General features: G+C 59.3%; 59 protein-coding genes and 1 tRNA gene. 34 read left to right on the forward strand and 26 right to left on the reverse strand.

What is annotated here, in order from left to right:
• The first annotated feature begins 46 nt into the window (after positions 1-46).
• The 22 genes from rpsC to rplQ all read left to right on the forward strand — a co-directional run bounded on the left by rpsC (position 47) and on the right by rplQ (position 11,371).
• Positions 47-688: a 30S ribosomal protein S3 gene (gene rpsC / locus QZ377_RS06725; protein ID WP_291440419.1), complete on the forward strand. Its 642-nt coding sequence runs from the start codon at positions 47-49 to the stop codon at positions 686-688.
• Entirely contained in the window at positions 688-1,101 is a 414-nt protein-coding gene (rplP, locus tag QZ377_RS06730; protein ID WP_012624301.1) for a 50S ribosomal protein L16, read from the forward strand. Before rpsC ends, rplP begins: the two co-directional genes overlap by 1 nt.
• The gene (rpmC, locus tag QZ377_RS06735; RefSeq protein WP_291440420.1) at positions 1,101-1,331 is read left to right on the forward strand and encodes a 50S ribosomal protein L29; all 231 of its coding nucleotides are present in this window, start codon (positions 1,101-1,103) and stop codon (positions 1,329-1,331) included. The genes rplP and rpmC overlap by 1 nt, the downstream gene beginning before the upstream one ends.
• A gap of 1 nt (position 1,332) precedes the next feature.
• Positions 1,333-1,596 (forward strand): 30S ribosomal protein S17, encoded by a 264-nt coding sequence (rpsQ, locus tag QZ377_RS06740; RefSeq protein ID WP_012624303.1) that lies wholly within the window; start codon positions 1,333-1,335, stop codon positions 1,594-1,596.
• 9 nt (positions 1,597-1,605) lie between these two features.
• On the forward strand, positions 1,606-1,974 hold the full coding sequence (gene rplN / locus QZ377_RS06745) for a 50S ribosomal protein L14 (protein ID WP_012624304.1): 369 nt from the start codon (positions 1,606-1,608) through the stop codon (positions 1,972-1,974).
• A 9-nt stretch (positions 1,975-1,983) separates the two neighbouring features.
• Entirely contained in the window at positions 1,984-2,316 is a 333-nt protein-coding gene (gene rplX / locus QZ377_RS06750) for a 50S ribosomal protein L24 (protein WP_291440421.1), read from the forward strand.
• A gap of 9 nt (positions 2,317-2,325) precedes the next feature.
• On the forward strand, positions 2,326-2,865 hold the full coding sequence (rplE, locus tag QZ377_RS06755) for a 50S ribosomal protein L5 (protein ID WP_291440422.1): 540 nt from the start codon (positions 2,326-2,328) through the stop codon (positions 2,863-2,865).
• 10 nt (positions 2,866-2,875) lie between these two features.
• On the forward strand, positions 2,876-3,061 hold the full coding sequence (locus tag QZ377_RS06760) for a type Z 30S ribosomal protein S14 (RefSeq protein ID WP_012624307.1): 186 nt from the start codon (positions 2,876-2,878) through the stop codon (positions 3,059-3,061).
• Positions 3,062-3,164: 103 nt separating this feature from the next.
• Positions 3,165-3,545: a 30S ribosomal protein S8 gene (gene rpsH / locus QZ377_RS06765; protein ID WP_012624308.1), complete on the forward strand. Its 381-nt coding sequence runs from the start codon at positions 3,165-3,167 to the stop codon at positions 3,543-3,545.
• 11 nt (positions 3,546-3,556) lie between these two features.
• A complete protein-coding gene (rplF, locus tag QZ377_RS06770) occupies positions 3,557-4,096 on the forward strand; it encodes a 50S ribosomal protein L6 (protein ID WP_012624309.1) in 540 nt (179 codons plus the stop codon).
• 10 nt (positions 4,097-4,106) lie between these two features.
• A complete protein-coding gene (gene rplR / locus QZ377_RS06775) occupies positions 4,107-4,466 on the forward strand; it encodes a 50S ribosomal protein L18 (protein WP_012624310.1) in 360 nt (119 codons plus the stop codon).
• 1 nt (position 4,467) lies between these two features.
• Entirely contained in the window at positions 4,468-4,980 is a 513-nt protein-coding gene (gene rpsE, locus QZ377_RS06780; RefSeq protein WP_291440423.1) for a 30S ribosomal protein S5, read from the forward strand.
• Between the two features lie 2 nt (positions 4,981-4,982).
• Positions 4,983-5,159 (forward strand): 50S ribosomal protein L30, encoded by a 177-nt coding sequence (rpmD, locus tag QZ377_RS06785; RefSeq protein ID WP_012624312.1) that lies wholly within the window; start codon positions 4,983-4,985, stop codon positions 5,157-5,159.
• A 19-nt stretch (positions 5,160-5,178) separates the two neighbouring features.
• On the forward strand, positions 5,179-5,640 hold the full coding sequence (gene rplO, locus QZ377_RS06790; RefSeq protein ID WP_012624313.1) for a 50S ribosomal protein L15: 462 nt from the start codon (positions 5,179-5,181) through the stop codon (positions 5,638-5,640).
• Between the two features lie 226 nt (positions 5,641-5,866).
• The gene (gene secY / locus QZ377_RS06795) at positions 5,867-7,180 is read left to right on the forward strand and encodes a preprotein translocase subunit SecY (protein WP_291440424.1); all 1,314 of its coding nucleotides are present in this window, start codon (positions 5,867-5,869) and stop codon (positions 7,178-7,180) included.
• A 17-nt stretch (positions 7,181-7,197) separates the two neighbouring features.
• Positions 7,198-7,992: a type I methionyl aminopeptidase gene (gene map, locus QZ377_RS06800; RefSeq protein WP_012624315.1), complete on the forward strand. Its 795-nt coding sequence runs from the start codon at positions 7,198-7,200 to the stop codon at positions 7,990-7,992.
• A gap of 138 nt (positions 7,993-8,130) precedes the next feature.
• Positions 8,131-8,244, forward strand: coding sequence for a 50S ribosomal protein L36 (gene rpmJ, locus QZ377_RS06805; protein ID WP_005027799.1), 114 nt, complete (start codon positions 8,131-8,133; stop codon positions 8,242-8,244).
• A gap of 15 nt (positions 8,245-8,259) precedes the next feature.
• Positions 8,260-8,628 carry a 30S ribosomal protein S13 gene (gene rpsM, locus QZ377_RS06810; protein WP_012624316.1) on the forward strand — a complete coding sequence of 123 codons (369 nt, stop codon included), beginning with the start codon at positions 8,260-8,262 and terminating at the stop codon, positions 8,626-8,628.
• 124 nt (positions 8,629-8,752) lie between these two features.
• Positions 8,753-9,142, forward strand: coding sequence for a 30S ribosomal protein S11 (gene rpsK, locus QZ377_RS06815; protein ID WP_012624317.1), 390 nt, complete (start codon positions 8,753-8,755; stop codon positions 9,140-9,142).
• Positions 9,143-9,186: 44 nt separating this feature from the next.
• Positions 9,187-9,813 (forward strand): 30S ribosomal protein S4, encoded by a 627-nt coding sequence (gene rpsD, locus QZ377_RS06820; RefSeq protein ID WP_291440425.1) that lies wholly within the window; start codon positions 9,187-9,189, stop codon positions 9,811-9,813.
• A 12-nt stretch (positions 9,814-9,825) separates the two neighbouring features.
• Positions 9,826-10,869 carry a DNA-directed RNA polymerase subunit alpha gene (locus tag QZ377_RS06825; protein WP_291440426.1) on the forward strand — a complete coding sequence of 348 codons (1,044 nt, stop codon included), beginning with the start codon at positions 9,826-9,828 and terminating at the stop codon, positions 10,867-10,869.
• Positions 10,859-11,371: a 50S ribosomal protein L17 gene (rplQ, locus tag QZ377_RS06830; protein WP_291440427.1), complete on the forward strand. Its 513-nt coding sequence runs from the start codon at positions 10,859-10,861 to the stop codon at positions 11,369-11,371. The genes QZ377_RS06825 and rplQ overlap by 11 nt, the downstream gene beginning before the upstream one ends.
• Positions 11,372-11,981: 610 nt before the next feature.
• Here rplQ and QZ377_RS06835 read toward each other — a convergent pair.
• Positions 11,982-12,695: an SDR family oxidoreductase gene (locus QZ377_RS06835; RefSeq protein ID WP_291440428.1), complete on the reverse strand. Its 714-nt coding sequence runs from the start codon at positions 12,693-12,695 to the stop codon at positions 11,982-11,984.
• Between the two features lie 559 nt (positions 12,696-13,254).
• Between QZ377_RS06835 and selD the strand changes: the two genes are divergently transcribed.
• The 7 genes from selD to QZ377_RS06870 all read left to right on the forward strand — a co-directional run bounded on the left by selD (position 13,255) and on the right by QZ377_RS06870 (position 21,934).
• Entirely contained in the window at positions 13,255-14,313 is a 1,059-nt protein-coding gene (selD, locus tag QZ377_RS06840; protein WP_291440429.1) for a selenide, water dikinase SelD, read from the forward strand.
• Positions 14,314-14,595: 282 nt separating this feature from the next.
• A tRNA-Leu gene (locus tag QZ377_RS06845) sits at positions 14,596-14,679 on the forward strand.
• Between the two features lie 28 nt (positions 14,680-14,707).
• Positions 14,708-16,066: a trigger factor gene (gene tig / locus QZ377_RS06850; RefSeq protein ID WP_291440430.1), complete on the forward strand. Its 1,359-nt coding sequence runs from the start codon at positions 14,708-14,710 to the stop codon at positions 16,064-16,066.
• Positions 16,067-16,161: 95 nt separating this feature from the next.
• Positions 16,162-16,770, forward strand: a complete 609-nt coding sequence (locus QZ377_RS06855; protein WP_012624324.1) for an ATP-dependent Clp protease proteolytic subunit — start codon at positions 16,162-16,164, stop codon at positions 16,768-16,770.
• Between the two features lie 2 nt (positions 16,771-16,772).
• A complete protein-coding gene (gene clpX / locus QZ377_RS06860; protein WP_291440431.1) occupies positions 16,773-18,065 on the forward strand; it encodes an ATP-dependent Clp protease ATP-binding subunit ClpX in 1,293 nt (430 codons plus the stop codon).
• A 714-nt stretch (positions 18,066-18,779) separates the two neighbouring features.
• Positions 18,780-21,221, forward strand: coding sequence for an endopeptidase La (gene lon, locus QZ377_RS06865; RefSeq protein WP_291440432.1), 2,442 nt, complete (start codon positions 18,780-18,782; stop codon positions 21,219-21,221).
• Between the two features lie 290 nt (positions 21,222-21,511).
• On the forward strand, positions 21,512-21,934 hold the full coding sequence (locus tag QZ377_RS06870; protein WP_072312336.1) for a hypothetical protein: 423 nt from the start codon (positions 21,512-21,514) through the stop codon (positions 21,932-21,934).
• Between the two features lie 123 nt (positions 21,935-22,057).
• Here QZ377_RS06870 and truA read toward each other — a convergent pair whose 3' ends face one another.
• The 4 genes from truA to thiD form a co-directional block, all read right to left on the reverse strand.
• Positions 22,058-22,837, reverse strand: coding sequence for a tRNA pseudouridine(38-40) synthase TruA (gene truA, locus QZ377_RS06875; protein ID WP_291440433.1), 780 nt, complete (start codon positions 22,835-22,837; stop codon positions 22,058-22,060).
• Positions 22,837-24,225: a hypothetical protein gene (locus QZ377_RS06880; protein WP_291440434.1), complete on the reverse strand. Its 1,389-nt coding sequence runs from the start codon at positions 24,223-24,225 to the stop codon at positions 22,837-22,839. The genes truA and QZ377_RS06880 overlap by 1 nt, the downstream gene beginning before the upstream one ends.
• Complete coding sequence (gene fliJ, locus QZ377_RS06885) at positions 24,182-24,619, reverse strand: flagellar export protein FliJ (RefSeq protein ID WP_291440435.1); 438 nt, start codon at positions 24,617-24,619, stop codon at positions 24,182-24,184. The genes QZ377_RS06880 and fliJ overlap by 44 nt, the downstream gene beginning before the upstream one ends.
• Before the next feature lie 214 nt (positions 24,620-24,833).
• Positions 24,834-25,643: a bifunctional hydroxymethylpyrimidine kinase/phosphomethylpyrimidine kinase gene (gene thiD / locus QZ377_RS06890; protein ID WP_291440436.1), complete on the reverse strand. Its 810-nt coding sequence runs from the start codon at positions 25,641-25,643 to the stop codon at positions 24,834-24,836.
• Between the two features lie 404 nt (positions 25,644-26,047).
• Between thiD and QZ377_RS06895 the strand changes: the two genes are divergently transcribed.
• The 4 genes from QZ377_RS06895 to QZ377_RS06910 are packed head-to-tail and all read left to right on the forward strand — an operon-like array spanning position 26,048 to position 29,335.
• Entirely contained in the window at positions 26,048-27,436 is a 1,389-nt protein-coding gene (locus QZ377_RS06895; protein WP_291440437.1) for a hypothetical protein, read from the forward strand.
• A 20-nt stretch (positions 27,437-27,456) separates the two neighbouring features.
• Positions 27,457-28,194 carry a bifunctional adenosylcobinamide kinase/adenosylcobinamide-phosphate guanylyltransferase gene (locus QZ377_RS06900; RefSeq protein ID WP_291440469.1) on the forward strand — a complete coding sequence of 246 codons (738 nt, stop codon included), beginning with the start codon at positions 27,457-27,459 and terminating at the stop codon, positions 28,192-28,194.
• On the forward strand, positions 28,188-28,877 hold the full coding sequence (locus QZ377_RS06905) for a hypothetical protein (protein WP_291440438.1): 690 nt from the start codon (positions 28,188-28,190) through the stop codon (positions 28,875-28,877). The genes QZ377_RS06900 and QZ377_RS06905 overlap by 7 nt, the downstream gene beginning before the upstream one ends.
• A gap of 17 nt (positions 28,878-28,894) precedes the next feature.
• Positions 28,895-29,335, forward strand: a complete 441-nt coding sequence (locus QZ377_RS06910; RefSeq protein WP_291440439.1) for a hypothetical protein — start codon at positions 28,895-28,897, stop codon at positions 29,333-29,335.
• Positions 29,336-29,380: 45 nt separating this feature from the next.
• Here the strand turns inward: QZ377_RS06910 and QZ377_RS06915 are convergent, their stop codons facing one another.
• The 19 genes from QZ377_RS06915 to QZ377_RS07005 form a co-directional block, all read right to left on the reverse strand.
• Entirely contained in the window at positions 29,381-29,716 is a 336-nt protein-coding gene (locus tag QZ377_RS06915; protein WP_291440440.1) for a hypothetical protein, read from the reverse strand.
• A gap of 113 nt (positions 29,717-29,829) precedes the next feature.
• The gene (locus tag QZ377_RS06920; RefSeq protein ID WP_291440441.1) at positions 29,830-30,405 is read right to left on the reverse strand and encodes a hypothetical protein; all 576 of its coding nucleotides are present in this window, start codon (positions 30,403-30,405) and stop codon (positions 29,830-29,832) included.
• A complete protein-coding gene (locus QZ377_RS06925; protein ID WP_291440442.1) occupies positions 30,405-30,863 on the reverse strand; it encodes a GNAT family N-acetyltransferase in 459 nt (152 codons plus the stop codon). Before QZ377_RS06925 ends, QZ377_RS06920 begins: the two co-directional genes overlap by 1 nt.
• Before the next feature lie 212 nt (positions 30,864-31,075).
• The gene (locus QZ377_RS06930; protein ID WP_291440443.1) at positions 31,076-33,145 is read right to left on the reverse strand and encodes a hypothetical protein; all 2,070 of its coding nucleotides are present in this window, start codon (positions 33,143-33,145) and stop codon (positions 31,076-31,078) included.
• 2 nt (positions 33,146-33,147) lie between these two features.
• Positions 33,148-33,645, reverse strand: a complete 498-nt coding sequence (locus QZ377_RS06935) for a phage tail assembly chaperone (RefSeq protein WP_291440444.1) — start codon at positions 33,643-33,645, stop codon at positions 33,148-33,150.
• A 9-nt stretch (positions 33,646-33,654) separates the two neighbouring features.
• The gene (locus tag QZ377_RS06940) at positions 33,655-34,917 is read right to left on the reverse strand and encodes a hypothetical protein (RefSeq protein ID WP_291440445.1); all 1,263 of its coding nucleotides are present in this window, start codon (positions 34,915-34,917) and stop codon (positions 33,655-33,657) included.
• 110 nt (positions 34,918-35,027) lie between these two features.
• Complete coding sequence (locus QZ377_RS06945) at positions 35,028-35,618, reverse strand: hypothetical protein (RefSeq protein ID WP_291440446.1); 591 nt, start codon at positions 35,616-35,618, stop codon at positions 35,028-35,030.
• 260 nt (positions 35,619-35,878) lie between these two features.
• On the reverse strand, positions 35,879-36,325 hold the full coding sequence (locus tag QZ377_RS06950; RefSeq protein ID WP_291440447.1) for a hypothetical protein: 447 nt from the start codon (positions 36,323-36,325) through the stop codon (positions 35,879-35,881).
• Positions 36,326-36,438: 113 nt separating this feature from the next.
• Complete coding sequence (locus tag QZ377_RS06955; protein ID WP_291440448.1) at positions 36,439-37,428, reverse strand: major capsid protein; 990 nt, start codon at positions 37,426-37,428, stop codon at positions 36,439-36,441.
• Between the two features lie 133 nt (positions 37,429-37,561).
• Entirely contained in the window at positions 37,562-38,215 is a 654-nt protein-coding gene (locus tag QZ377_RS06960; RefSeq protein ID WP_291440449.1) for a hypothetical protein, read from the reverse strand.
• Positions 38,205-38,549, reverse strand: a complete 345-nt coding sequence (locus QZ377_RS06965; RefSeq protein ID WP_291440450.1) for a hypothetical protein — start codon at positions 38,547-38,549, stop codon at positions 38,205-38,207. Before QZ377_RS06965 ends, QZ377_RS06960 begins: the two co-directional genes overlap by 11 nt.
• Positions 38,549-40,423, reverse strand: coding sequence for a portal protein (locus QZ377_RS06970; RefSeq protein WP_291440451.1), 1,875 nt, complete (start codon positions 40,421-40,423; stop codon positions 38,549-38,551). Before QZ377_RS06970 ends, QZ377_RS06965 begins: the two co-directional genes overlap by 1 nt.
• A 2-nt stretch (positions 40,424-40,425) precedes the next feature.
• Positions 40,426-41,298, reverse strand: a complete 873-nt coding sequence (locus QZ377_RS06975; RefSeq protein WP_291440452.1) for a GNAT family protein — start codon at positions 41,296-41,298, stop codon at positions 40,426-40,428.
• Positions 41,282-42,685, reverse strand: a complete 1,404-nt coding sequence (locus tag QZ377_RS06980; RefSeq protein WP_291440453.1) for a hypothetical protein — start codon at positions 42,683-42,685, stop codon at positions 41,282-41,284. The genes QZ377_RS06975 and QZ377_RS06980 overlap by 17 nt, the downstream gene beginning before the upstream one ends.
• Before the next feature lie 570 nt (positions 42,686-43,255).
• Complete coding sequence (locus QZ377_RS06985) at positions 43,256-43,675, reverse strand: DUF2730 family protein (protein WP_291440454.1); 420 nt, start codon at positions 43,673-43,675, stop codon at positions 43,256-43,258.
• A gap of 138 nt (positions 43,676-43,813) precedes the next feature.
• A complete protein-coding gene (locus QZ377_RS06990; protein ID WP_291440455.1) occupies positions 43,814-44,125 on the reverse strand; it encodes a hypothetical protein in 312 nt (103 codons plus the stop codon).
• On the reverse strand, positions 44,125-44,808 hold the full coding sequence (locus QZ377_RS06995) for a glycosyl hydrolase 108 family protein (RefSeq protein WP_291440456.1): 684 nt from the start codon (positions 44,806-44,808) through the stop codon (positions 44,125-44,127). The genes QZ377_RS06990 and QZ377_RS06995 overlap by 1 nt, the downstream gene beginning before the upstream one ends.
• A 242-nt stretch (positions 44,809-45,050) precedes the next feature.
• Positions 45,051-45,560 (reverse strand): Mor transcription activator family protein, encoded by a 510-nt coding sequence (locus tag QZ377_RS07000; RefSeq protein ID WP_291440457.1) that lies wholly within the window; start codon positions 45,558-45,560, stop codon positions 45,051-45,053.
• Positions 45,561-45,681: 121 nt separating this feature from the next.
• A complete protein-coding gene (locus tag QZ377_RS07005; RefSeq protein WP_291440458.1) occupies positions 45,682-45,957 on the reverse strand; it encodes a hypothetical protein in 276 nt (91 codons plus the stop codon).
• Between the two features lie 325 nt (positions 45,958-46,282).
• On the opposite strand from QZ377_RS07005, the gene QZ377_RS07010 reads away from it, so the two are divergent.
• Entirely contained in the window at positions 46,283-46,960 is a 678-nt protein-coding gene (locus QZ377_RS07010; RefSeq protein ID WP_291440459.1) for a S24 family peptidase, read from the forward strand.
• Between the two features lie 562 nt (positions 46,961-47,522).
• Here QZ377_RS07010 and QZ377_RS07015 read toward each other — a convergent pair.
• Positions 47,523-47,732, reverse strand: a complete 210-nt coding sequence (locus tag QZ377_RS07015) for a hypothetical protein (RefSeq protein WP_072312414.1) — start codon at positions 47,730-47,732, stop codon at positions 47,523-47,525.
• Positions 47,719-47,948, reverse strand: a 230-nt coding sequence (locus QZ377_RS07020) for a hypothetical protein (RefSeq protein ID WP_291440460.1), incomplete at its 5' end; no start/stop codon positions are given. The genes QZ377_RS07020 and QZ377_RS07015, both read right to left, overlap by 14 nt.

Genomic DNA, 47,948 nt, shown 5'->3' on the forward strand with positions numbered 1-47,948 from the left:
CACGAGCCACATCACCGATATACTCGCAGAAGGGCAGGAATAGGCTATGGGTCAGAAAGTACATCCGTTCGGGTTCCGGCTTGGGTACAACAAGAACTGGCAGTCCCGCTGGTTCAGCAAGAAGGAATACCCTGCCTTTGTCTACGAAGACAGCAAGATCCGCGCGTTCGTCAAAAAGCTTCTCTTTCATGCGGGGCTTTCCAAGATCGAGATTGAACGTGCTGGCGGCAAGGTACGGCTTATTCTGTCCACGGCGCGTCCCGGCATCGTTATCGGGCGCAAAGGCGTGGAAATTGAAAAGCTGCGCAATGACCTTCGTCAGAAGTTCGGACGCGAGTTTTCTCTGGAAGTGAATGAAATCCGCCGTCCTGAAGTGGACGCCCAGCTTGTGGCCGAAAATATCGCCCAGCAGCTGGAACGCCGTGTGGCCTTCCGGCGCGCCATGAAGCGCACCGTGTCCATGGCCCGCAAGTTCGGCGGCGAAGGTATCAAGGTGACGTGCTCCGGCCGCCTGGCCGGTGCTGAAATCGCCCGTACCGAATGGTACCGCGATGGCCGGGTGCCCTTGCAGACCCTGCGCGCCGATATTGACTACGGCTTTGCCGAAGCGCGCACCACCTACGGCATCATTGGTGTCAAGGTGTGGATATACAAGGGTGAAATCCTTGACAAAGAGGTTGATCAGTAATGCTTGCGCCCAAAAAAGTTAAATTCCGCAAATGGCAGAAGGGCCGCCTGCGCGGCCTGGCCACCCGCGGCGCCACCGTTGCCTTTGGCGATATTGGTTTGAAGGCCGTACAGCACGGCCAGCTCACCAGCCAGCAGATCGAAGCCGCGCGTATCGCCATGATGCGCCACATCAAGCGCGGCGGTAAAGTGTGGATCCGTGTGTTCCCCGACCGCCCCGTGACCGCCAAGCCCCTGGAAACCCGTCAGGGTTCCGGTAAAGGCGCGCCGGTCGGCTGGTGCGCTCCGGTGAAACCCGGTCGCGTGCTGTATGAAATCAAGGGCGTCAGCCTTGACCTTGCTCGCGAAGCGCTCACCCGCGCCGCGCACAAGCTGCCCGTGAAGACCGTCATCGTGGTGAGGGAGGGCATCTAATGGCCGCCAAGAAAAAAACCGACAAGAGCGCCCGGCCCGCCGCCGCTGATCTTCGCTCCATGAGCGTTGAAGAGCTGCGCGGCAAGCTGGCCGAACAGCGCCAGGAACTGATGACCGCCCGTTTCAAGCATGCCGCCGCGCAGCTTGAGAAGACTTCCGAGCTGAAAGCCATGCGGAAGCAGGTGGCGCGCATCGAGACTGTACTGAACGAAAAGGAACAGAGGGCCTAAAATGCAAGCTCTGGAAGATCGTAAGGGCAGAACGCTGACCGGCATTGTGGTGAGCGACAAGAACGACAAGACAATTGTCGTGCGCGTTGAGACCCTGGTCAAGCACCCTCTGCTCAAAAAGTATGTGAGGCGCCGCAAGAAGTTCACGGCTCATGATCCCATGAACGAATGCGGTATGGGCGATAAGGTCAAAATTGTGGAGTTCCGTCCGCTTTCGCGCAACAAGCGCTGGCATCTGGTCTCCATCATTGAAAAAGCCGTATAGGGTAGTGCCATGATTCAGGTAGAATCCACGCTCCAGGTTGCCGATAACTCCGGCGCCAAAAAGGTTGCCTGCATCAAGGTGCTGGGCGGTTCACACCGCCGTTACGCCTCTGTCGGCGACATCGTGGTGGTTTCCGTCAAGGAAGCCATACCACATAGCAAAGTGAAAAAGGGCGACGTTATGAAAGCTGTTATCGTGCGCACCGCCAAAGAAGTGCGTCGCATGGACGGCAGCTACATCAAGTTCGACGGCAACGCCGCGGTGCTGCTCTCCACTCAGGGTGAGCCCATCGGAACCCGCATCTTCGGCCCCGTGGCCCGCGAGCTGCGCGCCATGAACTTTATGAAAATTATTTCGCTGGCCCCGGAAGTGCTGTAGGAGACCGTCATGAAAATGTATCGTATCCGCAAGGACGACAAGGTGATGGTAATCGCCGGCAAGGACGCGGGCAAAATCGGCAAGGTGCTCAAGATCCTGCGCAAGAAGGATCGCGTGCTGGTGGAAAAGACCAATATGGTCAAGCGCCACATGCGCCCCAACCCCTATGCCCAGCAGCCCGGCGGTATCGTGGAAAAGGAAATGCCGATCCACGTGTCCAACGTCATGGTTGTCTGCTCCGCTTGTGGCAAGGCCACTCGCGTGGGCTACAAGGCCATTGAGTCCGAGGGCAAGGAAAAGAAAGTGCGCTTCTGCAAAAAGTGCAATGAAGTCATGGAATAAGGTGATACGATGACACGCCTTGAAAAGATATATAGAGAGAAGGTGGTTCCGGTACTGCAGAAGGAGTTCAGTTACTCCTCGTCAATGCAACTGCCCGGGATTGAAAAGATCTCTCTGAACATCGGCCTTGGCGCCGCCAGCCAGAACAATAAGCTGATGGAAGAAGCCGTGGCTGAACTTTCGGCCATTGCCGGCCAGAAGGCCGTGGTGACACGCGCCAAAAAATCCATCGCTGCTTTCAAGCTGCGCGAAGGCATGCCTATCGGCGCTCGCGTCACCCTGCGCAGGGACCGCATGTGGGACTTTCTTGACAAGCTCATGAACTTTGCCCTGCCCCGGGTACGTGACTTCCGCGGTATTCCCGATCGTGGTTTCGATGGGCGCGGCAATTTCACCCTGGGCATCAAGGAACACACCATCTTCCCCGAACTCGAGGTCGACCGTGTGGAAAACCCCAAGGGTATGAACATCACCATTGTCACCACGGCGGCCACGGACAAGGAAGGCAAGCTCCTTCTTGACCAGCTGGGCATGCCGTTCCGCAAGTAGGAGTTAAGCTATGTCCCGTACTTCTTTGGAAGTAAAGGCCAAGCGCAAGCCCAAATTCAGCGCTCGCGCTTACAATCGCTGCCCGCTCTGCGGCCGGCCCAGGGCTTTTCTGCGTCAGTTCGGCATCTGCCGTATCTGCTTCCGCAATATGGCCCTTCGTGGCGAGCTGCCCGGCGTGCGCAAGTCGAGCTGGTAAATTTCCGGGCGCGAGAGCGCCCGGATGGCGCGTTTTTGGCGCGCTGCGGGAAGTGACGGCATTGGGCCGTTAACCCCGCCCCCAAACTCTTAGGAGCTTCTCGATGTTGACAGATCCCATTGCGGATATGCTGACCCGCATCCGCAACGCACATTTGGCCCTGCACAAGGAAGTAAATGTGCCGCGCTCGAGGATGAAGGAATCGTTAGCCGCCATCCTCAAGCAGGAAGGTTACGTCGAAGACGTGGCCGTGGCCGACAGCAACATTACCATTACCCTCAAGTATTTGAAGGGCAAGCCCGTCATCAGCGGCCTCAAGCGCATCAGCACTCCTGGTCGCCGTGTGTACGTGGGCGCTCACAAGATCCCCAGGGTGCAGAATGGCCTCGGCATATGCATTTTGTCCACGTCCAGCGGTGTGCTGGACGGCATGACTGCCCATGAAAAGAAGGTGGGCGGCGAACTTCTGTGTGAAATCTGGTAGGCGGTGCGAGCATGTCCAGAATAGGTAAACTGCCCATTCCCGTTCCTAATGGCGTTGAAGTCAAGATTGGAACGGATGTTGTGGAAGTGAAAGGCCCCAAGGGCTCGCTGAGCACACCTGTCTGCTCCCTGCTCCAGTACGAACAGGCCGACGGCCATGTTGTGCTGACCCGCATTGAAGACGACCGCGTTACCCGCGCCCAGCACGGCCTGCGCCGCTCGCTGCTTTCCAACTGCATCGACGGCGTCACCAAGGGCTTTTCCAAGGCCCTGGAAGTCATCGGCGTTGGTTACCGCGTAGCGGTGAAGGGCAATATCATCGAGCTTCAGGTGGGCTATTCCCATCCGGTGCTGGTGGAACTTCCCGAAGGTCTCAAGGCCACTGTGGAAGGCCAGGTGCTGACCATCAGCGGTATTGACAAGGAACTGGTAGGCGAAATGGCCGCCAGGATTCGTCGCATCCGCAAGCCCGAACCCTACAAGGGCAAGGGTATCAAGTACGCTACCGAGACGATTCGCCGCAAGGTCGGCAAGTCCGGCGGCAAGAAGTAGGGGGCGCGTCATGAAGTACAGCAAGAATGAATCGCGGCAGCGCCGCAAGATTCGCATCAGCAAAAAGGTCAGCGGCACTGCCGAGCGCCCGCGTCTGGTCGTTTACAGGTCCAACCTGCATGTCTACGCCCAGATCGTGAACGATCTGGACGGAGCCACTCTGGTGGCCACCTCCACCCTTGCGCTTGGCAAGAACGAATCGGGGCTGCACTGCAACAAGGGCGGCGCCGAAAAAGTGGGCATTGAAATTGCCCGCATGGCCAAGGAAAAGAATATCGACAAGGTCGTATTCGATCGCAACGGGTATCTTTATCACGGTCGCGTCAAAGCCGTAGCCGATGGCGCCCGCGAAGGCGGCCTGGAGTTCTAATATGCGTCAGGAAAATACCGAAACACAGCAGAACGAGTTGGGCGAAATCGAAAAGATCGTTTCCCTCAACCGCGTGGCCAAGGTGGTCAAGGGCGGTCGCCGGTTCAGCTTCAGCGCTCTTGTGGTGGTTGGTGACGGAAAGGGCGGCGTGGGCTTCGGCCTGGGCAAGGCCCAGGAAGTGCCTGAAGCCCTGCGCAAGGCAACCGAGCGCGCCCGCAAGAACCGCGTTCAGGTGGCTCTTGTGGACGGCACCCTGCCTTATGAAATTCTGGGCCGCTTCGGCGCCGGACGTGTCGTGCTCAAGCCTGCCTCCGAAGGTACCGGCATCATCGCCGGTGGCGCTGTGCGCGCCATCATGGAAGCTGCCGGCGTGCGCGACGTGCTGACCAAGGCCATTGGCACCAACAATCCGCACAACGTGCTTCGCGCCACCATGCAGGGTCTCACCGCCCTGCGCAGCGCCGATGACGTGTCGGCTTTGCGCGGCAAGAAGCTGGAAGCTCCGAGGAAGTAGTCATGGCAGAAATCAAGGTAAAACTCGTGCGTTCGCGCATCGGCGCCTCGCCGGCGCAGCGCAAGCTGCTGGACTCCCTTGGCCTCAAGCGCCGCGAGATGGTCAAGACGTTCAAGGACACCCCGGCCATCCGGGGCATCATCGCCAAAGTTCCGCATATGGTGGCCGTTGTCGAATAACGGCCGGAGGACATATACCATGCAACTGCACAATCTCTATCCTTTCCCGGAAGAGCGCAAAACCCGCCGCAGGGTGGGTCGTGGCTCCGGCTCCGGTCTGGGTTGCACGGCGGGTAAGGGCCACAAAGGCCAGAATGCCCGTGCCGGCGGCGGCGTGGCCCCCGGCTTTGAAGGCGGCCAGATGCCCCTGCAACGCCGTTTGCCCAAGCACGGCTTCAAAAACGCCCCCTTCAAGGTGACCTACGACGTGATCAATCTTGACCGTCTGCTGGAAGCCTTTGAAGGCAAGGACACCATTACGCTGGACGACATTTACGCCCGCGGCCTGGCCCGCATGGGTGCGCCCGTGAAAATTCTTTCGCGCGGCGAAGTCAAAAGCGCTCTCAAGGTCGAAGCCCACAAGTTCAGCCAGACCGCTGCGGAGAAAATCCGTGGCGCCGGCGGCGAAGTGAGCGAACTTGAAGCTGTTCCCGCGGCTTAACAGTTGACGCCAAACCGGCTGGTTTTACGACCAGCCGGTTTGTTCCGCTTCCGGACTGTCGGGCGGAAAAGGTGAAGGCCCTGCAACGAATATTCCATTTCGATTCCGGCGGCCTTCAGGGCATGTCCCTGTCAATGCCAGGCATTGGCCTCATTGCCTTCGTGCGCGAAGGGGATGAGGCTGTGCATATACTGCGCCTGAGGCGCATAAACGCAAAGAGTCTTACATGGCAGTAGGAACGGCAAACACTGTGGCGGGTCAGCCTTCGCTGTTCAAGCGACTTGGCTGGACCTTCCTGATTTTGTGCTGCTACCGTATCGGTGTGCATGTGCCCATTCCGGGTGTGGACGCTTCCGCCCTCGCTTCTTTTTTTCAAAGCATGCAGGGGACGCTGTTCAGCCTTTTTGACATGTTCTCCGGCGGTGGCCTGTCCAACGTTTCCGTCTTTGCCCTGGGCGTCATGCCGTACATTTCGGCCAGCATCATCATGCAGCTGCTCCAGGTCATCAGCCCGGACGTGAAACGTATGGCAAAGGAAGAAGGGCAGGCCGGGCGGCGCAAGCTCACCCAGTACACCCGCTACCTTACCGTGCTCATCACCCTGGTACAGGGGCTGGGCATCGCCGTAGGCCTTGAGAACATGACAAGCCCTGCCGGCACGCCCGTGGTGCTTAGCCCGGGCTGGCAGTTCCGCATGGTGACCATGACCACGTTTACCGCCGGTTCGGTGCTGGTTATGTGGCTTGGCGAACAGATTACGGAACGCGGCATCGGCAACGGCATTTCGCTGATCATTTTCTGCGGTATTGTGGTGGGCATCCCCCGTGGGATCATTCAGTCCGTGGCGCTTATACAGGCCGGGGACATGAGCATTTTCATGGCGGTGGTCATCGTGGTCTTTATGGCTGCGGTGCTTGTGGCCATTGTTTTTGTGGAACGGTCGCAGCGGCGTATACCCATAAGTTATGCCAAGCGGCAGGTGGGCCGTAAAATGTACGGCGGGCAGAATTCGCATCTGCCTCTGCGCCTCAATACGGCTGGTGTTATTCCCCCGATTTTCGCCTCTTCATTGTTGCTTTTCCCGGCCACCATCGGCCAGTTTTCCACCAATGAATATGTAAAGCATGCGGCTGAGCTGTTCTCTCCCCAGGGCGTGGCTTACAACGTGCTTTATGTGGCCCTCATGTTCTTCTTCTGCTACTTCTATACCGCCATCATCTTTGACCCCAAGGATATGGCTGAGAATCTCAAGAAGAACGGCGGCTTCATCCCCGGCATACGTCCCGGCGAAAAGACACAGGAATATATTGATACCGTACTGACGCGGCTGACCCTTTCGGGGGCCACCTATATTTCCATCGTATGTCTTCTGCCCATGTTGCTCATCAGCAACTTCAACGTGCCGTTCTTCTTTGGCGGTACGAGCCTGCTGATTCTTGTGGGTGTGGCTATGGACTTTATGAATCAGGTGGAATCTCATATGATCTCCAGCCAGTATCAGGGCCTGATGGCCAAGGCGCGCAAAAGCGGCCGGCTGTAACCAACGGGTGATGGAGTATGAAGAAATATCACGGCGCGTACATCAAGAATGAGCGTGAAATCGGCTGCCTGCGCGAAGCTAACCGCATGGTCGCCAACGTTCTTGATGCCGTGGGTGACATGGTGGCTCCCGGCCTTCCCACCATGCGCCTTGAAGAGCTGGCGCGCGATATGTGCGCCGATTACAAGGTCAAACCGGCCTTCTTGGGCTACTGCGGCTATCCATATGCTCTGTGCTGCTCGGTCAACGAGCAGGTGGTGCATGGTTTTCCTTCCGGGCGGCTGCTTGAGGAAGGGGATATTGTCAGTGTGGATATGGGCGTAGTCTTTGAAGGCTTTGTTGGCGATGCGGCGCGCACCTTTCCTGTGGGCAAGGTGAGTGACGAGGCCAGAAAACTCATGCGGATTACCGAGGAAAGCCTCTATGTCGGCATTGAGCAGGCGCGGGCAGGCAATGATGTGTATAACATCGGCGCCGCCGTGCAGGATTATGTGGAAGCCGCAGGTTTTAACGTAGTGCGGCGTTTTGTGGGGCACGGCGTGGGCGCCAAGATGCACGAAAAGCCCGAGGTGCCCAACTTCAGGCCCGGCATGCGCGGGCTGACCCTGCAAAACGGCATGGTGATAGCCATTGAACCCATGGTCACCATGGGAACCTACGAGGTCGACATCCTTGACGACCAGTGGACTGCGGTGACGCGCGACGGCCTTTGGGCCGCGCACTTCGAACACAGTGTTGCCATTACGCCGTCCGGGCCGCAAATCCTCAGCATCTCGGATCGTGGACTCAACCGGCACACCATCGAAGGTTGACAGAACAGGTAAAGCCGGATAAAGATTTCCGTTCACGTCCTTTTTGTTTGAAGGACGTCGGTCAGCCGTCTGTGCGGCCTGTGCCGGTATGCCGGAGACTTTATCTGTCAAAGCAAAGGCTCTTATTGGAGAAATGGAATGAAAGTAAGACCTTCCGTCAAGAAAATATGCCCCAAGTGTAAGGTTATCCGGCGCAAGGGAGTGCTTCGAGTTATCTGCGAAAACCCCCGGCACAAGCAGCGCCAGGGCTAGGGCAGGAGACATATTGTGGCGAGAATAGCAGGTGTTGATTTGCCTCGCGGCAAAAGGGTGGACATTGCGCTCACCTATATCTATGGCATCGGCCGTACCACGGCCATGAAAATTCTGGACACCACCGGCGTCAACTGGGAGCGTAGTATCGACGACCTCTCTGCTGACGAAGTGAACGAGATTCGTAAGGAACTCGAACAGCACTACAAGGTGGAAGGCGATCTTCGCCGCGAAGTGTCCAGCAATATTAAGCGCCTTATGGACATTGGCTGCTACCGTGGCCTTCGTCACCGTCGCGGTCTGCCCGTGCATGGCCAGCGCACTCATACCAACGCGCGTACCCGCAAGGGTCCCCGTCGCGGAGCCGTGGGCAAAAAGAAGTAGGGCGTGCGGCTGCGCTTGTCGCAGTTTGTAAAGCGGACGCAGCATTCGTGCTGCCGTGAGGACGAACGGATTTTCCGCCGCGCGCGGAGCATAAATCTGACAAGCTCCATCCAGAGGGATAGTTATGGCCAGACCCAAAAAAGTGGTCAAGAAAAAGGAAAAGAAAAGCGTGCCGGTGGGCATTGCCCACATCCAGGCTTCGTTTAATAATACCATTATTACTTTTACGGATACGCGCGGAAACGCTGTTTCCTGGGCTTCTTCGGGCCAGAGTGGCTTTAAGGGCTCGCGCAAGTCTACGCCTTTCGCCGCTCAGGTGGCTGCCGAAACAGCCGCCCGCAAGGCGCAGGACAACGGCATGCGCACTGTCGGCATCTATGTGCAGGGTCCCGGCTCCGGTCGTGAAGCTGCCATGCGCGCCATTTCGGCCGCCGGCATGAAGGTTGCCTTCATTCGTGATGTCACGCCCATTCCGCACAACGGTTGCCGGCCGCCCAAGCGCCGCCGCGTCTAACCGGCCTGCCCCGGCAGAGTCCGTAACGTAAGAGGTATTGATAAATGGCAAAATATACTGAAGCCAAGTGCCGCATGTGTCGTCGCGAGGGCTGCAAGCTCTTTTTGAAGGGCGACCGTTGCTTTACCGACAAATGCGCCTATGATCGCCGCCCCTATGCCCCCGGCCAGCATGGCCGTGCCCGCAAAAAGGTGAGCGAATACGCGGTGCAGTTGAGGGAAAAGCAGAAGACCCGCCGTATTTACGGCATTCTGGAGCGCCAGTTCCACGGCTATTTTGTTAAAGCCGACATGCAGAAGGGCGTTACCGGTACCAACCTGCTCGTTATTCTTGAACGCCGCCTGGACAACGTGGTTTACCGTCTTGGTTTCGCCAACTCGCGCAACCAGGCCCGTCAGCTCGTGCGTCACGGTGTTTTCACCCTTAACGGCCGCAAGGTGGACATTCCTTCCTTGCAGGTACGTCTGGGCGACACCATCGAAGTGCCTGAAAAGAATCGTAAGATTCCCGTGCTCGCTGAAGCTCAGGAAGTTATCGCCCGCCGCGGCTGCCCCGCCTGGCTGGAAGCCGACGGCGCCGCTTTCAAGGGTACTGTCAAGGCCATGCCGCAGCGTGACGACATCCAGTTCCCCGTCAACGAGCAGCTTATCGTCGAACTTTACTCGAAATAAACGGGGGTTCGCATGCTTATCAAACAGGGCGAACGCCTTATCAATGCGCGCAATTGGTCCGAGCTTGTCAAGCCCGATCAGATTCTGCGCGAAGAAGAGACGGCCAGCGGCACGCACGGCAAATTTGTCTGCGAACCTTTGGAGCGGGGCTACGGCACCACCATCGGCAATGCCATGCGGCGCGTCCTTCTGGCCTCCCTTCAGGGGGCGGCCTTTGTGTCGGTGAAAATCATCGGCGTACAGCACGAGTTCACCACCATCCATGGTGTGCTGGAAGACATCACTGATGTCATCCTGAACATCAAGCAGGTTCGCCTGCGCATGGATACGGAAGAACCCCAGCGCCTGACCCTGCGCGTTGAGCGCAAGGGACCGGTGACGGCGGCCGACATTGTGGCCAATCAGCACGTTGAAGTGCTTAACCCTGATCTGCACATCGCCACTCTTACCGAAGACGTGGTGCTGGAGATGGAGCTGGAGGTCCGCATGGGCAAGGGCTATGTGCCCGCCGACATGCACGAGGGCCTGGCCGATGAGATCGGCCTCATCAAGCTGGATTCCAGCTTTTCCCCCGTGCGCAAGGTCGCCTATACGGTGGAACAGGCCCGCGTGGGCCAGATGACCAACTATGACCGTCTTCTGCTTGAAGTGTGGACCGACGGCTCGCTGACGCCTGAAGATGCCATTGCTTACAGCGCCAAGATCATCAAAGATCAGATATCCGTGTTCATCAACTTTGATGAGCGTGTATCCGGCGACATGCGCAACGGCAGCGGTGAAAGCGGAGAAGTGAACGAACATCTGTTCAAAAGCATTGACGATCTTGAGCTTTCCGTCCGTGCCACCAACTGCCTGCGCAGCGCCAATATCGGCCTTGTGGGTGAGCTGGTGCAGCGCACTGAAGCCGAGATGCTCAAAACCAAGAACTTCGGCCGCAAATCGTTGGACGAAATCAAGGGTGTGCTTTTGAGTATGGGACTTGACTTCGGCATGAAGGTCGACTCCTTCGACAAGAAATATCAGGAATGGAAAAGGAAGCAGCAAAATGAGGCATAGCAATTCCGGCAGGAAATTCTCGCGTACCCCCGCGCACCGTAAGGCCATGTTGCACAATCTCGCCAAGGCGCTGCTGATCCATGGCAAAATCTGCACCACGGAAATCAAGGCCAAGGAGCTTCGCCGGGTTGTGGAGCCTCTGATTACCCTTGCCAAGCGCAACGACCTGCACGCTCGCCGTCAGGCCTACCGTGTGCTTAACGATCATGCCCTGGTCAAGCGTCTCTTCGACGAGATCGGCCCTGTCTTCGCCGGTGTACCCGGCGGCTACACCCGTATTCTCAAGATGGCCATGCCCCGTAAGGGCGACAATGCCCCGATGGCGATCATTGAACTGAGCCGCAGCAGCGAAACCGCTGCCGCCGATGCTCCCAAAGCCGCCAAGGCCGCTCCTGCCAAGGAAGCCAAGCCTGCCGCTGAAGAAGCTTCGGCCAAACCCAAGCGTACCCGCAAACCCAAGGCTGATGAAGCTGACGCTGAAGCTGCCAAGGAAGAAAACTAGGCCGTCAGGCGAAGATTCTTCACGGGTTTATGGTGATTGATATGAAAGGGCGCTACGGCGCCCTTTTTTTGTAAGCAAAAAACACCGCTACAGCGGTCACCCCTTGAAATGTTCTCCTTGATCTTCGGCTGAGTCGCCTGCGCGGCGCTCTCCGGAGCATTTCAAGGTTTTCAATTCCTCGCTGTTGCGAGGGCTGTAGGGCGGATGCTGCGGGGGGATTCCTCGTTTCGTCTGGTGAGTTCCTTCGACGCCACGCAGCGGCATCAGCAAGGTCAGCCGGGAATCTGGATAATGGGCAGCAAATCATGGTGTCAACGCACTGCATTGTAACCGCTTGAGGCATAAGCCATGAGCGGCTTCAACGGTTCGTGGTTCCATCTGCTCCGGGTAGCCTCGCATACCAAAGTGTGTGACGCTGAACTTTTGTATTTGCCCGCGCGTAGTCCTGGTTTGGATTCCACTGAAATATGTGGAGCAAGGCTACCAACCGTTGCGCGGCCTGGAAGCACAAGCCCATATTGCATTGAGAAAGGGCATCGTCAGCGTGCCTAATCTGGTTTGCGCAAACGATGCCCAGGAACGGTTTTAAAATGTGGCGATGCCCTTGTTTTTAGTAGCCCGACAGTTCCCGTTCCACTTTTTTGGGGTCAGCGGCCAGGCCTTTTTGGATGCTCTTGGCGAACGTATCGGGATAGACGTCTTCAGCGCCGCTTTTCATGCCGTCGAGAATTTCCAGCGCGACAGATTCAGGGCTGGCCTTGGGCATTTCAAGACCGTCGGTCATGCGTGTATCAACAGGCCCCGGGTATACGCCGATGACAGCGGTGTTCTGTCCGGCCAGCACGCCGCGCAGGCCCTGGGTAAGCGAATGCAGCGCTGCCTTTGAGGCGCAGTAGGTGCCGATGGATGGCATATTAACCAGCCCAATGACAGAAATGACGTTTATCATGCAGCCGCCGCCATTTTTGCCCAGAACCGGCGCGAAAGCAGAGCACATGGCCAGCGTGCCGAAGTAGTTGACCTCCATTTCGGTCCGCGCCGTCTGAGGGGAACCGAGCAGACCGCTGCCGCCCATGCCCGCATTGTTCACCAGAACCGTAGTGTCTCCGCATGTGGCAACGGTTTTTTCAATGTCGTCGGGTTTGGAGATATCGAGCTGAACAAGCTGGATTTTTTTGTTATTTCGCAAGTATTCCAATGATGTCGTACTGCGGGCGCAGGCATAAATTTTTTTGGCTCCGGCTGCCAGAAAAGCGTTGACCAGCGCCTTGCCTATGCCGCCGTTGGCCCCTGTGACAAGAATGGTTTGCTCATTGATATTCATTACATTTTCTCCACGTAAAGTATCCGACTGTGGTGTCGGGCTAAATTCTTTGTAATGCAGTCTGTCTTTTTACATAGCCAAATGTTTTTATGGAAGAATGGGGTGTCGTCCCCGCAGTGTACAAGATGCATACGAGGGGTGAGTTCTACAGAATCTGGAACAGCTTACCCTTGATAGCATATATTCTCAAATGATAAAGGGTTCTTTGCGGCGTTCAGTAACACAAATTATTGACGGTGCTGTCTTCGGCGCAGCCTTTCAGGTAGCTGCGGCGCAGGCGCGCCCTTTGCCGCCTCGTCTGCCTGCCCCTGCGAGGACAAGTTCATGCAGGCGTATTCTGTCTCTGCCACGATCAGACCGGCAGACAGCGCAAAGGGGCATTGCCGGGCATGCACGTTAAGGCGCAAGTGGATGGCGTTCTGCCACCGCCGCAGGCCGTGATCTGTCGCATACCGGGTCTGTCCAGACGTTGTGGCGGTTGCGGGTATCTGCCGCCGGTTTTGACCTTTGTGCCGGAAGAGCGCATACTGCAAGAGCAAATTTACGCAAGGAGACGCGCATGAAGCTTTTGGAAAAAGCCCGCGCTGCCGGCTGAGCCGCAAAACTTGCTCCAGGGGCCCTGGAGCGACTTTTACACGGGTTGCCGCTGGGTACACGGCCGGATCTCGAAGCCCGCGTGCTGGCGGGGCGCGCCCGAAATGAAGATGCGGTGGTGCTTACCGTGCCGCCCGGCCGCGCCATTGTGCAGACCGTGGATATACTTGCGCCTATTGTTAATGACGGTTTTCATTTTGGCCGTATAGCCGCGGCCAATGCGCTTTCAGACGTGTACGCCATGGGCGGCGAGCCGTGGAGCGCCATGAACGTGGCTTTTTTTCCGCAGGCTCTGGCCGAGGACGATCCCCAGGGCATTCTTGCAAGCATCCTGCGTGGCGGGCTTGAGGCCATGAACGAGGCCGGAGCCGTGCTGGCCGGAGGCCATACGGTTCAGGACGAAGAATTGAAGTACGGCCTTGCCGTCACAGGCATTATTGATCCGGAGCACATGGCGCGTAATGACGGCCTGCGGCCCGGGCAAAAACTTCTGCTGACAAAACCGCTGGGTACAGGGGTATTGGCTACAGGGGTCAAGGCCGGATGGGACGGCGCGGACGAAAGTGAAGCGGAGCTTATACGCTGGTGCTCACGCCTTAACAGTGTGGGCGGCGAGGTCATTCGCGCACTCAGGCTTGCTGGGGCCACGGATATTACCGGTTTCGGCCTGGGAGGCCACGCGCTCGAAATGGCGCTGGCGTCCGGTGTGTGTGTGATTTTTGACGCCGAAGCCTTGCCGCTTATGCCGCACGCCCTGGAGTATGCGCGCGACGGCCTTATCCCGGCGGGCAGCCATCTTAACCGCAAGCATTGCGCATGTTCTTCCCTGGTGGAGAAAGGCGTGGATGAAGCGGTGGAAAGTCTGGCCTTTGACGCCCAGACCTCGGGGGGGCTGCTGCTGGCTGTGCCGCCGGACCAGGTGGAAGAGGCGCGCGCCCTGCTGCTCGCCGGCGGTGACCTTGCCTGCCTTGTGGGCGAGGTTGCAGAGTCGAGACCGGACGGCAAGGCGCTGGTGTTGCGCTGATAGTTTTCGGATGACAGATATTCGCAGTGCGGTTTCATGCCTTTGCCGCACTGTGGGTGACAGGGGATTTGGGGCTTTTTACCCGCTGTTGTGGGCGTATGGGCTTCAGGAATTATCGTTGTTTTTTCATGCTCCCGGCTTGCCATAAGGCCCGGAAGTATTATCTTAAGAAAGTTCGTCTCCGCCATTGTTTCCGCATGCTCCGTCACCCGGTTTTTCACAACCGGCATGGCCGGACGCCGCTTGCGGGCCGAGAGCAAGTGTGCTATGGAAACACGCTTTGCGAGAGTGGCGGAATTGGTAGACGCACTGGACTTAGAATCCAGCACCATAGGTATGGGGGTTCAAGTCCCCCCTCTCGCACCATCACGCCCACCCAGAAAAGGAGTCCCTCGTGGAATATAGCGCTGAAGACATTTCGCCGGTCAGAAAAAAAGTCGTCATCACCACGGAGCCCCAGGAAGTTGAAGCTTCTATCATGGGCACGATCGCCCTGTACAAGACTTCCGTACAGGTTGACGGTTTCCGCAAGGGCAAGGTTCCGGCCTCGGTCATCGAGCAGCGCTTTCGCGACAAGATTTACGAAGAAGCCCGTCAGGACCTCATCAATGTGCACATCAATGACGTGATGCAGAAGCTCGACGTCATGCCGCTGGCCGGTCTTGATGTGGACACGCCCGACGCTTTCGAGCGCGGCAAGGGCTTTACCTATACCATCGAATTTGAAGTGCTGCCCTCGTTTGATCTGCCCCCCTACGAAGGTATGGATGTGGAGCAGGAAAAAGTTGAGGTGGACGAAAAGGAAGTGCAGGAAGTGCTCGACCGCATCCTGCGCGACCGCGCCCAGCTTGTGCCCGTAGAGGGCAACGGCCCCGCCGTGGACGGTCAGGTAGCTACCGTTGACTTTGCCGCCTTTGAAAACGGCGAACCCGTGGAAGGCGTCAAGGCCGAATCCTTTGATCTGGCCCTGGGCGAGCGCCAGGCTCTGGAAGATTTTGAAGCTCTGGTCAAAACCATCCCTTATGGCGAAGAAGGCGAGGGCGAAATTCATTTTCCCGAAGACTTCATTGCCAAGGATCTGGCCGGCAAGACCGTGATCATGAAGGTCAAGGTGCACGCTATCAAGGAACGCAAGCTGCCCGCGCTTGACGACGAACTGGCCAAAAGCCTTGGTCTTGAAAGCGTTGAAAAGCTGAAAGAAGCCATCACCAAAAGCTACACTGAAAGCCGCACCGGCCTGAACAAGAGCGCGGCCCAGAAGAGCCTGCTGGACGGCCTGCTCAAGATGGTTGAGTTCGAGCTGCCCCCGAGCCTGGTGGAAACCCAGATGAACACGCTGCTGGCCGACATGGCTGGCCGCCTGGAACGCCAGGGCCGCAGCCTCGAAAGCCTCGGCAAGAGCATGGAAGACCTGCGCAAAGACATGCAGCCCCAGGCTGACGAACTGGCTCGCGCTCAGGTGCTCTTGCTTTCTGTTGCCAAAAAAGAAGGTCTGGACGTTACCGACCACGAAGTCACTACGCAGATTTACCAGCTTGCCATGCGCACCGGCGAAGACTTCAAGTCCCTGCGCGAACAGTATGAGCGTTCGGGCATGATCTTTGTGCTGCGCGACCGCATGCTGGCTGACAAGGCTATGGATCTCATCTACGCCAAGGCCAATGTCAAGGAAGTGGAGCCAAAAGTTCCTGAAACCGGAGCAGAGGCAGATGCCGCGCCGGGCGCGTCCGCCAGCGCTCAGGAAAGCAAATAATAATCAGGGAAGGCGGCCTCTGGGCCGCCTTTTGCTTTTTTCGCGGCTCAGCGCCGCATATATCGGCCCCTTCGGGCCATGTCAGTGAGGCTTTCATGTCGCTCATACCTATGGTTATTGAAACCACCGGCCGTTCCGAACGCGCCTACGATATCTATTCGCGCCTGCTCAAGGACCGCATCGTTCTGCTGGGTTCCGAGGTCAACGACACCGTGGCCTCGCTGATCTGCGCACAGTTGCTCTTTCTTGAATCGCAGGATCCGGAAAAGGAAATTTCTCTCTATATCAACTCGCCCGGCGGTTCGGTTACCGCTGGTCTTGCCATCTATGACACCTTGCGCTTTATTTCCGCGCCGGTTTCCACGGTGTGCATGGGGCGCGCTGCCAGCATGGGCGCTTTTTTGCTGGCCGCCGGCAAGCCGGGGCTGCGCTATGCCCTGCCCAACAGCCAGATCATGATTCACCAGCCTTCGGCCGGGTATCAGGGGCAGGCCACTGATATAGAGATTCATGCCAAAGAGGTGCTGCGTCTCAAAGAGCGCCTCAACCGCATACTTGCCGAAAATACCGGTCGTCCTTACAAGGATATTGTCAAGGCGACCGAACGCGATAACTTTTTGACTCCTGAAGAAGCCAAAGACCTGGGCATTATTGACCGCGTACTGGTTTCGCGCCAGGACATGGCTCAGGAAAAGAGCGAATAATCATGGCCAAGAACGATAAAAACAAGGTCAGCGAACCTTTGAGCTGCTCCTTCTGCGGGCGCAGCGAACTGGAGGTGCGCAACCTCATCGTGCAGGACGGCGCGAGCATTTGCGACAAATGCGTCAAGGCCTGCAACGACATCATTGTGCGCGACCAGATGGAAGTTACCGAGGACGACGGGCCGCTGCTCTCGCCCCAGGAAATCAAGGACAGGCTCGACCAGTACGTCATCGGGCAGCACGAAGCCAAGAAAATTCTTTCCGTGGCCGTGCACAACCATTACAAACGCGTGTTCTATGCCGACGCCCTGGGCGACGACGTGGAACTTGAGAAAAGCAATATCCTGCTGGTGGGGCCTTCGGGCAGCGGCAAAACGCTGCTGGCAAAAACCCTGGCCCGTGTGCTGCGCGTACCCTTTGCCATAGCCGACGCCACCACCCTTACCGAGGCGGGCTATGTGGGCGAGGATGTGGAAAACATTCTGGTCCAGCTCTTGCAAAATGCCGACTACGACCTTGAAGCCGCCAGCAAGGGCATCATCTATGTGGACGAAATCGACAAGATTTCCCGCAAGGGCGACGGCCCCTCCATTACGCGCGACGTGTCGGGCGAAGGCGTGCAGCAGGCCCTGCTGAAAATCATTGAAGGCACCGAGGCCAACATTCCTCCCAAGGGCGGGCGCAAGCACCCGCAGCAGGAATTTATCCGCATGGATACGCGGAATATCCTGTTTATCGTGGGCGGGGCCTTTGTGGGACTGGACAAGATTGTGGAATCGCGCATGAGCGGCGGGGCCATGGGCTTTGGGGCCAAGGTCCGCTCCAGCAAGGAACTGCCCCTGGGCGAACTGCTGGACAGGATACATCCTCAGGATCTGGTCAAATTCGGCCTTATTCCCGAATTTGTTGGTCGTATTCCGATCATCACCCACGTGGATGAACTGGACGAAGCGGACCTGGTGCGCATTCTCACCGAGCCGAAAAATGCCCTGGTGCGTCAGTACCAGAAGCTGTTCGGCCTTGAGAACGTGGCCTTGCGCTTTACGCCCAATGCCCTCAAATCCATTGCTTCCAAGGCCATTGAGCGCAAGACCGGCGCGCGCGGCCTGCGCAACGTGATGGAGCGCATTATGCTTGATATCATGTTCAGGCTGCCCTCCATGCCCAATGTGCGCGAATGCCTCATCAACCGCGCCGTAATTGAAAAGGGCAAGGAGCCTGTGCTCCTGTTCGGTGAGGCGGACGAAAACCTTGTGCAGGAAAAGAAGCAGGCGGGCGGCGACCGGGCGTCCTAGAGCATTGTTATTGTAAGATGCCTGAGTGGCGGTGGGGCATCGTTATTGCCCCTGCCTGCCTTTGACATCGATTTGCAGAAACAGGCATGGATTCATTGCCTGACAGCAACGGTCGAAGACGGTTTCGGATGGCAGCGGATGCTGCCCCGGCGGCTTACGGAAAATGTCGTCGCTGGAGCCATTTTTGCTGAAAATATCCGGGGCCTTGCGCGGCTTTGTCCTAAACCGGAGCCAAAAACGCGCAAGGCCCTGGCAGATTTACCGTGTCAGCCTTGTGTCAGCCTGAACTGCATGCGGTGTGAGATGCGCTCAAGGCCCTCGGCGTACGTGCCTTTCGCCGCAAAAGGAAGGTTTAATCCGAATTTCTGGCGGCCTGCCGCCACAAAGCCATAACATCACGGCACGGCTGCGGTTTTTCCTCTCTGACAGGCCGGGCGCGGCCACGGCATAACGATATCCTGCCGTGCGAGTGTACCTTCGCCAGAATGGTCCGGCAGCGCAGAAAAGATGCCCAGGCGCGGACAGGCCGGAATTGCCAGATTTTTATAGGCGCATGCGGCCCGGAGAGTGTTTCCGGCTGTGTTTATGTCGCCTGACGGCGCGCTGCGTCGTGCAGGGGCGGCAGAGCGGACGCCCATCTTTGCCGTAATCCGCTCCAATCTCCCAAGCTATGGGGTCGTGCCAATGCGGCCCGCGGCCCTTCAGGGGAAAACTATGACTGAATCCGTTCGCGGTACTGGAAAATTTGTGGAACTGCCCGTCATGCCTCTGCGTGAGGTGGTCATGTTTCCGCGTTCCATCATGCCGCTTTTTGTGGGGCGTGAAGCCTCCATCAAGGCCATAGAGGCCGCTCAGGCCAGCTACAGCAAACAGATTTTTCTGGTGGCCCAGCTTGAGCCCGAACTGGAAAAGCCCGAAGCCGGAGACCTGGCTCCCGTGGGTGTGGTCAGCAAGGTTCTGCAAATGCTGCGCTTGCCCGACGGCACCATAAAGGTGCTGTTTGAAGGCATGTACCGTGCCGACTGGGAAGACATGCACGAAAACGAGCAGTGCGCCGTTGTGCGCGCGGCCCGTCGTGGCGAGGCGCAAGGCCGCCCCGAAGAGCGCGAAGCTCTTGTGCGCGCAGTGCATGAGGCTCTGGAAGAGTTTGCCAAGGGCAATAAAAAACTCTCGCAGGAATCTGTGCTTTCCATGATGGCGCTGCATGAGCCTGGCCCGCTGGCCGATTCCATTATTCCCAATCTCAAGGTGGACTACCGCAAAAAGCAGCAGGCCCTGGAGATGGACGACGTGACCGAGCGGCTGGAGCTGGCCTATGAGCTGCTTCACGGCGAGGTGGCGCTGGCCACGGTGGAAAAGCGCATCAAAAATCGCGTCAAGGTGCAGATGGAGCGCAATCAGCGCGAGTATTACCTTAACGAGCAAATCAAGGCCATCAACAAGGAAATGGGGCGTGATGACGACCCCCAGGCCGAGGTGGACGAGATAGAGCAAAAGCTCAAGGCGCGTGACATGCCCGAAGAGGCGCGCCAGAAAGCTCTTGGCGAAGCCAAAAAACTGCGCAGTATGCCGCCTTCGGCTGCCGAATACACGGTGGTGCGCAACTATGTGGACTGGATACTCGACCTGCCGTGGAATGACCTCAAGCAGATTGATATTAATATCGACAAGGCCCGCAATATTCTGGATGGCGATCATTATGGCCTTGAAAAGCCCAAAGAGCGCATCCTTGAATATCTGGCGGTGCAAAAGCTCTCCCAGGGGCTGAAAGGGCCGATTCTCTGCTTTGTGGGGCCTCCGGGTGTGGGCAAAACCTCTCTGGCGCGCTCTGTGGCCAAGGCCACGGGGCGGGATTTTGTGCGCCTGTCTCTTGGTGGCGTGCGGGACGAGGCAGAAATTCGCGGCCATCGCCGTACCTATGTGGGGGCGCTGCCGGGCAAGATCATCCAGTCGCTCAAGCGGGTGAAATACAACAATCCGCTTTTCTGCCTGGATGAAGTGGACAAGATGACATCCGACTACCGGGGCGACCCGGCCTCGGCCCTGCTGGAAGTGCTGGATCCGGAGCAGAACCATACCTTTATGGAACACTATCTGGATCTGGAATATGATCTGTCCAAAATATTCTTTATCACCACGGCCAACTCGCTGCACACCATTCCCGTGCCTTTGCTGGACCGTATGGAGATAATAGAGCTTAACAGCTACCTTGAAACAGAAAAACGCCATATCGCGCGGCACTTCCTGCTGCCTCGCCAGATAGAAGAGCACGGGCTCAAGGAAAGCAACATCCGGGTTTCGGACAATGCCGTTCTTGAGATCATCCGTTCCTATACCCGCGAGGCGGGCGTGCGCAATCTTGAGCGCGAAATTGCCGCCCTGTGCCGTAAAACTGCCATCAAGCTGGTGGAAGAGGAAAACCTGGACAAATGTGTGAACATTTCGTGCCAGAGCCTGCCCTCCATGCTTGGCGTCAAAAAATACCGGCATGACGAGCGCGAGGCCGAACCGCAGGTGGGTGTGTGCGCCGGGCTTGCCTACAATCAGCGCGGCGGTGAGATCCTGCTGGTGGAAACAACGCTCATGGCCGGTTCGGGCCAGGTGGTAACCACGGGCAAACTTGGAGAAGTCATGACGGAGTCGGCCAAGGCCGCGCTTTCATACGTGCGCTCGCGGGCCGAAGTGCTGGGGCTTGACCCGCGCTTCCACCGTAAGGTGGATATTCATGTGCATGTACCCTCCGGGGCCACGCCCAAGGACGGCCCTTCGGCGGGCATCACCCTTGCCACGTCCATTACCTCGGCGTTGTTGGGCATTCCGGTGCGTAACGATGTGGCCATGACGGGCGAGATATCTCTGCGGGGGCGCGTGCTGCCCATTGGCGGCCTGCGTGAAAAACTGCTGGCCGCGCGGCGCAGCGGCATCAAAAAGGTGCTTATGCCCCGCGACAATGAAAAAGATCTCAAGGAAGTGCCGGACGAGGTGCTGAAAGATCTTGAAATTGTCTTTGTGGATCATGTGGATGAAGTGCTGCCCCATGCCCTGGACGCCGGTGCGGAAGAGATATTCTCCGGCCGGGCCACGGCGCAGCCCATCTGCCGCATCCTGCGGCCCGAAAAGCATGGCGAAGAAGATAAAAAACAGCCCGCCCAATAATACACCTGGGCAACGGCAAAGCATACTTGAAAAGCCCGCGAAAGCGGGCTTTTCCTGTTTATGGCTTTAGCCAGACGATCACTCCAGTGCGCGAAACGAAAAATCGCCCACGATGCGGGTGCTGCTGACGTGCGATATCATGCCTGGCCCAGTCAATTTGCTGACGAGGGAAAATGATTCCGCATAAATATACTGATTTATATGGATAAATTGTTTTGGCAAGACCTTTGCATATGTTTTGTATCCGGCAGCGTACCGCGCTGCCATTCCATTGCTTCTGGAGGTCAGGCATGTTCTTCTTACTGGGTGGTCATGAAAAAAAGGCGCGTAAAGCTGAAAAGCAGGTGCGCATGTCGGACGCCAACGCGCGCGTGCGCGAGGTTTTTATGGCCGGGCGTTTTCCCGTGGTGACCACGCATCAGGTGGAAGGCCGCCGTATTGCCAAGGTGCTGGGCCTTGTGTGCTGCCGGGGTTTTGACTCTGACGAGGCCTTTTTCGGCATGGCTGCGCGCGCCATGAACAAGGGGGCGCAGGCCATCGTGGGCTATAGCGAAAACGTGGCTTTTCATCCTGACGGCAGCAAGTATTTTTCCTGCTTCGGCACGGCAGTCATGTTCGAGTATGACCCTATGGACCCAGAAGCCCTGCCCATCATGCTGCAACAGAAATTCAGGGCGCAGGAACAGTCTTCGGACCTGAATGAAATGATATAGCACAGAGTTTTCAATACGTTGAAATATATAAAAGTCCCCACCTTACGGTGGGGACTTTTGCGTTAGCTGGCGAAAGAATGGTTTGTTGCCAATGCGCTTGCGGCGGGCAACATACAAGAGGAGTTATGGCTCTGGATATTCCACGCTCACCAGTGCCAGCCCTTCGGGTGGGGCCGTTACCGAAGGCATTGCCTGGCGGTCGCGGGCTTCAAGCAGAGAGGGAATCTGCGCGGGCTGTATTTTGCCCTGGCCGCAGGCGGCGAGCAGCCCGGCCACATTGCGTACCATCTGTTTCAGAAAGCCATCGGCCGTGATGGTAAGGCGCAGCATGGGGGCATGGGGCGGGTAGTATTCGCAGGGGGGCCGGGCCTCCAGGCGGGCGTCCATAATGGTGCGTTCGGTACTTTCCACATCCGTGCCGGCATTGCGCAGCCCCGCAAAGTCGTGCTTGCCCAAAAGAAAGGGCAGGGCATCGCGCATGGCGTTCTGGTCCAGCGCGCCGCAGTTCCATACATACGGGCGCACGTGCGGCGGCAGAAAGCGACGGTCCTGCCAGAACTGATAGGCATAGGTCTTGCGTTGGGCGTCCTTGCGGGCATGAAAGTCCGGCGCGGCCGGGGCGGCATCCAGTACGCGGATATCGCGCGGCAGCACGGCATTGAGGCTGTGCCGCCAGTCAAGCCCGGCCCGCGTATCGGGTACATCGCAATGGGCCACCTGGCCGTGGGCATGCACGCCGGAATCAGTGCGCCCCGAACCGTGAACGCGTATGGCTTTACCGGCAATGGTGCGCAGGGCGGCTTCAAGAGCGCCCTGCACCGTGGGCGGCGGCTTGGGTTTTTCCTGAATCTGCCAGCCGCTGTAGCCGGTGCCTACATAGGAAATAAGAAGTTTCAGGCGCATTATTCGGGCAGCTTCATACGGGTGATGATTTCCGTCAGTTTAGCGGTTTTTGCCGGGTTGACGTAGGTGAGGATGTCGCCGGACTGCTTGGGGGACATGCCCGTCAGAATACGCACAGCCACGCGCTCATCCATGCTTTCCAGCGCCTTGGCGGCGGCCTTGGGCTTCATCTGGGTATAGGTGAGCACAAGGCGACGGATCTTTTCGTCTTCAATGCCGCGCGCTTCGCGGATCATGTCTTTCATTTTTTGTTCGGCGTTCTGGATGTCCTTGAGGCGCTGGTCCATCTGCTGGCGCAGCATAAGAATATCCTGCTGCTGCCGGGCAAGTTCCTGCGCCTTGAGGTTGGGATCCGTCCCTGAAGGGGCCGGGCGGACTGCCGGGGGTGGCACGGCGGGCAGCCCCGGCTGGTTGCTCTGGGGCAGGGCCGGTATGGCCGCCGCGCCTGCGCCGGCTGCGGAGCCGAAACTGTTGGGACCGGAAGCGCCGCGCGGCGGCAGGGGCGCGCCGTCCGTGCTTTGGCCGCGCGGAATATTGGCCGGGATGTCGGGCGCTCCCGGCAAAGAGTAGGGCGCGGCCTGCTCTGCCGGGGCAAAGGGTGAAGTAGGCGCAGAGGATGGCGCTTGCGGCACGGGCATGTCCAGTGCCGCCGCATGGGCGGCCTGTACGCTGCCGAGCGCAGGAACGGGCAGCCCGGCAAGCCACAGGGATTCGAGCCAGCCATGACGGGTTGCGGCGCTTTTATCCTCGGCATTGGCGGAAGCCGCCACGTTATCCTGCCGGGGAGCGCTGATGCCCGGTTGGGCAAGGGGGGCAGGCAGAGGAGCGGGGTGGTCCATGCTGTCGGGGGTAAATATCTGTAGCGCGGCGGGGTCTGCCGGGTGTACTCCGGCCGCAACCAGCGGCGCGGGCAGGGCGTCGGCATCAAGCATGCGGCCTGTTGCCGGGGCATTGCCGTGCTGCCGGGGCCGTGCTGCTGCGGCCAGCCGTGCGGCTTCCGCACCCTGGGGGGCGCTGCCGTGAGCTTCGCCCCGGGCCTGCGTCGGATTGTGGTTTACGGCAGGGTCTGCCGGGGAGGGCTCAGGGGCCGTGCTTGCACTGCTGGCCGGGGAATGGTCAGAGCTCAGGCCGGGGGCTTCATGCCCCTGGGGCTGGCTGGCAGCCACAAGCGCGGTGAGCCTTTCCATTATTTCGGCATCGGAAGGGGTATCGGCGGGCAGCGGTTCGTTTGAGGCAACCTGCGCGGGGCGACTTTCAAGCCATGCGGGCAGCGGCACATCCAGCAGCAGCATGGCAAGCATGGCAAGTTTGATAAAGCAAAGCACCGCCAGCCAGCGGAACAGCTTAGAAAGTCGGAGCTTTGTAGCGGAGGGTGGCTGTTTCGTCATTGGTGCGTTGCTCCTTGAGTTGTTCCTCGCGAACATAATGCTGCTTTTGCCTTTCCTTGAGTTTTTCCAGCAGTTTTTTGTCTATGGCGCGCGCGGCCAGCAGTTGACGGGCCTCTTCGGCCAGTTGTTCCAGCATGCGCACCTGGATGGCTTCGTGGGCGGCGTCGGCCCGCAATCCCTTGACGTACTGCTCGCGCAGCCAGCGCTCGGGCGCGTCCATAAGGGCTGCGCTCATAAGTCCGTCTTCGGCCTGATGCAGTTCCTGCCGGATATGTTCGAGCCGGTCGCGTGCCTCGGCCAGCCGGGCCTGCTGAACGGCCAGGTTGACCTTGGCTTCTTCTTCCAGCTGTTCCCGGTAGTCCAGAACTTTTTGCATCTTGAAACGAAATGGCACGCGCACACCGCCTTGATTTTGACGCCCGCATGGCATCCGTATTCAATGGAGTGCAAACAGCGGGCCAAGCCCGCTGTTTGTTATTGAAAAGATGCTTCGGCCTTGCGCAATCAGCATGCCACGAAAAGTGCAATCTGCCGCAGCGGGCGATCACGCGCCTTTAGCGATTTTTTGCGGCATGCGCTGGTTTTAGAGCATGTTATCTTTGAAAAAGTTACATGCCCTGAAGGTTCAGCCCGGCCGAGTGATTGACAGGCCCGCACCCGCTGCCGGGGCTGTAGCTGCGGCGCAGGGCGAGATTGAGAAACTCCTGTGCGCGGGTTATCGCCACCTGAAGGGGCAGCCCCTTGCCAAGGCCGGTGGCAATGGCGGCGGAAAGGGTGCAGCCCGTACCGTGGTTGTTGACGGTTTCTACCTTGGCCTGCGGCAGATGTCTGGGGGCTTGGCCCTCCATGCACAGGCAGTCGGTGACAACCACACTGCTTTCCATATGACCGCCCTTGATAAGAACGGCCCGTGCGCCCATTTCCAGCAGTCTTTCACCGGCCGCCGCCGCATCGTCGAGATTGTCGATGGTCATGTTGGTGAGCATTTCCGCTTCGGGCCGGTTGGGTGTCAGCAGGTCGCAGCCGGGCAGGATTTCCTGCACAAGCGCTTTTACCGCATCTTCCTGCAGAAGAACGCTACCGCTCTGGCTTATGGAAACCGGGTCTACCACAAGCGGAAAATCGCGCTTGCGCAGTATGGGGGCAATGGCCTTGATGATGGGGGCTGAAAAAAGCATGCCTGTTTTTGCGGCCGCAACAGGAAAGCCATCAAGCACGGTACAGAGTTGCAGGGCTACAAAGTCCGGGTCCGGGGCGTGTATGCCTGTGACGCCCAGGCCGTTCTGGGCGGTGAGCGCGGTGATGACACTCATGCCGTAGCCGCCCAAGGCCATGATGGTTTTCAGGTCTGCCTGAATGCCCGCGCCGCCGCCGGAATCGGATCCAGCGATTGTCAATATATTTGGGGGAGTCTGCATATTGCCCTCTGGGTATGTATTTTATGTGAGCCGGATATACTATAGCCTTCCCTGTTGACTGATGCAATGTGCGCCTTGCGTCCGCGCCGTATGGCCGCGGTGCACCCGTGCCATCAGGCGCGGTGGTGTGTGGTGTGACCTGCCGTGCCGTTTTTGAGGCATGCCCAGCCGGGTTGCGCCCCGCATATCTGGCGCCTGCGGCTGCCCGATGGCAGGATGTTGCCGCGCCGGTTTCACGGCAGCCACATGTCTGGAAAAAGTCTTCACAGGCCCATAAAGCGATGCTAGCATCGGCCCAAGCGGTTTGAGCGCCACGGGAAAGCCGTGTCCGCCTTGTATTTTTTGGGCGAGGCTTCTTGTTTTACCTGTATAACGCTCTGCGCGCCGCCGTAAAGGAGTTGCGCATGAAACTGGATAAAAAACAGCCCGGCGTGCCGGGCATAGTCAATCTGCCGGAGCCTGCCCCCGGCAAGGGCGGGCGTAAAGTGGCTGTTCTGGCCCTTCTGGCTGTGCTGCTTGTGGGTGGCGCGGCGTTCTGGCTCTCGCGGGACAAGGATACGCGCGACCAGTGGCGCGAACAGGCCGCCGCCGTTATCGACAATGCCACAAGCGGTACGCCGCTGGCAGGGGTGAGCGGCGTGTTGCGCGATGCCCCGCCGCCTCCGCCGCCTTCGGTGGTCAGCCCCTATACGGCTCCGGGAACGTTGGCCGGCCAGAACGTGCAGGGCAGTGTGCCTTCGCCTTCGGATATGGCTGCGCAGGGCAGCACCGCCGCGCCTTTTGCCGGGGCAGACACACCCGGACAGCCGGGGCCGCGTGTTACCGAAGACAGCCGCGTGCGCCCGCAGTTTGTGGAAAGCCTGGCGGCCTATCTTGTTTCGCGTTTCAAGCCCGGCCCACGGGGTGGAACGCTCAATGCTTCGGTGCAGAGCGTGAACCAGCGTTTTGGCTCCAAACTTACGGGTCTTGCTGACGGTGATGCCGGTGGCAGGGCGGCCCTGCTGCGCTATGCTTTTCATCCCACCATGGTGCAGGGGCTTTACAGCCTTTATGTGGATCGCTTTATGGAGGCCATAGCGCGTGAGGCGCGCGCCAGGGACTTCAACGCCGAGCAGACGCATCAGCTTGAAATGGCGCTTGCGGGCCGCTTTGTGATGCTGGCCGGAGCGCTGGAAGGCGTGGCGGCCACGCCCGACCTGGATGCCCGCTTGCGGCAGGTGGACGCGGCGGCGCGCAATGCCGTGGAAATAAACGGGCAAATGGCTGAAGCCGTTTTTGATTATGACCAGTTGCGTGAGTCCGGCGCTTCGCAGTCGCAGCTCGGCACGGCCCAGTTGCGTGTGGATGGCCTTGGCGCGCGCTTCCGGCGGGCGCTGGAAGAGCAGGCCACCGCGCAGCGGGCGCTGGTAAGCGCCATTCGTCGTGGAGCCGGTCAGGCTATGGACGACGATGAACTTATCTTTGTGGCCCGTTGGGCAGACCGCCGCCTGAAGCAGGACCCGCAGGCCATGAGCGCGGTGCGGACATCGGCAGGCGTTTTGCGCGACCTTGCCCGGCGTTGCGCCCAGGCCGCCACAGGTACGCCTGCTGCTACTGTCCGCACGCCGGAGACAGGGCAGGGGGCTTTGCCTTCGCCGTCAGCGGCTCCATCATCCGCGCTGCCCGCCGCCGCTTCTGTTCCGCAGGCTCCGGCAGTGTCCACTGTGCCGCATGCTTCTCCGGCGCTTTCGCCGCCCCCGGCGCGGCCCGAGGCCGTGGATGCACCTGTTCGGGTGGGCGGTCAGGGACGTTGAGCGCGCCTTGTGTTTTTTTTGTGGGCGGCACGCGCAGCGGAAAAAGCGGCATGGCCCAGCGCTGGGCCGAAGCCGTGGCCCCGCAGCGGCTGTATCTTGCGACCTGCCGGGCGGAAGATGAAGAAATGAACCGGCGCGTGGCCCGGCATCAGGCCATGCGCGGGCCGGGCTGGCACTGTCTTGAAGAACCTCTGGACCTTGCGGGCGCTTTTGACCGCATTTTTGCGGATGTTGCGCAGGCGGGCGCGACGGTTACAGGTGTGCATGGCGGCCTGCCCGCTTGTGTGTCCGCTGACATGCCTGCCGAAGTTGTGGGTAAAGTGCCTGGTCTTGGTCTGTCCGGTGTACAGCTTGGGATAAAGCCAGGAATGCGGCCCGAAATGCTGTCCGAAATGGAGCATGGCGCACGGCCTGAGCAGGAGGCTGCCCAGCAATCTGCTCCGAAGCCGGGCGTTCTCCTGCTGGACTGCATAAGTTTGTGGATTGCCAATCTGTTGGCCTGTGACCTGGGGCAGGAAGATATTTTACGCAAGGTGTCGGCCCTCGGCGAGCGGCTGGCAGCGCCCCCCTTGCCCGTGGCGGTGGTCAGCGCCGAAACGGGGCTGGGGCTTGTACCCATGTCGCCGTTGGCGCGGGCCTTCAATGACGTTCTGGGTCTGGCCAATCAGGAACTGGCGCGAGCCTGCCACCATGTTGTTTTTGTCAGTTGCGGTCTGCCCCTGCCTCTCAAGGGGGGGCTGCCGGAGGGATTATGCTGAAATGTATCTGCTTTTGTGGCGGCACGGCTCATGGGAGGGCCATGCCGACGGTGTTGCTGCGCCTTTTTTTGCTGACACTATGCTTTGGGCTTGCTGCGCCGTCCCAGGCCGCAGGCGCGGCAGCCGCCGCGCGGCAGTGCGTGGTGCAGGCGGGCAAGGCTGTGGACAGCGCCGATGCCGCAGCCTTTGAAAGACTTGTGGATGTGGATGCGATTCTGGCCGCTGCCCTTGATATCTTTGTACAGCGGGCGCGGGATCCCAGGGTGGCGGAAGAACTGCCGCCCATGCTGGCTATTCTGTTTGCGCAGGCGGCACCCGGCGAGCAGGGCAATGCCACGGTGCGCGCCGTGCTGCTGAGCGAATCCCGTGCTTTTGTCATGAACGGCATAAGCTCCGGGGCTTTTGCCGGGCGCAGGGTCGAGGGCCGCGCCGCCCAGGGGGTGCTGGCGCCGCTTTTTGCCGATGCCTCCACTGGTCGCAAGGAAGTGCGGCAGGTGGGCGAAGCCCGCGCCAAGAACGGCGACTGGCTGGTTCCGTTTACGGTGTATGACCACGGCAATGGCGAAAATTACCGGGTGACCGGGCGTGTACGCTTTAATGACGGCAAAGCCCGTCTTGTGGCGGTGGAAAATCTGGACGCCCTCATGGGGCAGGTAGCCGACGAAAGCCGCAGTATGCAATAAACCAACCCGAGGTTTAGATGCGTATCTCTGTTGATAATCGCCACAGGATAGTGCTGTTGCTCTTTGTTATCGTTGACCATTTCATATGGCTGCATGGCGGGCATTGTGAACAGGCGTCGTTTGCCTATGTTGTCCTGACGGAGTGCCTGCGGATTTTTGTGGGCATTGCTCTTGTGGTAAGCTTTTTTTATAAAAATATTCTGGAGATAAGCGTTAATTTTATATTATCTTACTGCGTAATTATGATGTTGTTAAACTTTATTGGCGGTACGGATAAAACGAACTTTTCCGAAGTGCCCGGCTCGGTGGACAATGTTTTTTGGTTCAAAAAAAACCGCCTTGTTCCCATTGATCACGGATTTCTTGCGGCTGTAATTTATTTATACTTTATATTAAGTGCATATTTCTTTTCTGGAAAATATATTAATAAAAACAAAATGATAAAGGCCAAGCAATAGCTTGGTTACCGCTATTGCTTGGCCTTTATGTTCAATCATACTATGTTATTTATTTTTACTGCTCTTTTTGCCCTTGGTGGTTGCCTCTTTGAGTAATTTAGCACCGAATTTTATTATGTAACTCTGCGCATCAGGATGGTTTATAAAACCACTTCCCATTTTTTCCGCTTCGGGCTTGAGAGCCTTTTGCAGCATCTCGATTTTTTTTTGTTTTTTCCGGATGCCCATAGGGGTAAGACCACCACGGGCGCAAGGCGTCAAGTATACCGCTGGAAGCGCCGCCAGCGTCTGTGACCGTGTTTTGGGCGGCCGCAACCAGCGTACCCTTGGCAAAAGCCTCTGACGCGCACCAGCCGTCTGTTCCGGCAAAGAATCCAGCACCTCTGCCTCCACCCATTACGCAGCCTCCTTACGAACAGAAAATGCGTAATATGGCAGTTCAATGAGTTCCGGCCCTAACGCTTCCCTTCCCCATAAAATATCTCAAAAATATTTCAGGGCAGCAGCGGCCCGCGCGTGCCGAGGGTGTAGAAATTCCGGCCCATGCGGTTGGCCCCGTTGAGCAGGGTGGTGGTCAGGCCCAGATAGTCGGTCTGGGCGTGGTTGTTAAGGCTTTCGGCATTCAGCATGGCCCCGGCGGACTGGTTGCGCAGGTTCCAGGCGCGCAGTTGCTGGCCGTAGGCCGCGTCCGCGCCCTGCTGTTCCTGCGACAGGGCATCAAGTTCGCCTTTTTCCGCCGTATCCATGATCTGGTCCAGTTGGCTTCCGGCGTCTGCCTGCGCGCCCGAGGCAGAAGCCTGCGCCCGCTGGCTGCCGATGATGCGGGCGGCCTCCTGCCGTTTTTTGACCGCAGATTCATACCCGGCCTGCTTTTCGCGCCGGGCGGCCTCATCGGCCAGTTCGGCGCTTTGCCCAGCCTGACGCGCGTTGCGTTCTGCCAGTTTGGACTGGTATTCGGCCTGCTGGCGGCGGCTTTCTGCCTGCTGGATGGAACTGACCGTACCCACTGCGGCCCCGGCCAGGGCCATGGCCGCGGTAATGGCGGCGGCTGTGCCGCTTGCTATGGCCATCAGCGTATCTCCTTGTGCCAGACGGTTTCGGTATGGTGCGCGCCCAGGCGCCGGTACAGGGCATCACAGGGGCGCGAGGCGGGCGAGCTGTACTGCACAAGGCCCGCGCCGCGTTGCCTGAGCGCTGTTTCGGCATGGCGCAGCAGGCGCAGGGCCGTGAAGCCGCCACGGGCCTGTGGGGCCAGATACAGGCCATCCAGTGCGGCCAGAAGCGTCTGCGGACGGTGCGGGCAGGGTACAAGGGTAAAGGCCGCATAGCCAGCCAGAGTACCGTTTGGCGTGCGCGCGGCGCTGACGTGCAGCATGTTCAGTGTTTCCAGATGTTGGTAGCGCTCTGTGTCAAGCCGATAGTCGGCCTGGCCGTGCAGAGGGGCTTCCACCTCGTTCCAGTGCGCGGCGGCGAGGTTGTGGGCCTCATGTTGTATATCAGCGAAGGTTTCACTGTGTATGGCAGGCATGACATCCTCCTGTTAAAACTGGTTGCCTTTGCAGTGCGTTGTGGGGAGGGCTTTTTTGAAAAAGGGGCGTCTCGTCCACGTCCGCCCTAAAACTTTTATTTCAGCATGTTATAGAGACGTTACATAGCTGAGGCGGGCCGGCAGCAGGCCTTGGAGGCAATATACTGCCCGTGGGAAATTGATCCGGGGGGCGTGCGGTATGGAAGGCGGCGTCAGGAAAAGTTTACCTCCAGCACCAGAGACAGCAGCCTGAAGGGCAGGGGCCTGTCCTGCACCAGCCACAAACTGCCGGAAGTCTCCCACGAGCCGCCGGGCGCAAACGACACTTCGCCGGAATAGGGCAGAACAGCCTGACCCCAGTGATCCGGCAAAAAGGGCAGATCATACAGTTCATGCCTGTCCGGGCCGTACTTGCCGCCCACGCTCCGGTACAGGCGCGCCGTGCACATGCCGTAGGCGCGCTGGCGGCCAAGGCTTGTGCCGTACTGGCTGTCGTGCTCCACAGGCAGGCATGAAAGAGCCGAGGCGTAAGGCAGGCCCGCCTGTACCACGCTTGCCGCATAGGGCAGGTTTATGCGGCCCTGATGTACCACGCAGCCTTCCACCGGGCTGCCGTCTGCCAGCACGGCCAGCTCGCAGCCTTCAAGATGATCCAGGCCCTCCAGGGTCAGGGCGGGGGCGGGAAGCCGGAACGTCAGGCCGCAGTCCGCAAAGTACGCTTCTTCCACAGGTTCGTGGTCTTGCCACTGATCCGCCAGACGCTCCAGAAAGATGCGCGGCTGCCCGTCAATGCGGCGTTCCGTCACCAGCATGAGGGTGTCGCCTTTTTCGCCGGAAATGGCCGCTGCCGAAAGTACCCTGCCTTGCGTGATCTGGCGCGACCAGCCCCAGATATCGTGCTCTTTCATATAGGTGAAGGCCAGCAGCAGGCCGTCGTCACGCACGCACCAGATGGTAGACCCCGGCGTCTGCTGGTAGGCCCACTGAAGGATGGTATGCCCTTCAAAAAGGTGCGGGGCCATGATGGAAAGGTCGTTGCCCGCGTAACCGTCCTTTTCCAGTGAGTAGAAAAGGTCGCGCACGCGGGAGCCGTGACGCTGCACATGCAGGATGGAGTTGCCGATAATGATGGGCGCAAGGCCCGCGCTGCCCCAGTAGCTCTGGGCCGTGATGCTGATATTGCCTGCGGTTATGGATGCGCCGTCGCCGCCTGAGGCCTTGTATTCACTGCCCGACGTGCCGATGAGCAGGTCGCCGAAGCTGGCTGCCCAGGTGACGGCATCGATGGCGCCGGAGGCAATGAGGTATTCCACAGGGTCGTCATCCTGCAATGGTCTTGATTTACGGAAGTTTTCAAAGTCTCCCACGCGCGACATGTAAAATGCCTGCGGGTTTTTGGGGGTGGCGGCCAGAACCATACGCTGCTGATGAAAGGCCACAATGCCGGGATAGTTGCCGTCGGCGAACGGATCCCAGTCTTCCTTGGGCGTATCGGCGGTGTCGGCCTGATAGTTCTGGTCATTGAAATGCAGGCCGCCGGATACGCCGATAAAGCCGAAGTAGCCCGCTTCTTCCCTGTAGATATTGTATTCCACGGCTCCTTCCACTGCGGCCCAGCTTATGGTTGCGCTGTTGCCCTGCACCCAGTCGGACGGGTGGCGGCCATTGGCGCACTGCCCGGCGGGCGAAGGAAGGGACTCGCGCCCGGCGGCATCCACGGCAGCAACCTTGTAGCGCAGGGTATAGCTGCCCGCGCTGCCGGAAAATGTCACCGAAGGCAATTCGGGCGCAGCAAGGGATGCGTTGAGCGCCACTTTTTCAAGGCTCCAGGCATAAGCCGACCCTGCGGATTGCGTCTGGTTTTCCGGCGCATCGCGCCGTACTACCTTGTGCAAGGGATGGTTGCTGTGGGCCAGGTACACGGTATCACCCACCTGGGCGTAGGAAATATCCTGCAACTCGCCGGGGGCGTAGGGCGTTTCAATCACAGGAATATTTTCAAGACCCTGTTCGCCCGCGATGTGCAGGCTGTGACTGCCGAAAACAAGCACAAAATTCTGGCTGGTCAGGGCATTGAAACTGAAAGGGATGAGAACGGAATGCCCGTCCAGATTTGCCACAAAGCGCGTGCCGGGCCGCCGGGCCGCGTCGCCGTGCAGACCGGGCAGCATGTTTTCCATGCAGGACAGGCAGTTGCGGTAACGGGCCAGGTCATAACGCGCAGACAGGGTGGGCGCTATTTCGCCGCCGGTAAAGTTGTTGCAGGCAATGCGGATGGGCATGGCTATACCTCCGGCATATGCGGCCACTGCGTCAGTTCGCCGCCACCGTCAAAGGGGGCGCCGGGCTTCCCCGGCAGGTCGCGCAAGGCTTGCCTGCAGGTTTTGACAGCTTCAAGCGATTCGGGATTGATGGGATAGTCCGCCAGCAGGTATTTATCAGTGGCGGCAAGGCGGGCGTCGCGCTCTGCACGCAGTCGCGCCGCTCTGGCCGCCGTACTGTTGTGTTCTGCAAGGCGGGCTGCTTCGGCTGCTTCGACCTCGCGCTCAAGACGTTCTTTCTCCGCCTGCCACAGCGCCACATACGGGGCCACTTCGTCTGTATAGGCCGTGATGTCGGCAACAGGCAGGGGCCAGTTAAAATCGTCGGCCCATTCCATATGCCCCTGCTGCCCGTCCCACTGAAGCGCATGCAGGTTCAACGGGGCGGAAAAATCGAAAACAAGGGGCAGGCCATCCACAATAATGAGCTTGTCTGCGGGAACTACAGTTACTGTAGGCATAATATTTCCTTATATGGTTTTCATAACGAAAATTGCTGCACAAAACGGCATGTAGTTGCTGGCTGCCGTGACAGAAACAGTTGACAAGTCGTGGGCATGCGCTCCGTTTCCCCCATTCCCTCCTGTTGATGCGGTGGTCGTATTACTGTAAGCTCCGCTACTGCTACTATAATACCCATAGCTGTTAGTGCTATTATATGAGGTATACGAGTGACCGTGATGGGGTATTTGCCCTATAGACAGCGTTGTCTGGCTGGTTGCGCCACTCACAGTATGGGTATGTGATGTGCTTCCCCCCAATGTGCCTTCCTGGTCATTACTCTCTGCCCCCAAAAGCACTCGGCCCATCAGGTTTGGCACTACGCCGCCTTTGCCGTCATTGCCGCCATCGCACAGCAGCCAGTCTTCCCGTGCTGCCGTTTCGCCGGGCATGATGGCCCGCCTTCCGTCACTGCCACCAAATGTTACGCCCCAGATGGGGATAGGCACATAAGGCGGAAAGGCATCCCAGTACGCGATATGCAATGCACCGCCGTCATCAACGGTCATGCCGGTTCCCGGCCTGACCGTGCCTGACGCTTCAGATGTTGCAAGGTTTACAGGCGTGACGGAGATAGTCCCGTCTGTTTCTACGGCAATACCCTCACCAGTCTTGACCATGCCGAGTGTATCGGTTGTTGCCGGGCCTATATTGGCAAGATTTTGCGCCCGGTCGGCTTCTGTTTTTGCGCGATCGGCCTGACCGGTTGCCTGGGCAGCGCTTTTTTCGGCGGCCTCCGCACGCTGCCCGGCGGTGTTCATCGCTGCCTGGGCGGCATTGCGGGCAGCCTGGCAGTGGTCGCGGGCGGCAAAAATGTTTTGCACCACATCCTGCGGGGTTTCGGAACTGGTGGCGGGAAGAATGACGGAGCGCCGCATCATCTCAAGCGTCTGCTGGCGTTCTGCCGTGGCCTGGTCCAGGGCGTCTTCAATGACCTGCGGATCAAAGCGCGAGGCCGAAACAAGGTTGACCTCCTGCGTGAAAGGCATGTTGCGGGTTATGGCCAGCTTCCAGCCGTTGGGCAGGGGGGCGTTCTGATGCAGGTAGGTAATTTCGCCTCCGGCAGCGCCGAGGTCTGCTGTCCAGCCGGAAGCTTCGGATGTGACTCCTTCCGGCGAGGTCAGGGTGACCACAAGCTGCGCGGCGGTCCAGACCCGAAAGAAAAATGGAAAGCTCGTGGCCGCATTGTTGCCTTCATATATGGCGCGGCTGGGGCTGTAGGGCATGGTCATCCGGATATCCTCATTTTCAGGGTATTTTGTGTCGGAAATACCTGTTGGGAGCGGCGCAGCCAGCTTGTTGCAAGACTGGCCGGTACATGGCTGTGCAGGCTCCCGCCATTTCAGCGCACGGCAAGCCAGGCATCTTCCGCGGGTTTTTCGCTGCGTTCGGAAGCCGCGGCCCCCCTGGCCGGAGGCAGGCTGGCCGCATAAAGCTGTTCCAGTTCGGCGGCCTTTTGTCCGCTGCCCTTGAGCAGCGGTACAGAGACAAGGGCGGCAAGCTTGCGCGCCAGCATATGGGCGAAAAGGTCATCAAACAGGCGGCTGTTGCGCACATCTTCAGTATACAGAACCAGCGCACGCGAGGCGTTGGTAACAAGCAGGGAGCTGTCGCCCGCAGGGCTCATGGCCAGGCAGAACGGGCGGGGCGAAAGACCTTCGTGGCGGACCTCGTGAACCTTGAGGCAGCTTTCGGGCAGGGCGTAAGCAAAGCGGTACTCCGGCGCATAGCCCTGGGGCAGGGCCTGAAGCGCCAGCCACGCCCGGCGCTGGGCAAAGCTCCAGGGAAAATCGCGCAAGACCTGGCGTCGGGCAGAATCCCAGTACAGGCGGCATTGCAGGGCCTCCGGCGTGCTTTCGCGCTCGGAAGCCACACTGCGCGCACCCAGAAAGCCGAGGGCGCGGTTCCACACGTCTATCTGGCTGATAGTCATGACACCTCCATATATCTTGCTGGAATGAAAAAGCCCCCGGCGGCCAGAGCAGCCGGAGGCATAAAGAAGGTCGTTCCAAAGCGGACATGTTTTTAGGTTGCGGCCTGCCTTGAAGGTGCTGCCGCCATGAAACGTTTTGCGGCAGACGTTCCTGTATAAAATTGAAACAATAATAAATGGTTGGGAGGTGAATGTGTGGGGGGGAAGACCAGTTTGCAACAGGGCCGCTCCCCCACAAGGTTCTTCAGACGCACACAGCTCTAGCGGCCTGCCATAAGGGCGGCTTCGTAGGGCAGATCTTCTTCACGGGTAAGCGCCGCGAAAATGCGCCCCTGGCTGGTGCTCTTGCCGTTCACTGGCGTCAGGCCAAGGGTCAGTCGCAGCCAGCCTTTACGCACCCCCTGAGGCAAAAACCGGTGATAGGGCCGCGCTCCGGCGGCCAGGGCAGGATTTTCAGCCGAATGGGGTACGTTGACCGACGCCCCGGGTACGGCGGTCCAGGGGCCGCTGGCACTGTCGGATTCTTCAAGCCCGATGGCGATGCCCTGCACTTCATCGGGGCTGAAGCTTTCGGTCACGGACAGGCGCAGCGGCATGGGTTCCATGCGGCCCGGCAGCCTGAGGGCGTTAAGGGCGACAGCGGGACCAGTGGTCTCAGTGGTAAGGGAACCCTCAAAAAGAATGGAATTGCGGTCAATGATAGCCATGTGTGCTCCTTGTGGAAGAATGGTTGTGCACCAGGTAATGCATGTTCGCTCCGGCGGGGACCAGGCGGCAGACAGGGCAGGCATGTCTTGCCCGGTGGGCCGCAGTACGGCATTTACACCGCGCTTTCGTTGCCCAGCACGGCATCGCACTGGCGCACAGGGCGGCCATGCAGCACGGGAACGGCTTTGGCGTCAAAGAATTCGTCATACTGGAGCTGCACGTTACCCGCGTCGGAATTTTGCAGTTCAAGAGCGGTGAGCACATCGGCATTGGCGTACCACACGGCTTTCTGGCGCAGGTGCTGGGGCATGCGGTTTTTGGCTTCGATGGTCAGCTTTTGCAGATCGATGAATCCGCTCTGTCCCTTGCGCTTGCCAAGGGCTGCCACAGGCAGGTTGGCAACGCGCACCACAGCGCGCCAGTCGCGCACGGCAAGGCCGCAGCGCCAGTTGTATTTGTCGCCCACGACCTGATATTTGCGTCCGTCGGGGTCCTGGGTCATATAGGTGCTCAGGTCTTCGTGAGAAAGCCCGCCGGTGCTGTCCTTGGGATAGATGCCGTGCACGGCCTGCGCCCCCCACGATACAAGCCACAGGGAGGTGCAGCCCCCTTCTTCCCGGCCGCCCGCATCCATAACATTTTTGGCGTCCTGCGCGGGGTAGCGCATGGCCAGGCCGTTGAATTCGTCAGGATTGATATTGCTGTTGCCATAAAAAAGGGTGGCGGCCACTTTCTGGCGCATAGCCTCGGCAAAGGCCACGCCCTCGCTCATGCGAAAGGCCCTGTCTCGGCTGCCGTAGAGGCGCAGTTCCTCCACATCCAGTTCCATAATGGCTTCAAGAATGCCGCAGCCTTCCTTGACCTGCCCCCACTGCGATTTTGACGGCGGCGTACCCTGATAGAGTCTGCGCCAGTAAACTTCGGGCAGGCCGGTGCGGATGCGCGTAAGATGTCCGTCGCTCTGGTTGGACTCCATCCAGAGCACGTCATCCATGATGTCATTGGTCTTGTTCATCAGTTCGATGATCTGTCCCGCCTTGTCGCCACGATAAAACTGTTCCATTTCCGCCAGGGAAACCACAAGACCCATAGAGTTGGACATAATCGCCTCGTATGTAGAAAGGTGAATGTGCGGGATAAAAAACGTGCCGGAAAATATCCGGGCAATCTGTTGCGGCCGCTTTCACGGCAGGAAACAGTTTGACCGTGGTTGAGGGGTAGGCGGCGGGCTGCTTCTATTTTTTGGACGACCAGCCTGCGTACATGCGTTCTTCGAGCGGGGGCATACCGCCGCCAGGCTCGCCGCGCACCAGGCTGTCTTCCATAAGTGCATCAGCCATGCGGTTAAAAAAACGCAGCACCTCGGGATGGTTGCCGTAGCCGCTTTCTTCCAGCAGGCGGCCGATGTGCTTGCCCTGGTCAAAGCGATCAAGGGCAAGCTGGGCGCGCGCCACGCTGGCGGCCATGTTAGCGCCGCCCATGTGCGGGTCCTGCGCCACTTCCTGCCGCCACTGGCTGACTTGCCCCTGCCACTGCTCGCGTCGTGCGGCCTCGTGTTGCAGCAGGCGCTGCTCAAACTGTCGTTCCGCATTTTCCTGCCCGGACGGTTGCTCCGTTTGCCCGGTACGCGGGGTGTCGGGCTGTGTCGCCGCGCCGTCAGGGCTGTTGCTGCCAGAGGCGGCGGATGCAGGGGGCGGCGTATCTGCTTTTGCAAGATTGCCGTGGCCGTGGGCAGACCCCAGATATGAGGGCGCTTGCGGCATGCCGGAAGCAGCGGCCGTGGCGGACGCGCCGGAGGCAGCAGTTTCCTGCCTGTCGGCTGTGGCGGGAGCGCCGGAAACGCCGGATGAACCGGATACGCCGGGTGCGTTGAAAAACTCAGAATGCATCTTCATCCTCCCTGATCTGAAAAAGTTGCGGCAAATTTTGCGGGTCGGCGCATTGCACAAGCCGCAGCAGGGTCATGCCCACATAGCGGCGGCCTTCGGTAAAGCAGAGGCGCGCGGCATCATGCGCCGAGGCCTGCGCGCCGTCCTGTGCAGCCAGGTTCTGGGCGCTGAAGCACTGGCAGTTGTGCATGAGCCAGCGTAGAAAAAAACGTCCCTGTTTTTGGGCCATGAGGCCGTTGATGGCGGCGTGCAGATGCGCTTCCGCCTCTCCGGCGTGTCGCTGTGCCGTGTTTTCCCGTGCCTGCGCCTGTTCATACGGCGCAAAGATGTCCATCAGGCTGTCTCCCGCGTTTGCGGTTTGGGCGTATTGAGGGCAACGCCCTGCATGCCGCTGTTGCCGTCACCGGGGGTTTCACGCGGCATTGCTTTTGCGTCCGCTTTTCCGGTCATACGGCCAATGAGGTCCGCAAGGCCGTCCAGTACGCTGATCTGGCGGCCGTCAGGCCCGGAAAGCGGGCTTTTTGCCAGTTGCTGCACCAGGTCCACCCCCTGCTTCAGATTGTCGGCCAGGGCTGCGCCGCGCGCGGCCTCGGCCCTGGCGGCCCGCATCTGCTCACGTTCTTCAGGGGGGCGTGTGAGGCTTATGGGCAGGCCGAGGCTGTCGGCATAGGTATCAAGCAAATGATCCACGTTGAGGGTATCCAGAGCTTCTGGCCATGCGGTGGAAGCCCGCAGGGTCAGGGCCAGGTACTGGTCAGCCGCGCTGACGCCCACCAGTTTCTGCGCCTGGGCCAGCAGTGAGACAAACTCCACCTTGAGGCGGCGGCCGGCCAGTTCCGGCGGGCAGGGCGGCAGCATGTCCAGTTCGCGCATGCACTCGAATGTGCGGTCCATAAGCGGAATAAAAAGCTCATCATGCAGGCGTTCAAGCACAGGGCCGATGAGCACCAGTTTTTCTTCTTCCCGTGCGGCGATCTCGCTGGCCGTCACTCCACTGCGGCCTTCGAGAATGAGTTTGAAAAGGTCATTGTAGAGGCCGGAACGGATCTGGTTCTGTACCGACTCCATGGCCCGCCGAGCCGTGGAAAGGTCCGGGTTGACCTGAAGCAGCGGCGTGGCTGCCTGCGGGCTTTGCCCCGGGGCGCTGTCCACATAGTTGATGCCGCCGGGGGTGAGGTCCAGCCCCACGGAGCGCAGGCCCGCAGAGACGCTCATGGGCGGGTCCACGGCCTTGTGGATGGCCTTGAGCGTGGTGATGCCCATCTGTTGCAGCATGCGGCAGTCGGGCAGGGCGTCCATAGCGGGCGAACGCCCGTACACGTCGTTGCCCGCCACATCCCAGCGAGGCCCGAAACCCGGAAAATGCCTGAAACCGGACTCGCGCAGGGCGTGCTCACCGCCGTCCCGCCCTTCCAGCCAGTAGACCGAGGCCACCGGCATGTGGCTGGCCGTGAGCATGCCGTGCATGCGGTCTTCACGCGGGTACACGGCCTGGATGACACTGCGTCTTTCATCCGCATTACGGCGGGCAGTTTCGCGCAGGGATTCGGGCAGGGCAGCCAGGCCGAAGGTTTGCACGATCTGACGCAGGCTCATGCTTGAACGGCGAAAAACCGTGTCCACCCGGCGACCGGCATCGCAGTCCAGCACATATTCCCCGGCGCAGAGCGGCATGAAGCGGAAACCGTCGCGCGGGTCGGCCAGTTCAAAAACAAAGGCCGTGCCGAAGGTTGCCAGCTCCGCATAAAGCGTGTGCATGGCATTGTAGAAGTTGCAGCGATGAAAGACTGAGCGCATGCGGGCCGCAACCTCATCCAGCCATGCCTGGCCGGGGCGGCTGCGGGCCAGATCCGCATCATCCAGCCCAAGGCGAAACCAGGGCCGGGCCGGGCTGGTAAGACCGCCCTGAAGCCCGGCCGCCAGGGTGCGCATGGCAAGAATGCCTGTGGCATCCACAAGGCCGCTGTTAAGCATGGGGCCTTCCTCTGAGCCGCCTCCTTGTGGCCGTAAGCGGCAGCGTGTGGGCAAAAAGTGGTCGGCAAGGCTTTGCCAGGCCGTGTCCCAGGGCATGCGGCGGCGCAAAAGGGCCTGATAGCGGCGGGCCAACGCGGGAATGTCGGCCCGCGTGCCATTGCCTGTATCGTCCGTGTGGTCAGCCGGAGCGCGAGCCGCCTGTTTTCCGGCGTGACCGGGTGTTGATATGGTCATGGCTACTGCCCCAGCAGTGTCTTGCGCGCATCTTCCGCGCGGTTGAGAGGGCTTGTGTGTACAGCCCCGTTAATGCCTGCGGCTTTGGCCGCCCTGTTTTTCTGGGCCTGCCGCGCGGCGGTGGCGGCTTCGGTAACGGGTTTCTGCACTTCCTGTTTGGGCGCGGGGGGAACGTCGGGGATACTGGGGGCGCTGTAACCTCCTCCAAAACCCATGGCAGCCTCCTTGGCTATGGCTATACTGTTGGCGAGCGCGGACGGTGTGCAGAGCACCAGCACCCCGTCCACATGACGTTTTTTACGGGCGTGCCAGCAGGATTGCGGCAGACGCCCCATAATCTTAAAACCGCAGGCTTCGGCCAGGCGCCATGCATGACGGTTGGGCGCGGGGCATAGTCCCACGATGGCGGCGCAGCCCAGACGGGCAAAGGCCCAGCTCAGGCCGCCGTGCGCCAGCGGAACGGCAAAGGGTGCGCCCGCGCGAAAGGTGGTAAAATCAAATTCCCACACCTTGCCGCGCCGGGGCGTGAACAGGGCGCAGCCCAGCATGTCTTCCTGGCGGGGAGCTGCGCGAAGGGCGGGATCTGCCGCCAGGGCGGAACGTGTTTTCCGGCATGTTATGAAGGTTTCCGCGTCCGCATGGGCGCTGCATCCCTGTGGAGAGACCGCGTTTTCTTTTTTTGTTGCAGCCTGCGTATAGCAGCAGAGCAGCAGCCCATGACGGGGGCTGGTGATGCGCCGCCAGGCTTCACGTGTGGGCGCGGACAGGGTGCTCATGGCGCAGCCCAGCAGGCCTTCGGCCTGCATCCGGCTGAAAATGGCATCCTGACCGGCCCGGAGGGAGGGGCCGCGCAGCGGCTCATAGCGAAAACGCATCAGTGCCTCCAAAGACGTTGTAGTGTGTTCTGGCCTTGCGCTTTCCGGCAGCAGGGTCTTGGGCCGGCCGAAAACCCGTGGTCGCATAGCGCAGGGCATCGGCTGCATGGCTGGCCCAGTCATGCAGGGGGCCGGATCCCGCTGTCTGCTGCCCGGCGCGCCATTGCCGCCTGTAGGAGCGCAGGCCCTTGATCCCGGATGCGCAGAAGTCGGCATCAAACCAGCAGCGAGGCAGGTGGCGGCGCACTGCGTCGATGCCGTCCGCCAGGCCCAGTGCCGGGGCGAGGGTAAAACGTATGCCGAGCTGGGCTGCGCTTTCCCACCGGCTCTGCCCCGTACCCAGCTCGCGCACGCGGATGTCGTGGGGGGCGATATGCAGCCCGTAGGAAAAGCCGCGCCCCGTGGTATTCCGGTTCAACGGCGCGCCTTGACCGTCCTGTTCGCACTGGCCGCCCAGTTGGCCGGTGGTGTCTTCCAGCGCCTGCTGGCCTGCTGGCCGCGCCTTGCGGGCCAGTACATGGGCATAGTGAGCCAGCCCTTCGCCCGAGGCTTCGTAATAGTCCACAAAGCGCCACTGGCCTGACGGCTCCACCTGAAAGAACCAGATGGCTGTCGCATCATCCATTCCCAGGTCCCAGGCTGTGTGAACGGGCAGTTCCGGCGCGTGGGGGACAACGCGTATACGCCCTTCGCGGTCGGCGGCGTCCAGCAGGGGCGCGTAATAAGCGCCCCGCACGGCCGCGGCAAAAGAACATTCAAACTCCTGAAGATATTCTGCTTCATCCATGGCGCGCCGCGCTGCCGCCAACTCCTGCCCCGGCAGATAGCCGGTTTGTGAAGCGGGAAAGCGAAAGCGCGACCACAGCCCGCTGCTGTCTGCCCCGGCCTGCTCCCATGCGTCGTAAAGCAGGTTGTCCGTCCCCTGGGGGGTGCCGCAGAAGAGCGCCCGGCCCTGACGGTCGGCCAGCATGGGCCGGAATATCTGTGTCCAGACCTGGCGCGGCATATCGGCAGGTTCGTCCAGAACAAGGTCGTCCAGATACAGGCCGCGCAGGGCCTGCGCATTTTTCGTTCCCAGCAGGCGTATGCGTGCGCCGGTCGGCAGAACGCAGGCCAGCTCGCTTTCCAGAAAGCGCGTACCCGGAACAGCCCCGGCAAAACGCTTGCAGTAATCCCATGCCACGGCCTTGGCCTGCCCCAGAAAGGGGGCGGCATATGCCGCCCGCCAGTCTTCCCGGCCTGAAACAAGAGCCTGGCGGATAAGGTCGTTAACCGCGGCCACGGTTTTGCCGAAACGCCGGTGGCAGAGCAGCACGCAAAAGCGGGTACGCTCCTCATGAAAGCGCCACTGCAAAGGCCGGGGGGTGTAAGGGATGACGTGGAGCATGGCTTCCTTGCGTTTGTTCGTTTATGGCTGGAGTACACGCCTGGAGCGTATTTTCAGACGATGCATCCATGCCCGCATCCGCAGGCTGCGGTTCTTGTTGTGCAATGTGATGCCTTCATGTTGTTGCCGGGTTGCCCGGCGGTAACGGGCGGATCTGTCACGAGCCTCTTCCGGGCTTCTCCCCGGCCTCTCCCGGCTTTGTTCCGGCTTGTGTGCTCCGGGCTCTCCGGGTGTTCCGGGCGCTCCGGGCGACGCGCCCGGAAGCGCTGGGGGCTGTGCGCGCGGCGAATTCCGCCAACGGGCCTGAACCACTGGATGAACCGCATGGCCCGCCGGGCATCTGCGGGCCGCCCCACACCACCATGAGCGGTTGTGGTTGCTCCGGTGTTTCCGCCTCGCGCAAAGCACGTAAAATCGCGTGCAATTCTTTTATTTCTTTGACAATATCTATGCTTCTTTCAGAAATTTCGGCTTCATTGAGTGTACGTGTGAGCAAATCCAGCCGCTGCTCAAGGCTGTCAAGCAGCGGACGGCCTTTCCTGCTTTTCGTGGTGCGTGTTCCGGCGGGCATCAGTGCTTTTCTCCACTGACGGCAGCGCTGTTTCTGCGTAAAAGCGCGCCATGGCCCACAGGGGGCATCAGGTGCAGGCGGTCTTCCTGCCGTTCAAGCCCGTGTTCCAGCCGTTCTAGCAGGCGGTCAAGACCGGATATGCGGGCGCTGAGTGCCTGTATTTCGCCGCGCAGGGTGGAAAGTTCGCCATGCAGCCCGGCCAGGTCACCATTGCCGGGCATGAGCCTCAGGCTTTCTTCCAGGGCGCAGATGCGGCGGCTTGTGGCTGCTTCGCGCCGCGTATCGCGCTGCATGTGCAACAGGTAGTCGTCCTGCCGCACAAAGGCGCGGCGCAGGCTCCAGAGCGCCCAGGCAAACAGGCCCTGGACTATGAGCACCAGCAGGGATGCGCCGGAAGAAGAAAAAATATCCACTGTCATGATGTTCTCCGCATGCGCAGTACTTGGTGCGCGTGTTTCAGCCAGTTGATGTGTTTGCCGGGGCGGGGTAGAATTTGTCGCCGTCCTGCCCATCAGCGCTGTTTGGCGGTCTGTGCAGCAGGCTTGTCCGGGGCATGATCAGAAGCCAAGCCCCAGCATGCCCAGAAGCAGCGCCATGATCTGGTCCAGGGCAGAGGGCGGCAGGTTTTCACCCCACGGGGCAAAAAAAAGCGGCACAATGACCATGCGGCCTACAACCTCCCAGCAGAAAAGCAGCGCCAGAACCCAGCCCAAAAAAGATCTCCACAGGCGCATGCGACTGGCCGGAGCGCCGGAAACCTCGGCTTCGTTGATGCGGCTCTGGGCTTCATTTTGCCTGTTGCGGTCCGGGATGATCCGGCCAACCATGCCGCCAACGCCGCCAAGCAGTTTGCCGATCAGGCTCCACATCAGTTTTCCTCCCTTTCAAGCTCGGCCAGGTACTGACCAAGCGCTTTGACCCGGTTGCGCCAGCCGTTCAGAAAAACCTGCATGGAGGGCCGCCTGGCCGCCAGGTCACGGTAAAAGGCGTCGCGCAGGCGAAGCATTTGGCGCGCCGCGTACCACTGCTGTCCGCTCTGCTCCAGCGCCTCGGCCAGTTGCGCGGTACGGGGGCCCATGATGCCGTCTTCGGCAATGGGTACGTAGCGGTCCAGTTCCGATTCTCCCACGGTGTTCATGGCCCGCTGCATCTGGCGCACGGCCCGCGCGGGACCCATATTCACCGCGCCGTCATAAAGCGCCGCAGCCAGGGGCAAGGGCAGTCCGCCGCAGGCCAGTTTGTCCCAGAAGTGTTTTTTAAACAGGGTCGCAGCCTGGGCTTTGGTGCAGGCGCGGATGTCATCGGCGTCCACATCGCCGTCCATGTCCATATCCAGGCTGTAATAGCCGCACTTACTGGTTTGCATGGCATTGCAGCCGTCACAGCTACGGGCTTGCCGCAGGCAGTCTTCACGAGCCTGACGGGCCAGGTCCTGCACCCAGCGCAGGGAAACGCCATGATTGGTCAGGCCGCCGGGGTCAGAAGGGTGGTCGGTAAGTCCTCCTTCCCAGCGGGCGGTAAATTCGTGGGCTTTCTGAAAAAAATTCGACATGGCATGCTCCCGTATGTGCTGCGTGTTTGTGAACTTGTCCGCCACAGCGGCGGCGTGGGTACACCATGTCAAAAAGGGCGGCTGCGGTAAGACTGAACCGGTTCAGTACGGCTATCTGCTTGTCCGGCGCGGGTTAACGGCGGCAAAGGGCCTTGCGGGTCAGGCACAGGCATAAAAAAAGCCCGCAACTACGCGGGCTTATAGGTTTTTCTACCTGTGCTGTTTAGTATTTTTTCTTTATATTACGTATTGTTGTGTATGTTTTTTGCGCGCATGTCCGTGTTTTGCAGGTGGTGGAGCAGATTCCCCTGCGCTGGGGCTGATGCGGTTTTTTTAAGAATTTTCCATATCTGGCGGTCAGACAGGGCATGTTTTCTGGCCAGGTTTGCCACTGTGGCCGTACTGCTGATGCCGCGTGTGGTTTCGCGTGTAAACGATTCTATAATCTCCCGTTGGCGCAGTCTTGTCAGTACTCCGGCACAACTGGGTACATACAGCGGCGTGCCGCCGAAAGCCGCCACAAGTTTGGCCGTGCAGCGTGCGCCCAGGCGGCGGCGCAGCGGGTGATGCCTTTGCGCCGGCAGGGTTGAGGGTATACGCAGGCTTTGCCCGCCGTAGGCCTGCAGGATGCGCCACAGGTCTTCCATACGCCCCTTTTCGTGTCCTCCCAGAGCATGCCATATCTGCCGGACGTTTTCCGGCAGGTGCTCCAGTAACTGCCGCCACTGCCGTTCCTGTCCGGCCTTTTGCATGGCCTGCCCCCATGCCTGGCGACCGCAGGAAGCTGAAGGCCGTCTATCCACGCAGCCACGTGGATTTGCGGCACTGGCGACTGGCCGGGGGCGCGCCACGGCCTTTGCCGTGCCAGCAGAGCTACTGGCACACATGGCGGGCCTCGTTGGCCTGAGCGGCGATGGGGGCAGGCCTGTCGGGCTCTGAAGAAAACTGCGCTTCCTGTCCGGCCCCTGATGACGGCATGTGTGGCGGCAGAGGCGGTGAACAGTGCGCGGGCAGGTCCATGCAACGTGCGAGCAGGCGCAGATGATCGCCCACCAGGCGTAAAACAGGCTTTTGGGTGGGTGGGGCGTTGTTTTGCAAAATATCCAGCACAGCGCTCAGGTTATGAAAGTTGTTTTGAAGATCGGACATGCTATGCTCCCTGAAATATAAATGTGAAATATACGGGGCGTATTTGGGATTTATAACTTTTTGTTTTATGAATCAAGCTTAAAGTTTATAATTAAAAGAAAAGATTTAATTGTTTGATTTATAATGTTTTTTGTTCTGATATGGAGCATGTTGATTTTTATTGTATAAGAGAATTTTCTATTTTATTCCTATATTTATAAAGAAAACATTGATTCTTGAAAAGAAAAAAGGTAGTTTTCTGGTAGGCAGGATAAAGCTGTCCTGATCCGGTGTTCTTTTGAAAGAAAAGTTTTACTATGCTGGAACCGCATGTGATGGAAATTCTATGAAAACATTCTCCCAGGCTGGACTGGCCAAGGCCTTTGCGCAGCGCCTTCGCCAGCGCCGTGAAGAACTTGGCATGCACAAGCAGGACATGGCCGACAGGGTGGGGGTGAGCCTTACCACCATTCAGAAATATGAAAACGGGCAAATGCCGAAAGGTGAATATGCCGTGCGACTGGCAGACACTCTGGCCTGCTCACTTGACTGGCTGCTTGTCGGCAAAGGGGCGGCAGACGGCAGCGGGCAAAGCTGCGGAGAGGCCAGGCTGGTGATGGTTCCTATGGTGGAGGCGCGCCTTTCTGCCGGAACTGGCAGTTTTGAAACCGGCGGCGATGTGTTGCGCCACTACGCCTTTCGCTGGGATTTTCTACGCCGCAAGGGCAATCCGTCGCAGATGGTGCTGTTACGGGTATCCGGCGACAGTATGCAGCCGCGCATCATGCACAATGACGTAGTGCTGATAGATCAGGCCCAGCGCAATCCCGTGCCGGGGCGCATATATGCTGTGGGTGTGGAGGATATGGTGTATCTCAAGGTGGTCAACGCCATGCCCGGCAGACTTATTCTGACAAGCTTCAATCCGGACTATGCGCCCATTGAGGCGGATGCGGGCGAGCAGCTGGCAGATCTTGTGCGGGTTATCGGGCGTGCCGTGTGGGTTGGGCGGGAGCTGGACTAGGCGGGTTTCGTATTTTAAGGTTTAACGGCCGGGTTCAACAGCTTGTGCAACAAGATTTTTTACTCCAGCAGTCCAGTACAAGAGAACTCTCCTTTCGCAACATTCCTCTTTCTTGTCTTTGTCGCACACTGTGTTACGCCGCTGCTCCCCGGCTTATAAATGAAAATAATACCCCTGTATCTATACTGCTACGCGCCGTAAAACCGTTGAAAATGCGCTTTTTAAGGGTACAATGCTCTGGATGTGGCTTGAAGGACGGCCACAGCAATGCCTGCTGACACACGTCGGACCGGCCTGAAACGAAAAGGCCGGAATCCCGGGGAGGTCTGGCCTGTCAGTGTGCCTGCCTGGCAAGGCGTCCTTTGACGCCACTGACGCCGCCTTTATGCCCGATGCATGCAGCAGGCATCGGGGCGGTGGTGGGCTGTTGCCCGGCAGATTTTTCAGGGCGTGGGCATAGGGAAAGATTTTCTGCTGTTTCTTTGTATAGAAAAAGCTATTTACAGCGACTCACAAAAGATCACCGACAGGCACGTTGATGGTCCGGCCATATGTGCGGAGATCAAAGTTCGTTTGCGCAGGCCAGGTTGCGGTTCCAGGCGCGGATAGCCGCGCCTTGCGAAACTGACCATTGCTGCGATGTCTGCCCACAGGAACAGACCACCCGCCAGACTTCCTGCCGCCTGCCCGGCGGCAGCATGGACTCCAGATGAACGTTGGTTCCGCCGCAGGCCAGGCAGGGGCGGATCGTATGCGGATCAAGCTCTTTCATGCGCAGCAATATAGCAGCTTTGATTCATGTTCACAAGAAGAGGCTTTGTTTCATATTTTTCCTGCGGCAGCGTCCTGCCTGCGCGAATCTGGCGGTTCGCGTTTTTTGTTCTTAACGCTTCGCTGACGCGCCCGTGTGCAGATTTTGTTTGCGGGCGTACATGCGTTCCGCGCATCCAGTAAATTTTTTGGAGGATCATATGCGCTACATGCTTAT

The organism is Desulfovibrio sp., from assembly GCF_019424165.1.
Classification (GTDB): domain Bacteria; phylum Desulfobacterota; class Desulfovibrionia; order Desulfovibrionales; family Desulfovibrionaceae; genus Desulfovibrio.

Bases quoted from the DNA above. Each gene is read 5' to 3' on its own strand.
- QZ377_RS06955 (WP_291440448.1), bottom strand. From the start codon at position 37,428: ATGTCCAACTCTATGGGTCTTGTGGTTTCCCTGGCGGAAATGGAACAG.
- rplQ (WP_291440427.1), top strand. From the start codon at position 10,859: ATGAGGCATAGCAATTCCGGCAGGAAATTCTCGCGTACCCCCGCGCAC.
- rplR (WP_012624310.1), top strand. From the start codon at position 4,107: ATGAAGTACAGCAAGAATGAATCGCGGCAGCGCCGCAAGATTCGCATC.
- clpX (WP_291440431.1), top strand. From the start codon at position 16,773: ATGGCCAAGAACGATAAAAACAAGGTCAGCGAACCTTTGAGCTGCTCC.
- thiD (WP_291440436.1), bottom strand. From the start codon at position 25,643: ATGCAGACTCCCCCAAATATATTGACAATCGCTGGATCCGATTCCGGC.
- rplX (WP_291440421.1), top strand. From the start codon at position 1,984: ATGAAAATGTATCGTATCCGCAAGGACGACAAGGTGATGGTAATCGCC.
- lon (WP_291440432.1), top strand. From the start codon at position 18,780: ATGACTGAATCCGTTCGCGGTACTGGAAAATTTGTGGAACTGCCCGTC.
- rplN (WP_012624304.1), top strand. From the start codon at position 1,606: ATGATTCAGGTAGAATCCACGCTCCAGGTTGCCGATAACTCCGGCGCC.
- rpmJ (WP_005027799.1), top strand. From the start codon at position 8,131: ATGAAAGTAAGACCTTCCGTCAAGAAAATATGCCCCAAGTGTAAGGTT.
- QZ377_RS06825 (WP_291440426.1), top strand. From the start codon at position 9,826: ATGCTTATCAAACAGGGCGAACGCCTTATCAATGCGCGCAATTGGTCC.
- QZ377_RS06925 (WP_291440442.1), bottom strand. From the start codon at position 30,863: ATGCCTGCCATACACAGTGAAACCTTCGCTGATATACAACATGAGGCC.
- secY (WP_291440424.1), top strand. From the start codon at position 5,867: ATGGCAGTAGGAACGGCAAACACTGTGGCGGGTCAGCCTTCGCTGTTC.
- rplP (WP_012624301.1), top strand. From the start codon at position 688: ATGCTTGCGCCCAAAAAAGTTAAATTCCGCAAATGGCAGAAGGGCCGC.
- QZ377_RS06880 (WP_291440434.1), bottom strand. From the start codon at position 24,225: ATGACGAAACAGCCACCCTCCGCTACAAAGCTCCGACTTTCTAAGCTG.
- QZ377_RS06910 (WP_291440439.1), top strand. From the start codon at position 28,895: ATGCGTATCTCTGTTGATAATCGCCACAGGATAGTGCTGTTGCTCTTT.
- rpsD (WP_291440425.1), top strand. From the start codon at position 9,187: ATGGCAAAATATACTGAAGCCAAGTGCCGCATGTGTCGTCGCGAGGGC.
- QZ377_RS07010 (WP_291440459.1), top strand. From the start codon at position 46,283: ATGAAAACATTCTCCCAGGCTGGACTGGCCAAGGCCTTTGCGCAGCGC.
- QZ377_RS06950 (WP_291440447.1), bottom strand. From the start codon at position 36,325: ATGGCTATCATTGACCGCAATTCCATTCTTTTTGAGGGTTCCCTTACC.
- QZ377_RS06835 (WP_291440428.1), bottom strand. From the start codon at position 12,695: ATGAATATCAATGAGCAAACCATTCTTGTCACAGGGGCCAACGGCGGC.
- QZ377_RS06855 (WP_012624324.1), top strand. From the start codon at position 16,162: ATGTCGCTCATACCTATGGTTATTGAAACCACCGGCCGTTCCGAACGC.
- QZ377_RS06895 (WP_291440437.1), top strand. From the start codon at position 26,048: ATGAAACTGGATAAAAAACAGCCCGGCGTGCCGGGCATAGTCAATCTG.
- QZ377_RS06935 (WP_291440444.1), bottom strand. From the start codon at position 33,645: ATGCCTACAGTAACTGTAGTTCCCGCAGACAAGCTCATTATTGTGGAT.
- QZ377_RS06995 (WP_291440456.1), bottom strand. From the start codon at position 44,808: ATGTCGAATTTTTTTCAGAAAGCCCACGAATTTACCGCCCGCTGGGAA.
- QZ377_RS06760 (WP_012624307.1), top strand. From the start codon at position 2,876: ATGTCCCGTACTTCTTTGGAAGTAAAGGCCAAGCGCAAGCCCAAATTC.
- rplE (WP_291440422.1), top strand. From the start codon at position 2,326: ATGACACGCCTTGAAAAGATATATAGAGAGAAGGTGGTTCCGGTACTG.
- QZ377_RS07015 (WP_072312414.1), bottom strand. From the start codon at position 47,732: ATGAAAGAGCTTGATCCGCATACGATCCGCCCCTGCCTGGCCTGCGGC.
- QZ377_RS06965 (WP_291440450.1), bottom strand. From the start codon at position 38,549: ATGGACATCTTTGCGCCGTATGAACAGGCGCAGGCACGGGAAAACACG.
- rpsC (WP_291440419.1), top strand. From the start codon at position 47: ATGGGTCAGAAAGTACATCCGTTCGGGTTCCGGCTTGGGTACAACAAG.
- QZ377_RS06985 (WP_291440454.1), bottom strand. From the start codon at position 43,675: ATGACAGTGGATATTTTTTCTTCTTCCGGCGCATCCCTGCTGGTGCTC.
- QZ377_RS06905 (WP_291440438.1), top strand. From the start codon at position 28,188: ATGCTGAAATGTATCTGCTTTTGTGGCGGCACGGCTCATGGGAGGGCC.
- QZ377_RS06975 (WP_291440452.1), bottom strand. From the start codon at position 41,298: ATGCGTTTTCGCTATGAGCCGCTGCGCGGCCCCTCCCTCCGGGCCGGT.
- map (WP_012624315.1), top strand. From the start codon at position 7,198: ATGAAGAAATATCACGGCGCGTACATCAAGAATGAGCGTGAAATCGGC.
- truA (WP_291440433.1), bottom strand. From the start codon at position 22,837: ATGCGCCTGAAACTTCTTATTTCCTATGTAGGCACCGGCTACAGCGGC.
- QZ377_RS06920 (WP_291440441.1), bottom strand. From the start codon at position 30,405: ATGGCCATAGCAAGCGGCACAGCCGCCGCCATTACCGCGGCCATGGCC.
- QZ377_RS07000 (WP_291440457.1), bottom strand. From the start codon at position 45,560: ATGCAAAAGGCCGGACAGGAACGGCAGTGGCGGCAGTTACTGGAGCAC.
- QZ377_RS07005 (WP_291440458.1), bottom strand. From the start codon at position 45,957: ATGTCCGATCTTCAAAACAACTTTCATAACCTGAGCGCTGTGCTGGAT.
- QZ377_RS06970 (WP_291440451.1), bottom strand. From the start codon at position 40,423: ATGACCATATCAACACCCGGTCACGCCGGAAAACAGGCGGCTCGCGCT.
- QZ377_RS06990 (WP_291440455.1), bottom strand. From the start codon at position 44,125: ATGTGGAGCCTGATCGGCAAACTGCTTGGCGGCGTTGGCGGCATGGTT.
- QZ377_RS06930 (WP_291440443.1), bottom strand. From the start codon at position 33,145: ATGCCCATCCGCATTGCCTGCAACAACTTTACCGGCGGCGAAATAGCG.
- QZ377_RS06940 (WP_291440445.1), bottom strand. From the start codon at position 34,917: ATGACCATGCCCTACAGCCCCAGCCGCGCCATATATGAAGGCAACAAT.
- rplF (WP_012624309.1), top strand. From the start codon at position 3,557: ATGTCCAGAATAGGTAAACTGCCCATTCCCGTTCCTAATGGCGTTGAA.
- QZ377_RS06960 (WP_291440449.1), bottom strand. From the start codon at position 38,215: ATGCATTCTGAGTTTTTCAACGCACCCGGCGTATCCGGTTCATCCGGC.
- QZ377_RS06870 (WP_072312336.1), top strand. From the start codon at position 21,512: ATGTTCTTCTTACTGGGTGGTCATGAAAAAAAGGCGCGTAAAGCTGAA.
- rpmC (WP_291440420.1), top strand. From the start codon at position 1,101: ATGGCCGCCAAGAAAAAAACCGACAAGAGCGCCCGGCCCGCCGCCGCT.
- rpmD (WP_012624312.1), top strand. From the start codon at position 4,983: ATGGCAGAAATCAAGGTAAAACTCGTGCGTTCGCGCATCGGCGCCTCG.
- rpsK (WP_012624317.1), top strand. From the start codon at position 8,753: ATGGCCAGACCCAAAAAAGTGGTCAAGAAAAAGGAAAAGAAAAGCGTG.
- QZ377_RS06980 (WP_291440453.1), bottom strand. From the start codon at position 42,685: ATGCTCCACGTCATCCCTTACACCCCCCGGCCTTTGCAGTGGCGCTTT.
- rplO (WP_012624313.1), top strand. From the start codon at position 5,179: ATGCAACTGCACAATCTCTATCCTTTCCCGGAAGAGCGCAAAACCCGC.
- rpsH (WP_012624308.1), top strand. From the start codon at position 3,165: ATGTTGACAGATCCCATTGCGGATATGCTGACCCGCATCCGCAACGCA.
- rpsE (WP_291440423.1), top strand. From the start codon at position 4,468: ATGCGTCAGGAAAATACCGAAACACAGCAGAACGAGTTGGGCGAAATC.
- QZ377_RS06945 (WP_291440446.1), bottom strand. From the start codon at position 35,618: ATGACTATCAGCCAGATAGACGTGTGGAACCGCGCCCTCGGCTTTCTG.
- rpsQ (WP_012624303.1), top strand. From the start codon at position 1,333: ATGCAAGCTCTGGAAGATCGTAAGGGCAGAACGCTGACCGGCATTGTG.